The organism is Antarctobacter albus, from assembly GCF_900101505.1.
Taxonomy (GTDB): domain Bacteria; phylum Pseudomonadota; class Alphaproteobacteria; order Rhodobacterales; family Rhodobacteraceae; genus Antarctobacter; species Antarctobacter albus.
On sequence record NZ_FMZI01000005.1, the window covers coordinates 55,933 to 109,659 of the forward strand.

Consider the following 53,727-nt stretch of genomic DNA (forward strand, 5'->3'; position numbering starts at 1 on the left):
TCGCCCACCTCCACGCCCGAGCAGCTCTCGGCCCTGGGTTCTCTCTGGGCCGAACACCCGGACTGCCTGATGCAGACACACCTCAGCGAGCAGACGGATGAAATAGCCTGGGTCAAATCGCTCTTTCCGCAAGCGCGCGACTATCTCGATACCTACGAGGCGCATGGCCTCCTGGGCGCAAACGGCCTTTATGGCCATGCCATCCACCTGGAGCCGCGTGAGAAGGACCGCCTGCGCGAGACCGGCGCCGCGCTGATCCATTGCCCGACGTCGAACACCTTCATCGGCTCCGGCCTCTTCGACATGGATGGGCTGACGCGTGCGGGCCACCGCGTGGGCCTTGCCACCGACACCGGCGGCGGATCGTCCTTTTCCATGTTGCGCAGCATGGCCGCCGCCTACGAGGTCGCACAACTGCGCGGGCGCGCCCTGCACCCGGCGGAACTGATCTGGCTGGCCACCACCGGCTCGGCCCGGGCGCTGCGCCTCGACAACCGCATCGGCAGCCTCGCCCCAGGGATGGAGGCGGATTTCATCTCGCTCGACCTCGCCTCGACCCCGGCCATCGCGCAGCGCAGCGCGCGGGCGAAAGACCTCTGGGAGGCGCTGTTTCCGACGATCATGATGGGGGACGATCGCGCCATCGCGGCGACCTACGTTGCAGGGCGGCGCGTGGTCTGAGGCTCAGGCGATCCGAACCGGTTCTCCGTGTGGCGTTGTCAGGTAGGCATTCTCCCAGGCATCCCGCAGCGCACTGAGGTCCTTGGCCCCGGCGATCCCCCTCTCGGTGCAGATCCGCTCCAGCGCCGCGACCCAGGCGATGAAATAATCATCGCCACCGTCCAGTTCTTTCGACAAACCATGTTCCGCAAGCACCGCGCCGAAAACCTGCGTCCATTCGGGCCATGTGAAGGCCCCGCCCGCTTCCAGAGACACGGCCAGCGCAAAGGCCTGCGCGTGCCAGGGCGCCCCGAAGACGGGCTCTGTCATGTCTCTGGTTCCAGGTAGCTTTCCCAGAGATCGCAACTGACCGTATCCCCGGGCGCCTCCGCGGCGCCCCAGACCTCGGCTGCATCGAAAACCACGGTATAAAGCGGCTCGGCCTGTTCGCCCAATCCATGCGCGTTGGTGTCGGGAAAGACGTGGCACCCATGCGCGCGCTCCACGACCCCGGTCAACCCGGCGGCATACCCTGGCAGGCGCGTATGTCCACCCGTCACGGCCAGATTGCGTGCAGGACGACGCGTGCGCACCCGGTCGCCGGGACCAAAGCGCGGCGCGGGACCCTCGCGCAAAACCGGCCCGCCGCGCGCCAATGCCCCGGCAACCGACTCGGCCCTCAGCCGGCGCTCGGCCAAGGGCGACGGCGCAGCCTCCGCTCCCGCCAATTCATCCCGGGTGACCACCCCTTGTGCCACCAGCAAGTCCGCCAGCCCGGCCAGCCACTTCTCGTAGTAGGAAAACGCCAGGTAGTCGGCAGGGGCGAGGCATTCACGGGCAAAGCGCGACCGGTCCAGCGTCCATTGCCCCAGCGCCCCAGCCGCCAGCGTCACCGCCAGAGCCCGCCCGTGCCACTCTTCGGCAAAGACGGGCGCGTCCCCGGCCGCAGGCTGCACCGGACCGTCACCGAACCGCCCGCCCATGTCATGAACCCGGGTCATGCAGGCGCCTCCACCAGTGCCGTGCCGATCATCGCGTCGCGGCTGACCAGAGCCGCCAACGCGCTTTCGTCCAGCCCGTCCGTCCCGACGGGGCGCATCGGCAGCACGAGATAGCGCACCTCGGCGGTCGAATCCCAGACCCGCACGCGCTGCGCCTCGGGCAGGGTCACGCCGAATTCGGCCAGCACCTTGCGCGGTTCGCGCACCGCCCGCGCCCGGTAGGCATCGGATTTGTACCACCCCGGCGGAATGCCCAAAAGCGGCCACGGGTAGCAACTGCACAGGGTGCAGACGACCATGTTGTGCTGTTCCGGCGTGTTCTCGACGGCAACCACATGTTCGCCCTGCCGCCCGGTGAACCCCATCTCGGCCACCGCCTCCGTCGCATCCTCCAAGAGGCGCTTGCGAAAGTCCGGATCGGTCCAGGCCCGCGCCACAACCGCCGCGCCGTTCCTCGGCCCGACCTTGTGGGCATAGATCTCGATGATCTCGTCCAGCGCAGCGGGGTCGATCAGACCCTTTCGGGTCAAGAGCGATTCCAGCGCCTTGACCCGCAACGCCGGGTCAGGCGGCAAGAGACTGTGCGGCGGGGCGTCGTCGGCGTGATCGTGGGGCATTGGCAAAGCCTGCCCCGACCGGAGCCACCGCGCAAGCCCCCCTAGAGGGACGCAACCAAGGGTGACAGCCGCCAGGTCCTGTGTCACGGTCCCAGAAACTCAAACCCATCGGAAGGGAAAACACTTTTCATGATCAAGGCATTTTTCGCGTCGGGCCTCCTCTTTGTGATGACACTTGGCGCCGGCCCGGCCGCTGCGATCGTCACATTCGATCTGACGGACGCGCGGGCCGCAGAGCTGATTGCACAGTGCAAGGCCGAGAAAGGCGCCCCGTGGAAACATTCCACCAGCCCATCCGTAGTGAACTGCTGCATACCCGGCGAGGACTGGTGCGTTGTCTGCACGGCGGGCACCCCGAAGGCCCCGACCAGTTGCATCTCGCTTGGCGTCCCGCCGGCGAAACCCGCGGAGTGACCGACCGGGGGCCGGGCGGCTTTCGGTTTCATTGCTTGCACCGGGGCAACGCTTCGCCTACATGACCCCGAAACCGACCCAACAGGCGCAGGCCCCATGGAAAACGTCATCCTCATCGTCCACCTTCTTCTGGCTCTCGGCCTGATCGGCGTCGTGCTGCTTCAGCGCAGCGAAGGCGGCGGCCTGGGGATCGGCGGCGGCGGCGGCGCCATGAGCCAGCGGGCCCCGTTGACGGCACTGGGCAAGCTGACCTGGATTCTTGCCGTGGGCTTCATCATCACCTCGATCACGCTGACGATCATCGCCGCCCAGAATGCTTCGGGCAGCTCGATCCTGGATCGGCTTGGCACGCAGGAACCCGCAACCGATGCGCCGGCACCGGCCCCCGGCCTTGACGGGATCGACCCGAACGCGCTGGTCCCGCCGCCCTCGGCAGACGGCGGAGACGCGGATGCGCCGCTGGTTCCGCGCGCCGACTGAGACCACTCGATTTCAGAAAAGGCGGCCTTGGGGGCCGCCTTTTTCATTGCGCGGCGGTCAGAACAGACCGTCATCCCACGACAGGCCCAAATCCGTGTCGCTGTCCTCGAAGAACCGGCGGACTGGCACATAGCGCCATTCGGGATCGGACCCTGCCGCCGTATGCCCCGGATCGCCATCGTTCGGGTTGGTCCATTCCGGAGAGTGTTCCGTGCCGTCCCGATACTCGGCCACGGTCACCTCTGCCCCCAGACCGGAGACGTCGGAGAACCCGCCCGAAGGCGCCGTCCCGTCAGTGGCAAAGACAAAAGCATCCGTCTCGGGCGTATCAACGACCGCCTGCACCAGCTCGCCATCGGATCGCAGACCGCGACCGTTCTGACTGGCCTCTCGCTCGGCAAGGACCTCACCGTTCAGTGTTCCTTCAAGGTAGATTTCCAGGGCCATGATCCTGTCTCCTGCTTGTCGGCGCGCGTTGCTGTCGGGGGCCAAGGACAAGGCCGCCAGCGGTACCACGCCGGTTCCTGATTTCCCTGCCGAGACTAGCAGTTGCCCCAGGCAGGCCAGCAGTCAGGAATACCCCGACAAGGCGACAGACCGCCTACAATCCCTTGCAGATCGCCCATGCAGCGCAACAGCATCTAGCGGTCATCTGGACAAATCCGCGCGAATCCACTATGTCTCAAATCCCGTGTTGCAGCTGGTGCCACATCCGGTACAAGCCGCGTCTGAACTTGCAGGAACGCAGGCGATTGCCTGCAAAAATCACGGGGTTACCCAGATGGCGCGCTTCATCTTCATCACCGGCGGTGTGGTCTCTTCGCTTGGCAAGGGGCTGGCCTCCGCCGCCCTTGGCGCACTTCTCCAGGCACGCGGCTTTTCGGTCCGCCTGCGCAAGCTGGACCCCTATCTGAACGTCGATCCCGGCACCATGTCGCCCTTTGAACATGGTGAGGTCTTCGTCACCGACGACGGTGCCGAGACCGACCTCGACCTGGGCCACTACGAACGCTTTACCGGCGTGCCCGCGCGCAAGACCGATTCCATTTCCTCGGGCCGCGTCTATACCAACGTGCTGGAGAAAGAGCGCCGCGGCGATTACCTCGGCAAGACGATCCAGGTCATTCCGCACGTCACCGACGAGATCAAGGACTTCATCTCCATCGGAGAGGACGAGGTCGATTTCATGCTATGTGAAATCGGCGGCACCGTTGGAGACATCGAGGGCCTGCCCTTCTTCGAGGCGATCCGCCAGTTTTCGCAGGACAAGCCGCGCGGCCAGTGCATCTTCATGCATCTGACGCTCCTGCCCTGGATCAAGGCCAGCGGAGAGCTGAAGACCAAGCCGACCCAGCACTCGGTCAAGGAACTGCGCTCCATCGGCATCGCGCCCGACATCCTCGTCTGCCGGTCCGAGGGGCCGATCCCGCAGAAGGAGCGCGAAAAGCTGGCGCTGTTCTGCAACGTCCGCCCCGACAGCGTGATCGCCGCGCAGGACCTGTCGTCGATCTACGACGCGCCGCTGGCCTATCACCGTGAGGGCATGGACCAGGCGGTTCTGGACGCCTTCCAGATCAGCCCGGCGCCCAAGCCCGACCTATCGAAATGGGAGGATGTCAGCGACCGCATCCACAACCCCGAGGGCGAGGTCAATGTCGCCATCGTCGGCAAATATGTCCAGCTGGAGGACGCCTATAAATCCATCGCCGAGGCGCTGACCCACGGCGGCATGGCCAACCGCGTCAAGGTACGGGTCGAATGGGTCGACGCCGAGATCTTTGACCGAGAGGACCCGGCACCGCACCTCGAGAAATTCGATGCCATCCTCGTCCCCGGCGGCTTTGGTGAGCGCGGGACCGAGGGCAAGATCAAGGCGGCGCAATTCGCCCGCGAACACAAGGTGCCTTACCTGGGCATCTGCCTGGGGATGCAGATGGCGGTGATCGAGGCGGCGCGCAACGTCGCTGGTGTGAAAAAGGCGGGATCGGAGGAGTTCGACCACGAGGCCGGGGAAAAGCGTTTCGAACCCGTGGTTTATCACCTCAAGGAATGGGTGCAGGGCAACGAGAAGGTCAACCGCCGCCCGGACGATGCCAAGGGCGGCACCATGCGGCTGGGGGCCTATGACGCGGTGCTGACCGAAGGCTCGAAGGTGGCCAAGGTCTATGGCAAGACGGCCATCGACGAACGCCACCGCCACCGCTACGAGGTCGACATCAAGTACCGCGAGCAGTTGGAAACCAGCGGTCTGTGCTTCTCGGGCATGTCACCCGATGGCAAACTGCCCGAGATCGTGGAATGGCCGGACCACCCCTGGTTCATCGGCGTGCAGTTCCACCCGGAGCTGAAGTCGAAACCTTTTGACCCGCACCCGCTGTTCAGGGATTTTGTGCGGGCGGCGAAAGAGGTTAGCAGGTTGGTGTGAGATGAACGTATCTGATCTGAACGGAATATACGCGGGATTTTTCTCAGGGAGCGCAGCCGAGGCAATCGCAATTTTTGCCTTCATTGATGGCAAAATTACAGGCGGCGACCTAGAGGGAACAAAATTTGATGGCCGAATTTCCACTCAAGACAATGAAAGTTATAGCGCTGAAGTGCGTGTATTTCTCCCTGCTGGCGGGCAAGCAATTCAAGGCGTAAATACTGGAAAAGACGGGCTTGAATACGACACCTCATTTAAGCTCGAAAGTGATTTTTTGGAAAAAGACTTTATCCCCCTCACCACCCCTCTTGGGAAAGTAAATATGCGCCTGCAAAAAATAAGGGATCTTTAAGCATCGATGCTTGGCTTGACTCCTGACCTACTCGCAGCAATTGCAGCTGCCTTAAGCGCATTTGCGACTATTGCAGCAGCATATGCAGCTTGGCGTGTTCCCAAGTCCGCAGCGATTCTTTCAGAAACGCTCCGACGAGAGGCTGAGCAAGACAGTGAGCAGAAGCGGCTGAAGCTTTTCGTTTTCACAACAATAATGCAAGAGCGGGCCTCGGTATTCTCCGCTGAATCTGTTCGTGCACTTAACCTGATTGACGTAGTCTTCAATGACTCGGAACCTGTGCGCGAAGCTTGGGCGGAGCTTTATAATGCCTTCAACGCAAGAAACGCATCACCTTTTGATCATGACAGCAAGTTGCGCGCATTGCTAAAGGTTATGTCTGAAGATATTGGGCTAGGATCCAAGTTAAAGACAGATGACTTGGGCAGAGTGTACTTCCCAAATTCTCTTGCCGAGGAGCATGAGGTTCAACATTTGGAAAGAAAAGCAGCACTACAAAGATTAAAAGGGCCTCCAAGCGGGCAACACAAGCCGCTTTCGCTTTTTCCTCCCAAGCCTGAAGAATGAAAAGCGAATAGTGCTACGCGTGCTTGCTGTCACAATCGAGTCCCATAGATTTCCTTAGCCGCGCGAGCGCCGACTCGTGGGGTGGCGCTGCGCTGCAAGGTCTGACCGCGTGCGCTTTTTCGTGCCACGTCCGTAGGACATCAGTGGGTCAGACCAGCCCCAACCAAAGCGCCGCCCGTCCCACCAGAGGCGGGATGTCCATCAATGGCGCACCTTTGGTGCGACGGGGCGGGTCATGCCGGAGGCATGCTTCCAGCATAACGCTGGCGCGGCGCCCTTCGGGCTTGCTTCCGCGCTCGGAGTTTCGCGCACGGATCGCAACACCATAGGAGCGCCCCCCTTCCCGCCCCCCACAATCCGCCCTACCCTTTCGCGATGATCCGCCGCGTCCTGCCCTCTGTCCTGCTGGTCCTCTTGGTCCTGATGGTGCTGCCCTTCGCCTGGCACGCGCTCACCCGGCCCGTGCTGGCGCTGCAAAGCGTGCCTGAGGCGCTCGACCGGCTGTTTCATCCCGGCGCGCCGCTCTCGAACCTGGCCATCTATGCCCACATGATCACCGGCGCCGTCATCACCGCGACCGTGCCGCTGCAACTCCTCCCGGTGATCCGCCGGCGGGCGCCGGGTTTGCACCGGCTCTCGGGCTATACGCTGGCCACGACCGCCGTGTTCACCGGCCTCGCCGGGCTGCTTTACATCGCGCTGCAAGGCACCGTTGGCGGCGCCTGGATGTCGGGCTGGTTCGCGCTGTATGGCGCGCTGATGATCCTCGCGGCGTCCAACACCGTCTACTACGCCATCGACAAGGACGTGACGCGCCACCGCCGCTGGGCGCTGCGCCTGATGGTGCTGGCGGTGGGCTCTTACCTCTATCGCCTGCACTACGGGCTGTGGTTCGCCACGACAGGGGGCATCGGGGTGGACGATTTCCACGGCCCCTTTGACCGCGCGATGGTCTGGGCCTTTTACCTGCCCTACCTTGCGCTGCTCGAACTCTGGTTCCTGGGCGAAAGGCGGCTCAGCCGAAAACCAGCGTGAGGATACAGTCCCAGCCGCCCTCTGCCGTGCCCGCCGTGCAGAAGCCCGTCCCGATGCGGCCCACCATCATGTAGAGCATCCCGCCAAAGGCTGCCCCATGCGTGACCCAGACCAGCCGGGGGCGGTTGTCCTGCGCGGTGCGGATCAGCGCGCCGTTGATGTCCGGGAAGGACCGGTTCAGGCGCCGGAACTCGCGGCTCATGGTGATGGCGATGTCATAGTGTTGCCGCAGGGCTTGCCCGTTCACATAGGTGAAAAAGGCGATGGCCAGCACGAACATTCCGGCGAAACTGCCCCCCAGGTCGCCCTGGTAGAAATGCAGGAAACCGAAAAGCGGGATATAGGAGGTCAGGAACATGCCCCAGATAAAGTCGATCTTTTGCCAGATCATGACGTAGACACGCAGGTATTCCAGAAGTTCCTTTTCCCGCGCCTCGCGGTCGATCACGCCCTGCACGCCGCTCTGTGCCATCCATCCGCCTCGCCAAGTCCCATGGGGTCTGCACTACCGCATGTGATACCGGCTTGCGGGCGATGCGCAAGCGGTCTGCCCCGTAGGCCCTTGCCAGCCCCGCCGCAAACTCTTAGGCCGCTCATATGCTGTCCTATCAACACGCCTATCATGCCGGGAACCTTGCCGACGTGCACAAGCACGCGGCCCTGGCATGGATGCTGGACTACCTGACCCGCAAACCAAAGCCGCTCAGCTATATCGAGACGCACGCCGGGCGCGGGCTCTATGATCTTGCCGGCGCCGAGGCGGTCAAGACCGGCGAGGCGGCACAGGGGATCGCCCGGGCCGAAGGCTGGTTCGGCGCTGATCACCCGTATGCCAGGGCGCTGAAGAAGGTGCGGGCGGAAAGGGGGCCGACGGCCTATCCCGGCTCACCGCTGATCGCGCAGAGCCTGTTGCGCGCGGACGACCGGCTGCACCTGGCCGAACTGCATCCGCAAGAGCACGAGGCGCTGTCCCGGGCGGTGCGGGCGCACAATACGCGGGTCTACAGGCAGGACGGCTACGAGATGGCGCAAAGCCTCTGCCCCCCCGATCCGCGCCGCGGGCTGATGCTGATCGACCCCAGCTGGGAGGTGAAGGCCGATTACGTCAGCGTGCCCCGGACCATGCAGGCCCTTGCCCGCAAGTGGAACGTGGGCATCCTGGCGCTGTGGTATCCGCTGCTGCGCGACGGGGCACATGCGCCCATGCTGCGCCAGCTGGAGGCCGAATTTCCCGAGGCCCTGCGCCACGAGGTCCGCTTTCCGCCTGCCCGGGACGGTCACCGCATGATCGGCTCGGGCCTCTTTGTCGTAAACCCGCCCTGGGGGCTGGACGCGGCACTGAAACCACTCTCGGACCAATTCGCAAGGACCGGCTCGACAGGCAGGTGACGCCACCTCCGGCGTCATGCTAGGCCTTTGGCGAACCATCAGGAGGCCGGCCATGTTCGAGCGGTTGAAAGCCTTTTTCCACCACGGTCCGCGCCAGCCCGCACCGCTGCCGGAACCGGATGCCAAGTTGGCGCTTGGCACGCTTCTGGTCCGCGTGGCGCGGGCGGACGACACCTATCTCTTCGAGGAAATCAGCCAGATTGACCGGACCCTGTCCGCGGCCTTCGGGTTGAACCCGGTCGAGGCTGCCAAGATGCGCGCCACCTGCGAAAGGCTGGCCCGCGAGATCAAGGACGACGCCAGGATGACCGCGCTGATCCGCGAGAACGTGGATTATGCCCACCGCGTCGAAACCGTACAGGCGCTTTGGCAGGTGGCCTGGGCGGACGGGATCACCGATGCCCGCGAGGCCGCACTGGTGAACCTGGTCGAAGAGGCGCTTGGCGTCGCCCCGCATGACAACGAAGCGGCGCGCAGCGCGGCCGTGATCCCCTGAGTAATTGTGCCGGCCCGAAACCGGGCTTATATCCCAGAGCATGTTCGCAGATTTCCTCAAGCGCCTGACGGCGACCGACCCCGCCCCTCTGCCCGACGAAGACGCCCGACTTGCGCTGACCGCGCTGCTGGTCCGGGTCGCCCGGTCCGACGGCGCCTTCGACGACAGCGAGCGGGACCGCATAGATCGGATTATCGCCACCCGGTACGGCCTGTCGCCCTTCGAAGCAGCGCGTCTGCGGGCCGAGGGCGAGGGGCTGGAGGCAGAGGCACCGGACACCGTGCGCTTTACCCGCGCGATCAAGGATGCCGTGCCCTACGAGGACCGCATCGCGGTGATCGAGGCGCTCTGGCAGGTGGTACTGGCCGATGGCGTGCGCGAGGCCGAAGAGGACGCGCTGCTCAGGCTGGTGTCGAACCTTCTGGGGATCAACGACCGTGACAGCGCCCTGGCACGGCAGCGGGTCGAGAAAAAGCAATGATCGCCAGCCTGCCGATGTATTGGCGGGAAGAGAACGCGCGGTCCTGGTGCGACTTCTGGTCGTGCGTGCAATCGGCAGGCCGCCGCCACGGGTTGGACTTGCCGGACCTGACACCGCCGGACGCGATCCCCGAACCGTGGAGCGATCACTGGTTGCGGGACGATCTGGCCTTGTCGATGACCTGTGGCTTGCCTTTTCGGACGGTGCTGAAGGACAGGGTGACCTACGTGGGAACGCTCGGCTTCGGCCTGAACTGCAAGCCGGGACACTATTACTCGCGCGTCCTGAGGCGCCTTGTTCGCAATAATCCGCACGACGTTACAGGTATAGACGGCCTGCGGCTCGCCTACAATTCCTCCGACAGTCAGTCCGGTTGGGCGGCTTCGCAAGGGGGCACGCCCTTTTTCAGAGTGCCAACCTACAGTGCATTTGTCAAAACCGGCTCCCATGCCGGTTCGCTCGATGCGGTGGCTCAGGGACACGCGGATATCGCCTTTGTCGATGCGGTGACCTGGCGTCTTCTCAAGCGTTTCGAGCCAGCCTCTGCCAAGGTCCATGTTGCCGACCATACAGCGGCCACACCGGGATTGCCCTTGATAGCCACCCGAGGCACTAATCCTGCGCCGCTTCGGGCGGCACTGCTTGACGCGGTCGTTGACTTTGTTCCGCAAGGCGACCCTTTCGAGATGGGCGGCCCGCTTTCTTTCCACGTCTTAGACCCCCAACGCTATTTCGACCTGCCTATCCCGGCGCCTGCGCCCGCCTGACCCAAGGTCAGAACCGGACTTTTTGCCCTTGGCCCCCTTGCCAAGTGCGCAGGATTGCGCGTTGATACCGGCCATCCTGCGATCTGCCCGAGGCTCCGCTTGTCCGACACGCCCGTCATTGAAATCCGCAACCTGCACAAGGCCTATGGCTCTCTCGAAGTTCTCAAGGGAGTCGACATCACGGCCCGCAAGGGTGACGTGGTCTCGCTGATCGGGTCGTCCGGCTCCGGAAAGTCGACGCTGCTGCGCTGCTGCAACCTGCTCGAAGACAGCCAGCAGGGCGAGATCCTCTTCAAGGGGGAACCGGTCCACTGGAAGGGTGACGGCCACAACCGCCGCCCGGCGGATGCCAAGCAGGTTCTGCGCATTCGGACGAACCTGTCGATGGTATTCCAGCAGTTCAACCTGTGGGCCCATATGACCATCCTGCAAAACGTCATGGAGGCGCCGGTCACTGTGCTGGGCCGCGATCGTGCTCAGGTCGAAGAGGCCGCGCGCGGCTACCTGGACAAGGTGGGCATCGGCGACAAATGCGAGGCCTACCCGGCCCAGCTGTCCGGGGGACAGCAACAGCGGGCCGCCATCGCGCGCGCGCTCTGCATGGAGCCCGAGGCGTTGCTTTTTGACGAGCCGACCAGCGCGCTGGATCCGGAGCTGGAACAGGAAGTGGTGCGGGTGATCAAGTCGCTGGCCCAAGAGGGGCGCACGATGCTGATCGTGACCCATGACATGAAGATGGCCTCGGACGTCAGCGACCACGTCGTGTTCCTGCACCAGGGGCTGATCGAGGAACAAGGCCCGCCGGAGACGCTCTTCGGCGCGCCGAAATCGGAACGGCTGAGGGGGTTCCTGAAGTCGACCGTCCATGCCTAGGCCCAAAGGGCCGGCATCCGAAAAACGGCGGGACAGCCGCCGGAAGTCCAACAGGGAGTAACGATATGAAAAACCTTCTGATCGGAACAGCCGCACTGGCGATGTTCGCCGGCGCGGCCTTCGCGGAAAGCCACTCGGTTGTGCGCCTGGGTACCGAGGGCGCCTACCCTCCGTACAACTACATCGACGATGACGGCGAAGTGGCCGGTTTTGAACGCGAGCTGGGCGACGAGCTGTGCAGCCGCGCCGAGCTGACCTGCGAATGGGTCACCAACGAATGGGATTCGATCATCCCGAACCTCGTTTCGGGCAACTACGACACCATCATCGCGGGCATGTCGATCACGGATGAACGCGACGAGGTCATCGACTTCACCCAGAACTACACCCAGCCCGATCCTTCGGCCTTCCTGGCGATGGAAGGCATGGAACTGGACATGGAAGGCGGCATCTTCGCCGCGCAGGCGGGCACCATCCAGGCCTCCTACATCGCCGAGATGGGCGCCACGCTGGTCGAATTTGCCACCCCTGACGAAACCATCGCCGCCGTGCGCAACGGCGAGGCGGACGCGGTCCTGGCGGACAAGGCTTACCTCGCCCCCATCGCGGACGAAAACGCCGACCTGGCCTTTGTCGGTGACGACATCCTGATCGGCGGCGGCATCGGCATGGGCCTGCGCGAAAGCGACGGCGAGCTGCGCGCCAAGTTCGACGCGGCCATCCAGTCGATGAAGGACGACGGCTCGCTGAACGCGCTGATCGAGAAATGGGAAGTCGGCGAGACCTTCTGAGGTTTCTGGCTGAGGTACCTGGCCGAGGTGCAGGCCGCGCGGGAAACACTCCGCGCGGCCAATCGCCTAGCCCAGCAGCGGGTCGTCGAAGGCCGGCGGCATGAAGCCCTCATCGGTAAAGGACTCGCCCGCGATGTCGGGAATCTTGAGATAGGCGTAGGGGTTGAACGCGCCATCCTGAAAAACCGGCGGCCCCGATTTGCCCAGAAGCGGATCGTCGAATGCGTCGATCGCGGGCGGCTGGAACATGCCCGATCCGTTGTCCACGACGGCGGCAATGGGTTTTTTGAACACGAATTCGTCCTGCATTTTGGCCTCCTGAAAGAAACAAGTTGAATGGGGACAGGGTGCCGGGGGACGCTGGCCTGGTCAACGAAAAAGGCGCGGCAGCGGCTTTGACCCGGAATGAGACGCAAAAGAAGGTGGCTATGAAGACAGGGTGCGATGTTCGGCTTCTGCGCTGATCCCGACACGTTGGGCAACGTGGCCTGGATGGCCTGTTACCTGACCACGGGCAAGCACATGGCCATCTACCTTTCGGTGGGGACCGTTCTGCTGCTGCTGGCGATCACCGCCCCGGCGGCGCTGGCCTTCGGCTTTGCAGGGGCTTCGGCGGCGCGGTCACGCATCCTGCCTCTCAGCTGGCTGGGCCGCGGCTATATCGCCGTGGTCCGCGGCGTGCCGGACATCGCCTTTTTCCTGTTTTTTGTCATTGCGTTGGACCAGTTCTTTGAGTGGATCCGGCACGAGGTGAAATGCCCGGACTGGGATCAGCCGATCCGGCAGGGCAATGATTTCGTGGTCTGCGCCGAGGCCAAGCTGCCCCTTGGCAATGCGGCGCAATGGGTGCACGAGACCTATGGCTTTTTCCTGGCGGTTCTGACTTTTGCCATTGTTTTCGGGGCCTTCGCCGCAAACGTCCTGTATGGCGCCATGCGGGCCGTCCCCCGCGCCCAGATGGAAACCGCCGAGGCCTATGGCATGAGCCCGCGCCAGTGCTACTGGCGCATCCTGGTGCCGCAGATGTGGGTCTATGCCCTGCCCGGCCTGTCGAACCTCTGGATGGTGCTGATCAAGGCGACGCCACTGTTGTTCCTGTTGGGGGTCGAGGACATCGTCTACTGGGCGCGCGAGCTGGGCGGTGCCAAGACGGCGCGGTTCACCGATTACCCGCACGGCGACTGGCGCATGTGGTACTTCCTGGCGCTGCTGGTGTTCTACCTGCTGTTCACGCGGGTGTCCGAAATCGTGCTGGACCGGATCATGAAGCGGCTCACGCATGGACAGGCGACCTCCGGCGGCGAAGCACAGAGGAAAGCGGCATGAGCTGTTTGCAGACCATCGCCGACTACGGGTTGCGCTCCATCGGGATCGGCGAACGGCTGTTGCCGCGCGAGGATTTCACGCTGTGCCAGCAATTCACCCTGATCGGTTCAGGGATGATCTGGAACGTCTACTTCGGTCTGATCGCCCTTTTGACCGGGTTCTTCCTGGCCACGGCGGTCGCCCTGGGCAAGGCATCGTCGAACCCGCTGGCGCGTAAGCCCTCGGAATGGTTCATCTTTGTCTTTCGCGGCAGCCCGTTGTTCATCCAGTTCTTCTTTGCCTATTTCGCCTTTCTCAGCCTGAAATCCGTCTCGCCGATCTTCGATCCCTTCACCTCGGCCTGGCTGGGGGCGGCGATTGTCCTGTTCCTGAACACCGCCGCCTATTCCGGAGAGATCTTCTACGGCGCGCTCTTGTCGATCCCCAAGGGCGACACCGAGGCGGCGGATGCCTACGGGTTTTCCGGGCTGACCAAGTTCCGCAAGATCACCTGGCCCACCATGCTGCGGCTGGCCTGGCCTGCCTACACGAACGAGGCGATTTTTCTCTTTCATGCCACGACGCTGGTCTATTTCTCGGGCTTTCCGGCCTGGCGGCAAAAGGGCGATGCGCTGTATTACGCCAACTACTTTGCCGACAAGACCTTCAACCCCTTCGTGCCCTACCCGATCCTGGCCGGGTATTTCATCCTGGTCACGCTGGTCATCATCACGGTCTTCGGGCTGGTGAACCGGCGGCTGAACCGGCACCTGCCGCAAGAGTCCCGGGGCCGGTTGAAGATGCGGATGAACCTGATCCGCTGAGGCCCCGGCCATGTACGTTTTGTACAAAACGTACGTCGATTCCGGCAAAACGTACAAACCGGCAAGGAACGGTTAACCCGGCCCGAAAGCTGCCCGCAAAGCGGGCGCGCGGCGCCGTCCCGCGATGCGACGCGAAGGCCCCCCTTGCCCAATGGCCCGGGCTCGCCTATGAATTTGATCAAATTCTGAAAGCACGAGATCACCATGCCCGCCCCCAGCGCCGACTGGCTGCACGACCGCCCGCAAATCCGCACCATCCGAGCCGCCGCCTGTGACGTGAACGGCGTTGCCCGGGGCAAACGCATGCCCATTCCCAGCGCCGTCAAGATGCTCAAGGACGGCACGCGCTTTCCCTTTTCGGCGCTGAACGTCGACATCTGGGGCGAGGACATCGCCGACAGCCCGCTGGTCTTTGACAGCGGCGACCGCGACGCGATCCTGTTTCCGACAGAGCGCGGCTTTGTGCCCATGCCCTGGCTGGAGGCGCCCACCGCCCTGCTGCCGATCTGGATGTTCCACGAGGATGGCCGCCCCTTCGAGGGCGACCCGCGCCATGCGCTGTCCTTCGTACAGAAACGCTTTGCCGAAAAGGGGCTGACGCCGGTGGTGGCGGTCGAGCTGGAGTTCTACCTGATCGACGACAGCACCCGGCGCCTGCAGGTGCCGATCAGCCCCCGCTCGGGCAAGCGGCGCGACGCGGCAGAGGTCTTGTCGATCCGGGCGCTGGATGCCTTCGACATCTTCTTTACCGACCTCTACGAGGCCTGCGAGGTCATGGACATTCCCGCCGACACGCTGATTTCCGAGGCGGGGATCGGCCAGTTCGAGGTCAACCTGATGCACCAGGCGGACCCGTTGAAGGCCGCTGACGACGCCTGGCTGTTCAAACAGCTGGTCAAGGGGCTGGCCCGGAAACACGGCTTTGCCGCCAGCTTCATGGCCAAGCCCTACGAGGACTATTCCGGCAACGGCATGCATGCGCATTTCAGCGTGCTGGACGCGGACGGCAAGAACATCTTTGACAACGGCGGGCCGGAGGGCACGGATGCCCTGCGCCATGCCATCGGCGGATGCCTTGCGGCGCTGTCGGACAGCGCGCTGGTCTATGCGCCGCACCTGAACAGCTATGAACGCATCGTGCCCGGCTCTCACGCGCCCTCGGCGATCTGCTGGGCCTATGACAACCGCACGGCGGCGGTGCGCGTGCCGTCGGGTCCGCCTGCCGCGCGCCGCATCGAACATCGCGTGGCCGGGGGCGACGTGAACCCCTACCTGGCACTGGCGGCAATCCTGGGCGCGGCGCTGATGGGGATGGAGGACGCCACCGAGCCGCCCGCGCGCATCACCGGCAACGCCTACGACCAGGACCTGCCGCATATTCCCCGCGATTGGGGCAGCGCGATCGAGGCCTTTGCCGACAGCCCGCTGATGCCCCGCATCTTTCCGAAGGAACTGATCCGCAACCTTGTCCTGACCAAGCGGCAGGAATTGCGGGACATGGACGAGCTGACCAAGCACGAACAGATGGACCTTTACCTGGATACGGTCTGATCTTGCAGGGCGCGCGGCGCGCGCCTAGCTTTTGGACCAGGAACATGGGTGTTTCATGAAAATCGGTATCTTGCAGACGGGCATCGTGGTGCCGGAACTGGCGCAGGAGCATGGCCAGTACCCGGAGATGTTCATGGATCGCCTGTCCCACGCCGGGTTCACCTTCGAAACCTGGTCCGTGGTCAATGGAGAGTTCCCGCCGGGACCGGAGGCCGCCGACGGCTGGCTGATCACCGGATCGCGGCACGGGGTCTACGAGGATCATGCCTGGCTGCCGCCGCTCGAAGAATTCATCCGGCAGATCGTCGCGGCGGGCAAGCCGCTGGTGGGAATCTGCTTTGGCCACCAGGTGATCGCGCAGGCGCTGGGGGGCACGGCGGTCAAGTATCCCGGCGGCTGGGCGGTGGGGCCACAGACCTACGAATTTGAGGGGCGCGGGCCGAAAACCGTGATGGCCTGGCACCAGGACCAGGTGACGGACCCGCCGGAGGGCAGCGTGACACTGGCCAGCAATGACTTCTGCCGTCATGCCGCCCTCTTGTACCCCGGCAAGGCCTATACCGTGCAGCCCCACCCCGAGTTCGACTGCGCCTTTACCAAGGGCCTGATCGACAAACGCGGTCGCGGGGTTGTGCCCGAGCAGATCCTGCAGGAGGCCGAGGCCGGGCTGGATGCTCCGCTGGACAGTGCCGAACTGATCGACGACCTGATTTACTTCCTGAAACACAAGCGGCTGCCGCAGCGCGCCGCCTGAAACGCAAAGGACAGCCCGTGGACACGAGCGCCCCGAAAGACTGGACCGAAACCCTGCCCGAACCGGCCCGCGCCTACCTGGAGGGGCGCCGCCTGGACGAGGTCGAATGCATCGTCTCGGACCTGCCCGGCATCGCGCGGGGCAAGGCGGTGCCGGCGTCGAAATTCGCCCGGATGGGGTATTTCCACCTGCCGGATTCGATCTTCTTCCAGACCATCACCGGCGACTGGGGCGAGGCCGCGGGCGACGACGGGTTCATCGAGCGGGACATGATCCTGAAACCCGACATGAGCACGGCCACCGCCGCGCCCTGGACCGGCGACTGGACCCTGCAGGTGATCCATGATGCCTATGACCGGCACGACGTGCCGGTGCCCTTTTCCCCGCGCAACATCCTGAAACGGGTCGTCAAGCTCTACGAGGAACAGGGGTGGAAGCCGGTGGTGGCGCCGGAGATGGAATTTTACCTGGTGGCGCGCAATGTCGACCCGGCCAAGGACATCCAGCCGATGATGGGCCGCTCGGGCCGCCCTGCCGCCGCGCGCCAGGCCTATTCGATGACCGCCGTGGACGAGTTCGGCCCGGTGATCGACGACATCTACGATTTCGCCGAGGCACAAGGGTTCGAGATCGACGGCATCACCCAGGAAGGCGGCGCCGGCCAGCTGGAAATCAACCTGCGGCATGGCAGCCCGGTCAAGCTGGCGGACGAGGTGTTCTACTTCAAGCGGCTGATCCGCGAGGCGGCGCTGCGGCACGACTGTTTCGCGACCTTCATGGCCAAGCCGATCGCCGACGAGCCGGGCAGCGCCATGCACATCCACCACTCGGTACTTGACCTGGAAACCGGCAAGAACCTGTTTTCCGGTCCCCAGGGCGGCGAGACGGATGCGTTTTTCCATTTCATCGGCGGGCTGCAGGCGCATCTGCCCTCGGCCATCGCGGTGCTGGCGCCCTATGTGAACAGCTATCGCCGCTACGTGAAGGACCACGCGGCGCCGATCAACCTGGAATGGGGGCGCGACAACCGCACCACGGGCATCCGCATTCCCCTGTCGGGGCCGGAGGCGCGCCGGGTGGAGAACCGGCTGGCCGGCATGGACTGCAACCCCTACCTGGGCATCGCCGCCTCGCTGGCCTGCGGCTACCTGGGACTGATGGAAGAGCGGCGCCCGTCGAAACAGTTCCGCGGCGATGCCTACGAGGGCGAAGGCGACATTCCCCGCGTCCTGGGCCAGGCGCTGGACATTTTCGACCAGGCCGAGGCCCTGCACGAAGTGCTGGGACCGGAGTTCGCGCGGGTCTATTCCATCGTGAAGCGCACGGAATACGAGGAATTCCTGCAGGTGATCTCTCCCTGGGAGCGCGAGCACCTGCTGTTGAACGTGTGATCCGGCGGTGCGCGCTGACGCGCGCACAGGTTGGTAGGATGGGGGCTCTGCCCCCATACCCCCGAGGTATTTCCACCAAGAAGAAGCCAAGAGGTGTCTCTTGAACCTGCTGTTTTCCAACGACCGGCGCGGGGAATACCCTGAGAGCTGGTATGCCGCCGTGACTCCGGAGTTGCCGCCTTACCCGGTGCTGAAGGGCGAGGTGCGGGCGGATGTCTGCGTGGTGGGGGGCGGCTTCACCGGCCTGTCGGCGGCACTGCACATGGCGGAGGCCGGGCTGGACGTGGTGCTGGTCGAGGCGCACCGGGTGGGCTTTGGCGCCTCGGGGCGCAACGGCGGGCAGCTGGGCAGCGGTCAGCGGCAGGACCAGGTCAAGCTGGAGAAGATGGTGGGGCGCGATGAGGCGCGCCGGTTCTGGGAGCTGGGCGAGGAGGCCAAGGCGCTGGTGCGGGACCTGGCGGTGCGGCACGGGATCGACTGCGACCTGCGCGACGGCATCGCCTGGGCCGGGTCCTCGGACGGGTCGGTGCGCGAATTGCACGATTACGCGGACCACATGGCACGGCATTATGGCTATGGGCTGGAGGTGCTGGACCGGGACGACTTTGCCGCGCTCTGCCCCTCTCCCGCCTATCGCGGCGGGGTTCTGGACCGGGGGGCGGCGCATCTGAACCCGCTGAAACTGGCGCTGGGGTTGGCGCGGGCCGCAGAGGGCGCCGGAGCGCGGATCTTCGAACGCAGCCACGTGCATCACATCCAGCGGGGCAAGAGCGTGACCGTGCAGACCGAGGCCGGGCGCGTGGTGGCCGATCACCTGGTGCTGGGCTGCAACGGCTACCTGGGCGGGCTGGACCGGCAGGTGGCGGCGCGGGTCATGCCGATCAACAATTTCGTGGTGGCGACGGAGCCCCTGGGGACAGACACCGCGCGGGTGCTGGCCGAGGAGATCGCCGTGTCGGACGATCGCTTTGTCGTCAATTATTTCCGGCTGTCGCCGGACGGGCGGCTGCTGTTCGGCGGCGGCGAAAGCTATGGGTACAGGTTTCCTTCGGACATCCGCGCGACCGTGCGCAAGCCGATGCTGGAGATCTTTCCGCATCTGCGGGACGTGGAGCTGACCCATGCCTGGGGCGGGACGCTGGCGATCACCATGAAACGCCTGCCCCACCTGGCGCGGCTGGCCCCCAACGTGCTGACGGCCTCGGGCTATTCCGGGCACGGGGTGGGCAACGCGGTGCAGGCGGGCAAGTTGATGGCCGAAGCGGTGCGCGGGCAATCGGCGGGGTTCGATACCTTCGCCGCCCTGCCCAGCCCGGCCTTTCCGGGCGGGCCGGCATTCCGCTCGCCGCTGCTGGTGCTGGCGATGACCTGGTACGCGATGCGCGACCGGCTGGGCCTTTAGCCCGGCCTTCACACCGGCAAATTGGATGGGCGTTTCGGATCCTTTGACAGGAACCGATGCGTTTTCCGTGCCGGAAAACGCCGCGTCGCGGGGCGCCAGCCCGGCGGCGTGCGACGCTTTGGGGCTTTCCTCACACCCTTAACTGATTTACATTTTCGAAAACCGAACTTCAGGATTTTGAAAACATGCTTCCGAACATGCACGACGCCGAGCCGATCCCCGCCGAGGCCCGCACCGAGATCGACCGGCTTTTGCAGTCCGGCGACCTGTTCCGCTACACCGCCCCCGAGGATGCGCCCGTCGCCCTGCTGGAACGCGAGTTCGCAGAGTTCATGGGGGTGAAATACGCGCTTGCGGTGTCGAGCTGCTCGGCGGCTCTGTTCCTCTCGCTGGAAGCACTGGACCTGCCGAAGGACGCCCGCGTGATGATCCCCGGCTTCACCTTTGCTGCAGTGCCCTCGTCGATCGTGCACGCGGGACTGGTGCCGGTGCTCTGCGAGGTGGGCGAGGACTATCGCATCGACATGACGGATTTCGCCGCCCGTCTGCCCGGCGTGCAGGCGGTCATCGTCAGCCACATGCGCGGCCATACCTCGGACATGGACGCGATCCTGGCGCTCTGCGCCGAGGCCGGCGTGCCGGTGATCGAGGATGCGGCGCACAGCCTGGGCACCACCTGGCACGGGCGCAAGATCGGCACGCTGGGGCGGGTCGGCTGTTTCAGTTTCCAGAGCTACAAGCTGGTGAACGCGGGCGAAGGCGGCATCCTGGTGACCGACGACGCCGATCTTGTGGCGCGGGCCGTGATCCTGTCGGGCGCCTATGAGCACGCCTGGAAAAAGCACCTGCGCCCCGGTGACAATACCGCCGAGCTGGAACAGGGTTTTGCCCGCTGGCAGAACCAGTTGCCGCTGTACAATCTGCGCATGTCGAACCTTTCGGCAGCGGTGATCCGGCCCCAGCTGCCCCACATCGACCGCCGGGTGACGGACGGGCGCCGCAACCACGACCATGTCGCGGCGCAGATCGACCGCAGCCCCTGGATCACGGTGCCCGCGAAACTGGCCGCCGAGGAACGCGCGCCGGATTCGCTGCAGTTCAACCTGTGCGGCATGAGCGACGCCGAGGTCCGTGCCTTTGTCGCGGCCGCCGAGGCGGAAGGCGTCAAGGTGCAGGTCTTTGGCCTGAGCCGCGACAACGCCCGCGCCTACTGGAACTGGCAGTTCCTGCCCGAGATGCCCGACTTGCCGCGGACCCGCGCGATGCTGATGCGCGCCTGCGACACCCGCTTGCCCGCCCGCCTCTCACTCACGGACTGCGATGCAGTGGCCGCCGTGCTGACCCGCGCGGCAGACACGGCCACGGCGCCGCAACGCGCCTACGGCACCTGAGGCGGGAGAGCCGGTGTCCCGGTCGCCCTCTTGCCATGCAGGACGGTGGCCGGGCGCTCTCTGACCTGCGGTTTACTTGTCGAGCTTTGACAGCTTGGCCTGAAGATCGGACAGCTGTTTCTTGATGGTCTCGAGGTCTTCCTTGCTTTCCTTGGACGGCTTTTGCTCGTCCTCGCCCGGAAGCTGACCGCCCATCGCCTTGAGGAACGCCTCTTGCTGGGCCTGCATGGCCTCGAACCCCTTGGCCATCGGGTTCATCGAATTGACGTTCTCGAACCACTTGGACTGGCTGTCGCGGAACATCTCGAAGCTGGCGGCCAGGAACTGCGGCACCGCGCTGGTGGCCTGGGTGGTATAGCTGCGCACGAGGTCGGTCAGCACGTTGATCGGCAGGACACTCTGGCCCTTGCTTTCATGCTCGGCCACGATCTGCAGCAGGTACTGCCGGGTCAGGTCGTCGCCCGATTTCAGGTCGACGATCTTGACGTCGCGCCCGTCGCGGATGAACCCGGCAATGTCCTCGAGCGTGACATAGTCGGAGGTCTCGGTGTTGTAGAGCCGCCGGCTGGCGTAACGCTTGATCAGAAGCGGTTTTTCACTCTCGGCCACTGGTGCCCTCCCCGGCATTGGTGCGATGCAGCGAATCCTATGCGAGTGCAGAAGAAAAGGAAAGCCTGCGGGCGGTTGTGACGCAGAATGAAGGTTCGGCGCTAGAACAGGCTGCCCTGTTCCGGCGGTTCCGGCTTGGCGGATTTGCGAGGTGAGGAACGCCCGCCAAGCTTTAGCGTGCCATCGGCAAATTCGATTTCCAGCCCGGTGGCGCACTCGGCGGCGGCCTTGGTCGTCACCAGGTGGCCATCGCCACGCACCACGGCATAGCCGCGCCGCAGCGTCTCGCGGTAGCCCAGTGTCTCGTGCAGGCGCATGAGCGCGTCCAGCTTGCGGCGCTTTTCGCCCTGGCGGGCGGTCATGGCCTCGTCCAGCCGGCGGGTCAGGCCGGCCAGCCGTTCCTGCCCCACGGCGATCTCGCGGGTGATCTGACGCGGGCTGAGCCGGTCGGCGCGGCGGCCCAGCGCCTCGCGCCGGGCATTCACCAGCCGGGCCAGCGCCGGGCCAAGCCGTGCGGCGCGATCCTCCAGCCGCCGCTGTTCCACCGCGATGGCGCGGGTCAGGACGCCGGGGCGCAGGCTGCCCGCGGTCTCGGACAGGTGCAACCTGCGCCGTTCGACAGAGCGCGACAGCGCTTGCGGCAGGCGGTCTCCCTGCAGGTCCAGCCTCTGGCGCGGACCGTCCAGCAATTCCTCGGGGCGTGGCAGGGCGCGCGAAAGATCGCGCAGCCGCTGGCCGCGCACCTCCAGCCGCTGCGACATGGCGCGTTCCATGCGGCCGCCGAAGTCGCGAACCGCCCCGATCAGCTCCATGCGCACGGGCACCGCCAGTTCCGCCGCCGCCGTCGGCGTCGGCGCGCGCCGGTCGGACACGAAGTCGATCAGCGTGGTATCCGTCTCGTGCCCCACGGCCGAGATCAGCGGAATCTCCGAGGCGGCAGCAGCACGCGCCACCACCTCTTCGTTGAAGCCCCAGAGATCCTCGACCGAGCCGCCGCCGCGCGCCACGATCAACAGGTCCGGGCGCGGCAGGGCGCCGCCGGGGGTCAGCCGGTTGAACCCCTCGATGGCGCGGGCCACTTCGGGGGCGCATTTGGCCCCCTGCACCGCCACCGGCCAGATCAGCACCTTGCGCGGGAAACGCTCGCGCAGGCGGTGCAGGATGTCACGGATCACCGCCCCACTGGGCGAGGTCACGACGCCGATGATCTCTGGCAGGTAGGGCAGGCGTTTCTTGCGCTCGGGGGCAAACAGCCCCTCGGCCTGCAACATCGCCTTGCGCTTTTCCAGCATCGCCATGAGCGCGCCCGCCCCCGCCGGGCGGATGTCCTCGATGACGATCTGGTATTTCGACTGTCCGGGAAAGGTGGTCAGGCGCCCGGTGGCGATCACCTCCATCCCCTCTTCGGGCTGGGTCTGCAGGCGGGCGGCGACGCCTTTCCACATCACGCCCGAAATCACCGAGCGGTCGTCCTTGAGATCCAGGTAGACATGCCCCGAGCGTGGCCGCGACACCCGCCCGACCTCGCCGCGCACGCGGACGAAACCGAACTCGCCCTCGATCACGCGCTTTACCGCGCCCGAGAGTTCGCTGACGCTGAATTCCGGCGTGTTGCCCTCCGGTCCGTCGTCGATCAGGTCCATGCCGCCTCGCTTGCTCTTGCCTGCCGCTGACCTTAAACGACGGTCAACCGCCGGAAAAGCCCGCCCCCCGGCTTCTTTGGTTTTGAAAATACCTCGGGGGAGTCGCGCCCCGCGCGACGGGGGCAGAGCCCCCGCCCCGGCCAGCAAAGGAGTGCGCCCGTGAATATCCTCATCCTCGGCAGCGGCGGCCGCGAACACAGTTTTGCCTGGGCCACCCTGCAGAACCCCAAGTGCGACAAGCTGATCGTGGCCCCGGGCAACGCGGGCATCGCCCTGATCGCCGAATGCGCGCGACTGAACATCGAGGACCCCGGCGCGGTGACGGAATTCGCCGGCGAAAACGCCATCGACCTCGTCATCATCGGCCCCGAGGCGCCGCTGGCCGCCGGCGTGGCCGACCGCCTGCGCGAGGCGGGCATCCTGGTCTTCGGCCCCTCTGCCGCCGCCGCCCGGCTGGAAGCCTCGAAGAGCTTTACCAAGGAAATCTGCGCCGCCGTAAATGCCCCAACCGCAGGATATGGCCATTTCACGGAGGCCGAAGCGGCCAAGGCCCATATCCGCGCCCAGGGCGCGCCCATCGTGGTCAAGGCGGACGGGCTGGCCGCCGGCAAGGGGGTGATCATCGCCGAGACCGTCGAGGCGGCCTGCGCGGCGGTCGACGACATGTTCGGCGGCGCCTTTGGTGGCGCGGGCGCCGAGGTGGTGATCGAGGAATTCATGACCGGCGAAGAGGCGAGTTTCTTCGTGCTGGTCGATGGCGAGACCTGCCTGCCCATCGGCACCGCGCAGGATCACAAGCGCATCGGCGACGGCGACACCGGCCCCAACACCGGCGGCATGGGGGCCTATTCCCCCGCCCCGATCATGGACGAGGCCGTGACGCAAAAGGCGCTGGACGAGATCGTGCGCCCGACGATGGCCGAGATGGTGCGGCGGGGGATGCCCTACCAGGGCGTGCTCTATGTCGGGCTGATGATCGAGAACGGGCAACCCCGGCTGGTGGAATACAACGTGCGGTTCGGCGATCCGGAATGCCAGGTGCTGATGCTGCGGCTGGGGGCGCAGGCGCTGGACCTGATGCATGCCTGCGCCGATGGGCGGCTGACCGAGGCGCAGGTCACATGGGCCGAGGATCACGCCATGACCGTGGTCATGGCCGCTTCGGGCTATCCCGGGGACTATGCGAAGGGCACGGAAATCCGCGGGCTGGACAGCCTGCCCGAGGACAGTTTCCACATGATGTTCCACGCCGGGACAAAGGCCGAGGGCGGCAAGGTGCTGGCCAATGGCGGGCGGGTTCTGAACGCGACGGCGCGCGGCACCACCCTGCAAGAGGCCCGCGACCGTGCCTATGCGCTGGTGGATGCCGTGGACTGGCCTGATGGCGTGCATCGCCGCGACATCGGCTGGCGGGCGCTTGACTGAGGCCTACAGCTTTCGCCCCGCGCCCCTGCGCGGGCCGCAAGACTGGCAGCTGGACGGCGACACGCTGACCGGGCCGCAGGGGGCCCTTGATTTGTCGACGGTCGATCAGGCCACCCTTGTCGACTCGAAGGTCCAGCTGATGCGGATGCGGCGGCTGGACCTGACAACACCATCGGGCCTGATCCGGATTGCAATCAACAGCCGCCTCGGCCTGTCCGGCGACCACCCGGATCGGGCCGCCCACCGCACGCTCTGCAGCGCCGTGGCCGAGCGGCTGGCCCGTCATACCCCGGATCTGCCGGTGCGGATCGGCGAAACCGGCAGGCTGCGCATGGTCTGGTTCGGGATCGGGGTGCTGGCGCTGGTGATGGGGCCGGGCCTTGGCATCGCGGCTCTGGCCACCGGCGTCGATGCCGACCGGCTGGTGGGCATGGTGGTGCCGGTTGCCGCCTTGGCTCTTTTTGGGGCCGTTATCATGCACGGGCACGCCCCCTGGCGCCGCAGGCCGGAGGTCCCCGTCTCTACCCTGCCCGCGCTGCTGGAGCGCCTGGACCGCCCCGGCGGCAGCTAGGCATTTTTGCCGTTTCGCCCCCGTGGCCCCGGCGCTAGGGTCCGCGCATGAGCAGCACCGATCTTGACCGTCCCATGCTGGGCATCGCCCTGATGCTGGCTTTCTGCCTGCTGGCGCCCTTTGGCGATGCGCTGGCAAAGCTGCTGGGTCCCGAGATGGCGGTGGGCCAGTTGGTGACCCTGCGCTTTGCCTTTCAGGCGGCAATCCTTGTGCCGCTGACCGTGGCGACGCGCCGGGTCTGGCGGATGGACGGGCGCATCCTGTTCTATGTCACCCTGCGCACGCTCTTGCATATCGCGGGGATCTCGCTGGTCTTCACCTCGCTTCTGTACCTGCCGCTGGCCGATGCCATTGCCATCGCCTATGTCATGCCCTTCATCCTGCTATTGCTGGGCTTCTGGTTCCTGGGAGAGGAAGTGGGCTGGCGCCGGCTGGCGGCCAGTGCGGTGGGGTTTGTCGGCACGCTCATGGTGGTGCAGCCCGCCTTTTCCGAGGTCGGCTGGCCCGCGCTGCTGCCCTTGGGTGTCGCGGTGGTCTTTGCCCTGTTCATGCTGGTGACCCGGCGCATCGCAGGTGAAACCGATCCCATCGCCATGCAGGCGGTCTCTGCCGTGATTGCCCTGGCGATCATGGTGCCGGTCATGGCGCTGACGCCGCGCGACGCGGTCGAGGCGCTGGCATGGGTCGCGCCCTCGGCGCGCGGTTGGTGGCTGATCACGGCGATGGGGGTGGCGGGGACGCTGGCGCACCTGTTGATGACATGGTCGCTGCGCTATGCGCCTGCCTCGACCCTGGCGCCGATGCAGTACCTGGAAATCCCCTTTGCCACCGCCGTGGGCTACGTGATCTTCGGCGACCTGCCGGGGCCGCTGGCGACGCTGGGGATCGGTGTGACCATCGCCGCCGGGCTGTATATCGTCATGCGCGAGCGGGCCATCCACCGGGCGCGGCCGCCAGTCCCGAAAGCAGTGCATTCAGGCATTCCGCCGGCAGGATGAGCAGCATCGCGGGCCCATCCATCGACAGTCGCACCGGCCCCGTCACCTCGTTCGAGGTGCCCACTGGGCCGCTGGGCGCAAAGTTCAGCCCGTCGATGGGCCAACGCAGCCCCTCTGACCGGCCGGTGACCGGCGCCATCGGGAACAGCGACAGCCGCGTGCCCGGGGCCAGCTCCATCGACAGGTCCGGCGGACACAGCAGGACCACGTCCTCGGCCCCGATCAGGATGCAGCGCACATCGGCACGCCCGGTCAGAACCGTCATCGCTGCCAGTTGATGATCCAACCGCTTGCCCAGGAACCCGTAGCCAAAGACCAGCGGCGCCGAGATATGCCGCAGGCACTTGTCGAAATCGGTGCTGTCCTGTTCCGCGATGGGCCGCAGCACGCCGGGATCCAGCCGGGCCTGCACCTCTGGCGCCAGCGAATCCATGTCTCCGTAGACCGCGTCGGGCATCCGCCCCTGCGCCAGCACCGCCTCTGCGCCGCTGTCGGCCGCAACGACCACTTCCGCCGCCTGCACCGCCCGGGCCAGCACCGCGTTGTCGACTTCGCCACCACCCACGAGGAGGACTGGCGCGTCGCTATGAACAATTTTAGACTTCATGGCGAATTAATGGCGCTTTGCGAAACAGACCACAATCCGGTCACGAAATGATACCCTTCAGGGCACAGATTCGATCAGCTTTCGTCCCGGTCAGCGTGGTAAACACACTGTTGCAGAACGAATGAAAGTGAGCAGCACGATGGTGAGTTCGAGCAAGATCCTGACCGTGTCCTACGGCACCTTCTCCTGCACCGCCGAGGGATTCGACGATCCGTTGGAGGTCGTCAAGGAGGCCACGCAATTCTTCCGCGGCGTCGTGGGAGAGGACCGGTTCTTTGGCGCCGAACCGCCGCAGTTCGACCCCGAGCTGGCCTCGGAATACCTGCGCGACCGCCTGGCCGAACCGGGCAGCGGCACGCTGTCCCTTGGCAGCCCGCCACGCGTCATGGCCGCCGCCGCCTCTGCCGGGGCAATGGCCGCCGCGATGTCGGGCCGCACCGAAGAGGTCGCCGCCGATGACCTGCTGCCCGATGACGACACCATCGAGGCCACTGCCGTTCTGACCGAAAGACCGGAGCCCGCGACCGCCGACCTCGTGCCCGAGGTTGCGCTGGACGACGTGGCCCCCGACGGGACGGAGGCTGCGCCTGCTCCGCAGCCCTCCGCACCGGACGATATCACGGCCAAGCTGGACCGGATCCGCGCCGTCGTCGCCTCTGTCGAGGACGAGGACGAGGACGAGGACGACGCCATTCAGGGTACACTGGAAGAGGCGCCCGAGGAGGCCCCCGAAAGTGACGCGCTGGAGACGCTGCTGGACGAACTGGTCGTCGAAAGCGGCGATACCGAGGCCGCCGAGCTGGACGTTGCCCTCTTTGACGACGAGGACGCCGAGGCTGATTCGGACCTCTCCGACGACCTGGACGTGCCGGAAGCGGATCACGACAGCGCGCTGGACGCCGCCGTGGCCAGCCTGATGGCCGAGGACGACGACGAGGAAGACGCACCGGACTCTGGCGCCCTGCCCCTGGTCGCTACGACCGCCGCCGCTGCCGCGCTGGCCACCGGCCCGATGCGCCCGGATGCCGAACCGGACGAGATCGACGATCTGGACGAGGCGCCCGAGGATGACCCCGAGGCCGCGCTGGACCGGGCCTGGGCGGCAGAGGCCGCGCCGGCCCCGGAGGCAGAGACAGCCGCGCCCGTCGACGACCTGTCCCCCGAGGATCGGCCCGAGCCGGCCCCGGTGCGCGCGCGCATCGTCAAGGTCAAGCGCGCCGCCTTTGAACAGGCCATCGACGAAGGCACGCTGGAAGAGGTACTGGACGAGCCCGCGCCCGACGGCTTCACCCCGGATGACACCAGCAGCCTCAGCCCCGAGGAAGAAGAGGAACTGGCCCGCGAACTGGCCGCTGTGAAGGCGGAACTGGCCAGCGATTTCGGCGCCTGGGACGAGGATGACGACGCAGCCCTGGCAGATACCACGGACACCGCCGCGGACGAGGACGAGGACGAAGACGACGCCCTGATGACAGCCGCCGCACCGCTGCGTCTGGACAACCCGATCACCGAGCCCGAGGAAGACCTCGCGCCCGACTGGGACGAAGAGGTGGCCGAAGTGGTCCAGGACAGCGCGCGCAAGGCCGTCAAGCTGGCCAGCCCGGCCCGCGCCATGCTGACCGAAGGTGAGGTCGGCGACGGAGATACCTCGCGCCTGCTGGACCAGACCAACACCGAGATGGACGAACCCGAGGGCAACCGCCGGCGCAGCGCCATCGCCCACCTGCGCGCCGCCGTGGCCGCGACCAAGGCCGACCGTCTGCTGGGCCAAAAGGTCGATGCGGCCGAGGAACAGGAACCCTACCGCGAAGACCTGGCCAGCGTGGTGCGCCCGCGCCGCCCACAGAGCGTCAGCCACCCCAGCCCGCGCCCCGCGGCCCATAACGACGCACCGACGCCGCTGAAGCTGGTGGCCGAACAGCGTGTCGCCCCGGCCCCCGACGCATCCGAGGCCGGTCCGGTCCGCCCGCGCCGCGTGCGCCGCACGGTTCCCGCGCCCGAAACCCAGGCCCCAGAGGCCGGCATGGCCTCGGGCTTTGCCGCCTATGCGCAGGATGTGGGCGCCGCCGAGCTGCCCGAACTGCTGGAGGCCGCCGCCGCCTACATGTCCTACGTCGAGGGCCGCGATCAGTTCTCGCGCCCGCAGTTGATGACAACGCTGCGCCAGGCCGAGGTCACCGACAGCTCACGCGAGGACCGGCTGCGCAGCTTTGGCCAGCTGCTGCGCGAGGGCAAGATCCGCAAGACCTCGGGCGGACGCTTTACCGCCGCCGAAACGATCAGCTTCAAGCCCGCCGCCAACGGCTGATCCCGCCGCCGGAACGACAAAGCCCCCGTGCCAGGCACGGGGGCTTTTTTGTGCAAGCCTCAAGGGACGGTGGGCGGGACGCGGTTGCCGCAGGCAACAAGCATCCGTCCTGCCGTCACTCTCCGGCGTCGGGGTCGGCCTGGCCGACCCCCTTGAAGATCGGCTTCAGCGGCAGGATCCAGGCCACGCCGAAAAAGACGTAGATCACGAATTCCACCGCCACCGGCAGGTGCCACAGGTCCAGGCGGCTCAGCACACCCCAGGCCACCACGATATAGAGCGGGAACCCCACCAGAAGCACGAAAAGGGACCAGCGCCTGCGCGCCTTGTAGCTGAGTGCCATTGTCTTGCTCCTTTCCGATCCTGCCGATGCAGTTAGTCCGCGAAGGGGTCCGTGACCAGAATCGTGTCGTCACGCTCGGGCGAGGTGGACAACAGGGCCACCGGACAACCGATCAGTTCCTCGACGCGGCGGACGTACTTGATCGCCGCTGCCGGCAGATCGGCCCAGCTGCGCGCGCCTTCGGTCGATTCGCTCCAGCCTTCCATTTCCTCGTAGACCGGCACGCAGCGCGCCTGCTCCTCGGAGGCGAAGGGCAGGTAGTCCAGCACCTTGCCATCCAGCTCGTAGCCGACACAGATCTTGAGCGTCTCGAACCCGTCCAGCACGTCCAGCTTGGTCAGAGAAATGCCATTGACGCCCGATGTGGCGCAGGTCTGGCGCACCAGCACCGCGTCGAACCAGCCGCAGCGACGCTTGCGGCCCGTTGTGGTGCCGAACTCATGGCCCCGCTCGCCCAGGCGCTGACCGTCCTCGTCGTGCAGTTCTGTCGGGAAGGGCCCCTCACCCACGCGGGTGGTGTAGGCCTTGACGATGCCCAGCACGAAATCGATGGCGCCCGGGCCGATGCCGGTGCCGGTGGCTGCCTGCCCGGCGATCACGTTCGAGGAGGTGACAAAGGGATAGGTGCCGAAATCCACGTCCAGCAGAGCCCCCTGTGCGCCTTCAAAGAGGATACGCTGGCCGGAGCGGCGGCGCTCGTTCAGCACTTTCCAGACCGGGGCCGCGTATTCAAGGATCTGCCCCGCGATCTCGTGCAGCTGCGCGATCAGCGCGTCGCGGTCCACCGGCTCGATCCCCAGGCCACGGCGCAGCGGGTCGTGATGCGCCAGCGCCCGGTCCACCCGGGCCTGCAGCGTGGCCTCATCGGCGAGGTCGGCAACGCGCACCGCGCGGCGGCCCACCTTGTCCTCGTAGGCCGGGCCGATGCCGCGGCCGGTGGTGCCGATCTTGGCTCCCGGACGTGCGGCGGCCTCGCGGGCGCGGTCCAGCTCGCCGTGGATCGGCAGGATCAGCGGCGTGTTCTCGGCGATCATCAGCGTCTCGGGCGTGATCTCGACGCCCTGCGCGCGGATCGTCTCGATTTCGGACAACAGGTGCCAGGGGTCCAGCACCACGCCATTGCCGATGACCGACAGCTTGCCCCGGCGCACCACGCCAGACGGCAGAGCGTGCAGCTTGTAGACCTTGCCATCGACGACCAGCGTGTGCCCGGCGTTGTGGCCACCCTGGAAACGGCAGATCACATCGGCCCGGCTCGACAGCCAGTCGACGATCTTGCCCTTGCCTTCGTCACCCCATTGCGCGCCAACCACGACGACATTTGCCATCACATTCCCCTTTACGGCGTTGCAAACCCGCGCGTGTATACGCGCGCAATGCCGACTGCGAAACCGCAAAATCGCCGCAAGAGACTGGACAGGCGCGCGCCGTCAGGGCAGCAAGGCGGCAAACCTCTGGAGGTGCCCCTATGAGTTTCCTGCTGCGCTGGCTCTTTGCCTTCGTCCTGCTGGCCGCGACCTACAACCCGAGCCAGGTCAACTATATCCGCTGGGCCATGAACAACACGGACGGCAACCTGCCGCTGGTGGTGCTCTTCGGGATCGTCCTGCTGATCGGCTACATCATCTACCTGCGGGCCACGCTGCGTTCGATCGGGGTCTTCGGCATGGCGCTGGTGCTGGGGCTGGTGGCCGCGATTCTCTGGGCGCTGGTCTATTACGGGCTGCTCGACCTGTCGGACCCCAAGCTGTCGACCTGGATCGGCATCTTTGCCCTGTCGCTGGTGCTGGGGGTGGGCCTCAGCTGGTCGATCATCCGGCGCAAGCTGTCGGGCCAGGTCGACATGGACGACGTCGAGGAATAAGGCCCGCGGCGGCTCAGCAGCCGTCGCGCCCCACGACCATGACCCAGCTGTCATTGGAACTGCGCACCAGCCCGTATTCCGTGGCCCCCTGCGACAGCATGGTGCGCCGGTGGCCGGGCGACCCGGCCCAGTCCGACATCACCTCGCCCAGCGACCTTTGCCCCTGGGCGATGTTCTCGGCGATGACGCAGGGCCGGTAGCCGGCCTTTTGCACGCGGCTCATCGGGTTGCTGCCGTCCGGGCCAACATGGTCGAAGAAGCCCTTGCGGTCCATGTCCTGCGCATGGAAACGCGCGGCCTCTTCCAGCCGGGCAGAGCGCGTCAGCGGCGGCAATCCGTTTTCGGCCCGAAAGGCGTTCAGCGCCGCGCCCCCCTGCCCCTCGGCAAAGCCGCCAAAGCCACGCGAGGCCGGTTCGGCACGCATGCCGCCCTGTCCGGAGAACCGCCCCTGCGGCACCCAACCGCAAGAGGCCACCGCCGCGCAGAGTGCCATCATCCAGACCAGCCGCATGTCATTTCCCCCTAAAGCGCCTCGGCCAGCTTGCGCGCCAGCGCGTTCTGCCGCGCCACCGCCGCGTCGATGTCAAAGCTGACGATCCGCCCGTCCTCGACCACCAACCGGCCCTCGACCAGAAGATACCGGACGCGCTGCGGTCCGGCCAGAAGCAGCGCCGCCGGATCCCAGCTACCGGCGCTTTCCAGCCCACCGACATCCCAGAGCGCGATATCCGCGCGTTTGCCCACCGCGATCTGGCCGCAATCGTCGCGGCCCAGCACCTGTGCCCCGCCGCGCGTGGCGATCCACAACGCCTCGCGCGCGCTCATGGCGTCGGCGCCGCGCGCCACTCGCTGCAACAGCATCGCCTGCCGCGCCTCGGCTGCGAGGTTGCCTGCGTCGTTGCTGGCCGATCCATCCACGCCCAGACCCACGCGCACCCCCGCGTCGCGCATCGCGCGCACCGGGGCAATCCCGCTGCCAAGGCGACAGTTGGAACAGGGACAATGGGCGACGCCGGTTTTGGAACGCGCGAAAAGGTCGATCTCCTGCCCGTCCAGTTTCACGCAATGGGCGTGCCAGACATCCTCGCCGGTCCATCCAAGTTCCTCGGCGTATTGGCCGGGGCGACAGCCGAACTGCGCCTGGGAATAGGCGATATCCTCGTCGTTTTCAGCCAGGTGCGTGTGCAGGCGCACGCCCTTGTCCCGGGCCAGGATCGCCGCGTCGCGCATCAGCTCTCGGCTGACCGAAAAGGGCGAACAGGGGGCGACGCCGACGCGCACCATCGCGCCCTCGGATGCGTCGTGAAAGGCGTCGATCACCCGGATGCAATCGTCGAGGATCGCCGCCTCACGTTCCACCAGAGAATCGGGCGGCAAACCACCATCGCTTTCGCCGATGCTCATGGCGCCGCGCGTAGGGTGAAACCGCAGCCCCACCTCGCGCGCCGCGGCGATGGTATCGTCCAGCCGCGCGCCATTGGGATAGAGATACAGGTGGTCCGAGGACATGGTGCAGCCCGAAAGGGCCAGTTCCGCCAGCCCCACCTGGGCCGAGACAAACATCTCTTCGGGACCGAACCGCGCCCAGATCGGGTAGAGCGTCTGCAGCCAGCCAAACAGCAGTGCGTCCTGCCCGCCCGGTACCGCGCGGGTCAGCGTCTGGTACAGGTGGTGGTGTGTGTTGACGAGGCCGGGCGTGGCCACGCAGGTGCCCGCCTCGACGATGCGCCCTGAGGTGGTCAGCCCCTGCCCGATCTGCGCGATCACGCCGTCGCGGATCAGGATATCGGCGCCGGTCAGTTCCCGCTTGTCGTCGTCCATGCACAGGACGGTCCGCGCGTTGCGGATCAGGATTTCGGTTTGTGCATTTGTGGATTGTGCCATGTCAGCCCCTCACGAAAGCCCTTTTCGATGAGAGACAGGGTGAGGCACGCCAGAAAAGGGAAGGACGCGTGACCGCCCGCGCCATTTTTAGCCCGCGGTGCGCAGCAGGTCCAGCGCCGCGGCGTGCAGCTCCGGCGTCGCGGCGGCAAGCGCACGGCCACCGTCATGCACCGGACCGCCTTCCCAATTGGTGACGATCCCGCCCGCCGCCTCGATCACGGCGATGGGCGCCTGGATGTCATAGGCTTGCAGCCCCGCCTCGATCACCAGGTCGATCTGGCCCGCTGCCAGCAGCGCGTAGGCGTAGCAATCCATGCCATAGCGCACCAGTCGCGCCCGTGCGGCCACGCGTTCGAACCCGGCGCGATCCTCGGGCGTGCCGACCTCGGGGAAGGTGGTGAAAAGGATCGCCTGGTCAATGGACTGCGTGCCGCGCACGGCCAGCGGACCTGCGTCGTGCGGCCCCGTGAAATCCGCGCGCGACAGGCCGCCGCGGAACCGCTCTTGCGTATAGGGCTGGGCGATGATGCCGTAGACCGGGCCGGTATCGTCGCGGACAGAGATCAGCACCCCCCATGTCGGGGTTCCCGCCAGGAAAGCGCGTGTGCCGTCGATCGGGTCAAGTACCCAAGTGAGACCGGTCGTGCCGGTCTGTGTGCCGTATTCCTCGCCCAGGATCGCATCGCCGGGGCGCCTGTCGGCAAGGACCGCGCGCATGGCCTGTTCGGCGGCGCGGTCGGCTGCGGTCACCGGGTCGAACCCGGTGCCCGCGTCCTTGTTTTCGGCTGTCAGGCCGCGCTGGCGGAAAAAGGGCAGGATCGCCTTGCCTGCCGCGTCGGCCAAGGCCTCCGCCGTGTCGATCAGTTCCTTGGCAAGCTCCGACGGGATCCGGTCCATACGCCCCTCCTGTAACCCGGTTCCGGGCTACAGCAGCGGCGCGCAGGGCTCAAGCCACGTCGGACAGGACGCGCGCCAGTTCGAAGAGGCGGCGGCGCTGGTTTTCCGGGATCGCGTAATACGAGCGGACCAGGTCCAGGGCTTCCTTGTCGCCCATGATGTCTGCGGGCACGGACTCCGCAGCGCCCTCTTCGGCAGCGTTCTCGTTTTCGATGCCCTCGAAGAAGAAGCTGACCGGGACGTCCAGAGCCTCGGCGATGTCCCAGAGCCGCGAGGCGCTGACGCGGTTCGCGCCGGTCTCGTACTTCTGGATCTGCTGGAACTTGATGCCAACGCGTTCGGCCAGCTGCTGCTGCGTCATGCCGACGAGCCAGCGACGGTGCCTAATGCGTTTGCCGACGTGAACGTCAACGGGGTGCGCCATCTGTGTCTTCCTGTTCTATGGGTGTGAACAGATGAGCCGGGACCGTACCCCAAATCCCCCAGAACCAGCATCATCCTACACGTCTATGGCCTAATGTGCTACATCATAACGGTCCTCAAAATCAAGTCGCGCAACCACCTATTGATGGTGCACAGCGGGGAAAAACACGACAAAGTTGAACTTGACCGGAAAGCATTCGGTTACACTTCATTTTGCCGCAGGCCCCGGCGCGGGTGCTTTGCCTGAGGGGCAATCTCGGCTAGGCAATTGAAAAACCATATGCAGAGGATGGAATGCGCGCCTTTTTCCTGACCGATCACGACACGCCCGCCCGCCTGAGCGATGTTGCAATACCCGAACCGGCAGAGGGTGAAATCCGCCTGAGGATCGCCGCCTGCGGACTGAATTTTGCGGATCTCCTGATGCAGAAAGGCACCTATCAGGACACGCCGGCCCTGCCTTTCGTGCTGGGAATGGAGGTTTCGGGAATCGTTGACGCAACGGCACCTGACGTCAAAGGCTTTGCGCCGGGTGACCGAGTCGCGGTCTTTGGCGGCCAGGGCGGGCTTGCGGACTACGGCTGTTTCTCGGCGGCGCGCGCGGTCAAGCTGCCCGACACGATGGGATGGACCGATGCCGCCGGATTCCAGATCGCCTATGGCACCAGCCACCTTGCGCTGGATCATCGGGCACGCCTGCAGCCCGGCGAGACGCTGCTGGTGCTGGGCGCCGCGGGTGGCGTCGGGCTGACCGCCGTCGAGATCGGCAAGCTGATGGGCGCGCGTGTCGTGGCCTGCGCGCGCGGCGCCGACAAGCTGGAGGCGGCGAAACAGGCAGGCGCCGACCACCTGATCGACGCCGAATCCGGCGACATCCGCGCCGAGATGAAGGCGCTTGGCGGGGCGGACGTGGTCTATGACCCGGTGGGCGGCGACCAGTTCACCGCCGCTTTCCGGTCGTGCAACCCCGAGGGGCGCCTGCTGAGCATCGGCTTTGCAAGCGGCGACGTGCCGCAAATCAAGGCCAATCACCTGATGGTCAAGAACCTTTCGGTCATGGGCCTGTACTGGGGCGGCTACCTGGCCTTCCGGCCCGATGTGCTGACCGGATCGCTGGCGCAGCTGATGGCCTGGCATGGCGAGGGACGGTTGAAACCGCATATCAGCCACGTCCTGCCGCTGGAGCAGGCCGCCGAAGGGATGGAATTGCTGCGCAGCCGAAAATCGACCGGCAAGGTGGTCATCACCATCGCCGATCTCTGACCCTCAGCGACAGGCCTTTTCTGAAAACCAGAGGGCGGCCCTGCTTATCGGCCGCCCTCTCCGCCTCAGAACCGCAGGTTTGCGGTGAGGGAAATCGTCCGGCCCGGCTCGTTCAGGGGGACGACGTTGCCAAGGCCAAGGTCGTCAGCGCTGCGGCTGGCATAGGTCTGGTCAAAAAGGTTCTCGACGCCCAGCCGCACCTCCAGCCCCTCGGCAAAGACGCTGGGCGGCCCGACCACCTCGGGACGGGCTGAGAGAATCCCGCCGGGACCGGCCTGGGCTGACCGACTGCCGGTGTCCTGGGTGTCCTGGGTGTCAGAGGTGAAGGAGAACTTGAGCACATAGGCCGACAGGTCCGCCTCCGTGCCCGCCACGGTCTTGCCGTCGCCATCCTTGTAATCGTCGCCGGTCTGGCGGGTGCCGCTGAGTAGCCACTCAAACCGCTCTTCCTGTCCGAACAGGGTGAGCAAGCGCCGGAAGCCCTGCCCGTTGCTGCCGCCGCGCAGCGAGGTCAGCCCGCCAAGACGTTCGCCCGGTTCCAGGAAATCGCGTGCGTCCTTGGTGGTATCGGCCAGGCCCCCGGCCAGGGCGTTCGGCCCGGCGTCGGCGGGGCCGATGCCCTCGCTGCCCTCGACCGATTTCAGCAGCGCCGGGTCAAAGAGGATATTGCCGGTGTGGTGAAAGGCGGACTTGTTCTTCCGCGCAGCGTCGATGGTGACAGAGAGCAGGCTTTCCTCGATCCCGTTGACGACGACCTTTTGCGCGATGGCCGCGCCACCATTGACGGCAACCGAGGATTCGCCCCGGAAGACATCGGCCACCGAGACCGGATTGCGCTGCTCCAGCTGCTCCTCGTCGATCCTTTGGTTGCACAGCAGCGTCTGGGCTGGCTCGGGAATGATGCGAAGCGTGCCCAGGAACACCGGGTCGGTGCCCAGCAGAAAGGCCCGCGCCCAGTCGGTCCGGTCATATTGTCCCCTCGCATCGTGATGTCCGAGCAGCTGGATGACCTTCAGGGACAGGCTGTCTGGCGTGCTATTTTGTTTTCCGGGCAATTAGTTGACAAAAAGAATCAATTCAAGAAATCCCGAGACACGGGCCGCGCTGACCAATGCCCCGGGCGGGTTGGCAGGTCCGATCAACCCCGTTCCTTGGCCCAGACCATGTCGATCATCGCCTGGGTGCCGCGCGAGAACTCCAGCGGACAGGGGTAATGCGCCTTGTCCAGGACGCTGGTGTTGAAGGCCTCGACCTGGTGGACATAGTGGTTGTCCGCCGGAAAGCGGTGCACCGTCTCGACCAGGTCCTTAGATTGTACCGTGACCCGCGCCTCGCCGTAGACGCCGGCGTTGAAGGGCGCGGTCAGCTTCATCACACCCTCTTCGCCGTGAAAGACCACCTCTTGCCAGGGCGCCATCCGCATCGAGACCACGCCGGTATAGTGGAACGAGGGGAAACGCGCGGTGATATGCGTCCAGACGTCCACGTCGTTTTCGCGCTCGACCACGGCCGAGAGGATCTCGTCCGGCTCTTCCCCGGTCACGAAACGCGTCGCGCCGTAGATGTAGACGCCGATGTCCGGCACCGCGCCGCCGCCGGTGTCGGGCCGGTTGCGGATGTTCTGACCATCGGCGCGGTTGTCGTAGGAAAAGGCCGCCGAGACCCGCACCAGCTTGCCGATGGCGCCCTCCTGGTACAACTGGCTGGCCTTGTGCCACTGCGGATGGTGCACGATCATGTAGGCCTCTGCCGCAAGCAGCCCGGTTTCGTCGCGTTTGGCGATCACCGGGTCGAACTCTGCCGCCGTCATCGCCAGTGGTTTCTCGACCAGCACATGTTTGCCCGCCTCCAGCGCCTTGAGCGCCCATTCGACATGCAGGTGGTTGGGCAGAGGAATGTAGACCGCGTCGATCCCGGGGTCCGCCAGCAGGGCGTCATAGCTGTCGTGCACGGTCAGCCCCGGCGCTAGCGCGGCAAAGGGCGCGGCCTTGTCGGGCGAGGAGGTCGCCAGCGCCGCCAGCCGACCGCGCCGCCCCATGTGAATGGCCGGCCCCATGTGTTCGCGCGCGAATTTCGCCGCGCCCAGAATGCCCCAGCGAACGTGATCGGTCATGTCTCTCTCCCAGATTTGTTAGCGCCAACCCTACCCCAAGCGGAGGGGCCTGAAAACGCCGCATTGACCTCTGGCGATGGCCACGGCATCCGCTCTGAAGATCATTGGTTGATGGGTGCCGATCCATGCTGCGCAGAGTTTTCATTGCACTTTCCATTGTTGCAGGAAGCGTCGCCGGAACCGCCTTGGCGCAGGACTGCCTGCCCATTGGCAACAGTTGCATTTCACCAGAGGACAGAAGGATCGTTCTTGGCCCCGCGGAACTGGACGAGCTGTCAAAACTTGCCGCGGCCACATGGGTGCAGTCGCTGGAACTGGCCGGCAACGGCGATCCCGCCCTCGTCGTCGATCTGGCCGCGCTGAACGTGCTGACGGACCTTGGCGCCCTACGGGTCCAGGACCTTCCCGGCGCGCGCTGGGACGGGTTGGACCTGCCCACGCTGCAGGCCCTTCGCCTGCAGGACAATGAGATCAGCAATTTCGCCTTTCTCGACGGACTGCCAGCGCTTCGGGGGCTATGGATCAAGGACTCCCTCGGCCTGTCGGATCTGCCCCGGGCGACGCTGGGCCGGATCGAGAACTTGCGCCTGAACGGCCCGGACCTGTACGACATCAAGGCCGACGGCGCGATGATCAACCTCAAGATCCTGGGGTTCAACGGCGTTTCCCTGCCCGACCTCGCGGGCCTTGGCCCGACCCCCGCCCTGGAACTGCTCAACATCGACGGCGAGGATATCATCAGTCTCGACGGGCTGATCCTGGGACCCGCTTTCCGCGAGCTATGGGCGGAAGGCGCCAGCCTGACGGATATTTCAGCCCTGGCTCCGGCGGATAACCTGGAGGTGCTCAGGGGCAAGAACAGCCAGATCGGGGATATTTCCGCCCTCGCGGGCAAGAACAAGCTGCAGACCCTGTTCCTGACCGGCAGCCAGGTCAGTGACCTCTCGCCTCTCGCGGGCCTTCAATCGCTGCAATTGCTCAGCTTTTCGGATACGCCGGTGACAGATATTTCCGCCCTATCCAACCTGCCCGAGCTGGTGGCGATCTACATGAACATCACGCGGGTCACGGATTTCACGCCGCTGCTGGACACGCCCACCGACATCATGCTGCGGATCAACAGCGACCGCATCCTGATGAGCAGCCAGTTGCCCGGTTTCATCGCCGAGGAAGGCTGGAAGCGCGGCCCGCTCTACCAGAAATGATCCCCCGCACAGGGCGGCGGAGATGAAAAAGGCGGGGCATTGCCCCGCCTTTCGCGTTCAACGGAGGGAGAAACCGTCTCAGACAGCCGACAGCATCCCCTGTTCCCTGGCAAGGTCGCGCATCCGCTTTTGCAGCTTCTCGAAGGCGCGGACCTCGATCTGGCGGATACGTTCGCGCGAGACGTCGTACTGGCCGGACAGTTCTTCCAGCGTGACCGCCGATTCCGCCAGCCGGCGCTGGGTCAGGATGTCCTTTTCCCGGTCGTTCAGGACATCCATCGCCTCGGCCAGCAGGGCGCGGCGCGCCTCAAGCTCGTCACGCTCGGCGTAATCCTCGGCCTGATCGGCATCCTCGTCTTCCAGCCAGTCCTGCCACTGCATCGTGCCTTCGCCTTCGGAGCCGACGGTGGCGTTCAGCGAGGCATCGCCGCCGGACAGGCGCCGGTTCATCGAGATCACCTCATCCTCGGTCACACCAAGGTCGGTGGCGATCTTCTCGACATGTTCGGGCCGCAGGTCGCCGTCTTCCAGCGCGCCGATGCGGCTCTTGGCCTTGCGCAGGTTGAAGAACAGCTTTTTCTGCGCGCTGGTCGTGCCCAGTTTGACAAGGCTCCAGGACCGCAGGATGTATTCCTGGATCGAGGCGCGGATCCACCACATCGCGTAGGTGGCCAGCCGGAAGCCCTTTTCCGGATCAAAGCGTTTCACCGCCTGCATCAGGCCCACGTTGGCCTCGGAGATCACCTCGGCCTGGGGCAGGCCATAACCGCGGTAGCCCATCGCGATCTTGGCCGCCAGGCGCAGGTGCGAGGTGACCATCTTGTGTGCGGCCTCGGTGTCCTCGTTCTCGACCCAGCGCTTGGCCAGCATGTATTCCTCTTCCGGCTCCAGAAGCGGGAACTTCCGGATTTCCTGGAGGTAGCGGCTCAGACCCGCTTCCGGCGAGGGCGCCGGGAGATTTGCATAGTTCGACATCTTGTCTGTTCCCTCCGTTCGGACCCGCATGTTACGGGCTTTAACATCAGGTAGGAACCTGAACCGAATAGTTCAAGTCCCGCATCCGTTAGCGTTAGCGCAGTTAAGCTCGATAGGTGACGACGTCATCCATTATGTCATAGCGTCACAGAGACGTGCTCGGTTCCTGATGAGTTGAAACATATACGTTTACGCATGATTATAGTGCAAAATACGCGGATAATCAAATCTATTCGCATGGGATAGCAGGGCACATCCGTCCATCTGCAAGAAAGACGCCACCATGCAAGCCCTCGCTCCCTCGCCTGTTCATGTCCGCACAGCCGGTGCGCTCTACCTCGTGATCATCCTTAGTGGCCTGACCGCAGAGATCGCCCTGCGTGGCCCCCTGCTTGCCGGCTCACCGCAAGAAATCGCAGCGGCCATCGGCGCAAACCTGCCGCAGTTCCGGCTGAGCCTTCTGGCGGACGTCGTCATGCTGCTCGCGGATATCGCTTTGGCGCTGCTGTTCTTCGCCATGCTGCGTGACAGGGCCGAGGGGCTGGCCCGCGCGGCGATGGTCTTTCGGCTGGGACAGGCGGTGCTGATCGGCGCCAGCCTGATCGTCCTGGCCAGCGCCCCTGCCCTGCTGGCGGACTTGCCGCGCATGGCCGTCCACATGACAGAGATGCACGCCCTGGGCTATGACATCGGGCTGATCCTCTTCGGCGTGAACAGCCTTTTGATGGCGCGCCTGCTGTCGCTGGGCGCCACGCCTCGGATCATCGCGCTCGGCATCGCGGCGGCGGGCCTCGTCTACCTCACCGGCAGCCTGCTGCGCCTGACCGCCCCGCTGCTGTCAGAGGCCTTCCAGCCCGCCTACCTGGTCTGCATCCTGGCCGAAAGCGCGCTTTGCCTCTGGCTCTTGATCACGGGCAGGACCTGAGCCTCAGTCGAACTGCACTATTACGCATTCGAACGCGCCCGTGCCGGTCACGCATGTGTGGTGCCCCTTGCCGGATGTATCCTCCATCCGCCAGCAATCGCCCGGCCCGAAATCCCGCGCCTCACCGTCACTGGCGGTGACTCGGATCCCGCCCGAAAGACAGATCAACAATTGGCGTTTGGGCGTTGAATGGATGGGCTCGTTCCAACCGGCTTCCAGCCGCAGCCAGATCATGGCCTGCGCCGCATCAGGCGCAGAGACCAGGATATCCTGCGCCGGCGGCGCAAAGACCTGTTCGGATAGAGGCACGTCGACCTTGCGCCAATGGCTTTCGCCCGCCTCGTCGCAATAAAGTAGCTGGTAATGCATCGGCGTCTCCTCCACGGCCCGATGCAATGATGACAGCGGCGCTCCGGTCCGCCAAGTGTCTCAGAGGGCGCGCAGCGCGGCCAGCAGGCCCGCCATGTCCTCTGGCAGATCGCTGTGGAACATCAGCGCCTCGCCCGTCACCGGGTGGTCGAACCCCAGTTCCGCCGCGTGCAGCGCCTGCCGGTCAAAGCCCCTTGCCAGATCATAGGCCGCGCCCAGCGCCTTTTCCGACAGTTTCCGCCGCCCGCCATAAACCGGGTCGCCGATCAGCGCATGGCCCGCATGGGCCATGTGGACGCGGATCTGGTGCGTGCGCCCGGTCTCCAGCCGGCATTCCACCAGGCTGACGCTGGGCGGAGAGCCAAACCGCTCAAGCAGTTTCACATGGGTGATCGCGTGCCGCCCCTGCCCATCGAAATAGACCGCCTGCCGCTGGCGGTCGGTCTTGTGCCGCGCCAGCCCGCTGGTGATGGTCACGCCGCCCTCGCCCCCGACGGAGACGCCCCGCGTGTTCAACAGCCGCGGATCGGCCAGATCTGGCACACCGTGGGCCAGGGCCAGGTAGGCCCGCCGCACGGTATGTTTCTCGAATTGCGCGGCCAGACCGTGATGCGCCCGATCGGATTTCGCCACCACCAGCAAGCCGCTGGTGTCCTTGTCGATCCGGTGAACGATGCCCGGCCGCTTTTCGCCCCCCACCCCGGACAGCGCACCGCCAAAGTGATGCAGAAGCGCATTCACAAGCGTCCCGTCCGGTGATCCGGGTGCAGGGTGCACCACCATCCCGGCGGGCTTGTCGACGACGATCAGATCCTCGTCTTCCCAAAGCACCGTCAGCGGGATGTCCTGGGCGACAACGTCATACTCCTGCGCCTCGGGCACGACGATCTCAATCTCGTCCCCTTCCGCGACCCGCGCCTTGGGATCGGTCACGGGGACACCGCCGCGGCTGACGGAACCTTCGACGATCAGCCGGCCCAAGCGCGTGCGCGACAAGGCCGCCGCCTCTGGCACATCGCGCGCCAGCGCCTTATCAAGACGCACCGGCGGATCCGCCGAAATCACGATACGAAGGATGGTCATGGCCTCTCCCGATCCCGAAGACGATCTGCCCGAGCCGCCCTCGCTGCGCTTTCTGCGCATTCTGGTCACGGTTCTGACGGCGGTGATGATTGCCGGGATCATCGGGATCCTCGGCCTGATCTGGCACCGCTATAGCAATGCACGCGCCCCGCTGCCAGAGGTCATCACCCTGCCCGACGGCACCACCGCCAGCGCCTACACGCAAGGCACCGACTGGTACGCGGTGATCACGGCGGACGACCGCATCCTGATCTTCGACCGCGCCACCGGCAAACTGCGCCAGGAAATGCGGATCGAACCGGCAGAGTGACGGACCGCCTGCGGCGGACCGGCACGCAGCTTGGCGTCTGGCGTCTCCGGAAACGCAAGACACGCGCAGGCTGTCCAAAGGGTCGGCGGGCGGGCGTCTTTGCGGCAAAGCCGCAAACAGTCCCGTCCCGCCGGCCCGGCTACACCTCACTCGAAACTGATCGACACCATCCCGAAGTCGCCGAAATCGGCCTCTACCATGCAGCCGGGCGGGCATTCCACGGGCCGGATGAAGGAGCCGGACAGGACCACCTGCCCGGCCTCGATCCCCTGGCCATAGCCCGCCAGCCGTTCCGCCAGCCAGACGATCCCCATGACCGGATCGTTCAGCACCCCGGCGCCCAGCCCCGTCTCCTCGACCGCGCCGTCGCGGGTCACGATGGCCCCGGTCCAGCGCAGGTCCACAAGCCGGGGGTTCACCTTCGTCTCTCCCAGGACGATGCCCGCGTTGGCCGCGTTGTCCGCGATGGTGTCGCAGACGCTGCGCGTCCGGCCCGTCTGCGGATCCATGCGCAATATGCGCGTATCGAGGATTTCCAGCGAGGCGCAGACATGGTCCGTGGCCGCGACCACCTCTTCCCGTGTCACCGCGCCCTGCAACGGCGCCTTCATGACAAAGGCGATCTCCGCCTCCACCCGGGGCTGGATGAACCGCCCCTTGGGCACGACACCGCCGCTCTCGAAGACCATGTCGTCCAGCAAGACGCCGCTGTCCGGCGTGTCGATCCCCAGGGCATCCTGCATCGCGCGCGAGGTCAGGCCGATCTTCCAGCCCACCTGCCGGCGCCCCTCTGCCAGGCGCGCGGTGACATAGGCGGCCTGAACGGCATAGGCCTCGTCCATCGTCATGCCGGGATGCGCCAGCGACAAGAGCCCGATCTGTTCGCCCGAGGCCTCTGCCCGCACCAGGGCTCGCGCCGCGGCGTGGATCTCGTCCTCGGTCACGCTTCGTCCTCCACCCCGTTGCGCAACACGCCGATGCCCTCGGCCTCGACCTCGATCACGTCGCCCGGTTTCAGCCAGACCGGCGGGTCCAGCCGCGCACCCGCCCCGGTGGGCGTGCCGCAGACCAGCACATCGCCCGGCACCAGGGTGCAGAAGGTCGAGACGTAATTGATGATGTAGCGGAAATCATAGATCATCCGCGAAGTCCGGTCCTGCTGCCGAACCTCGCCGTTCACGCGGCACTCCAGCGCGATGTCGTCCAGCTGCGCCGCATTGGTGAAGGGCACCAGCCAGGGGCCGATCGCGCCCGAGCGGTCCCAGTTCTTGCCCTGCGTGACGTTGAACTTGGCGTGGCGCACCCAGTCCCGGATCGTCCCCTCGTTGCACAGCGTCAGCGCGGCGACATGGTCATAAGCCTCATCGCGCGGAATCCGCCGCCCGCCCTTGCCGATGACCAGAACGATCTCGCCTTCGTAGTCCAGCTGTTCGCTCTCGGGCGGCCGCACCAGGTTGGCCCCGTGCCCCACGAAGGACCCCGGGAAACGGATGAACAAGGAGGGCTTCGATGGCGCCGCCTGGCCGTCCTTGTACTCGGCATTGCGGTCCGGGTAGTTGACGCCGACGCAGATGATCTTGTCCGGCGCCGGGATCGGCGGCTCCAGCACCACCGCCTCCAGCGGCAGATCCGCCGCGCGTCCTGCCGCCTGCATGAAGATCTCCTTCAGCGCGTCCGCCGCGATCACCTCGCGCAGGGTCGGGTATTGCGGGTTGGCCGAGGAAAGGTCGATCACCCCCTCCTCCGTATGCAAGCCGTAGCCCGGTTTGCCCGCGTGGCTGTAACTCACGAAATGCGGTGTCATCATGATCTGTCCCCTGCCAGTTCCCGGATGACCGTGCCGGCCATCATCACGTCATCCCGGGTGCAGTCGAACTGCCCCACCTGAAAGCGGATCACCTTGCGGCCCGCGTGCATGCCTTGCGTGACATAGATCCGCCCGTCGGCGTTGATCGCATCCACCAGCGCCTGCTGGGCGGCATCATCGCCCGGCCCCCGGAAGGTGAACAGCGACAGGATCGGCTCGGTCACGATCTCGAACCCGTCCCGCCGCAGCTCCTCGCAAAGCGCCCCGGCCCAGGCCACATGGTTGCGGAGGCGCGCCCGCAGGCCCTCCAGCCCGTAGTACCGGATCAGGAACCACAGCTTGAGCGCCCGGAACCGCCGGCCCAGGGGGATTGTCCACTCCGAGTAGTTGACCACCTCCGCATGGGAGGTCTTGAGGTACTCGGGCTCGATCTTGAGCGTGTCGATCTGCTGTTTCGGATCGCGCAGGAACTGCACCGAACAATCGAACTGCGCGCCCAGCCACTTGTGCGGATTGAAGACGATGCTGTCACAGCCCTCCACAGCTTCCCAGAACTGCGCCCGGAACTCCGGGCAGATCATCGCCGACCCGGCCCAGGCCGCATCCAGATGCAGGTACAGCCCCTCGTCCCGCGCGATCTCCACCAGTTCCGGCAGATGATCCCAGGCCCCCACGCCGGTGGCCCCGGTCACGGCAATGATCCCGGCGGGCACATGGCCGGCGGCCCTGTCCTCGGCGATGCGCGCGCGCAGAGCCTCGGCATCCACGGAAAACGCGGGCGCGCCCCGTGTCGGCAGCTTGACCAGGTTCTCCTGCCCGACCCCCGCCACCCAGCAGGCCCGGTCGATCGAACTGTGCACCTGGTCCGAACAATAGATCCGCAACTGCCCCTTGCCCGACAGCCCCTCGCGGTTGCCGGTCCAGCCGGTCGCCCTCTCGCGCATGGTCAGCACAGCCGACAGGGTCGCCGACGAGGCGGAATCCTGAATCACGCCGGAAAACCCCTCGGGCAGTCCCAGCGCCTGGCGCAGCCAGTCGATCATCACCCCTTCCATCTCGGTCGCCACCGGAGAGGTCTGCCAAAGCATGCATTGCGGGGCGAGCACGCTCACCAGCATCTCGGCCAGCATGGACACCGGCGCCGCATTGGCCGGGAAATAGGCAAAGAACCGCGGGTGCTGCCAGTGAGTCAGCCCTTCGGGCACGATGCGCTCGAAATCCTCCCAGATCGCGCCCATCTCCTCGCCCGCCTCGGGCGGGACAGGCGCCAGCCGGTCGGCAAAACTCCCGGGCGCCACGGCCGGCCGCACCGGCCGCTCCCGCACCCCCTTGTGATACTCGGCGCCGAATTCCGCCGCCTTCGCCCCCCAGGCCGCAAACTCATCCCAGTCCATCACTCTCTCCACTCATCCTCGACCCGTGTTTCTTTGGGCAAAAAATACCTCCGGGGACGCCCGCAGGGCGGGGGCAGAGCCCCCAACGGCGCGCGCCAGCGCGCTTGACCTGCCGCGCCGCAGGCGCGTCCGCCAGGCAACGGCTCAAGGCGCCACGATCGGCGTCGCCTTCAGCACAGCCTCGACCGGCTCCACGCCTTCGAAAACCGATCCTTCCTCGAACCAACTCCTGGGTGCCGGTGCCCCCCAAAGGGTCTGGCGCTGCGGGTCCTTCAGGTCCCAGCGGATCGGCTCCAGGTCTGGATCGACCGTCTGGTAATCGGAACAATAGATCTCGATCCGGTGCCCGTCCGGGTCACGGATATACAGGAAGAAGGCATTGGAAATCCCGTGCCGCCCCGGCCCGCGTTCGATATTGTCGAGATAGCCAGTGGTCGACATCAGGTCCAGCAGGTCGATGATGTTCAAGGGCGTCGGCACCCAGAAGGCGGTGTGATGCAGGCGCGGCCCGGTGCCATTGGTAAAGGCCACGTCATGCACGCCCCCCTTGCGGTGCATCCAGGCCGCCCAGAGCTTCTTGCTGACGTCGTCCTCGGTATATTCCGTCACCCGGAATCCCAGCCGCCCGTAGAAAGCAACCGCCTTGTCCACGTCCGGCGCGAAACAGTTGAAATGGTCGATCCTGAGCGGCTTGACCCCATTGTAAAGCCGGTACTGCTGGTGGATCGGCGGCAGCCGGTCCATGCGGAAGTAGAATTCCATCGGCGCACCGAAACAATCATGCGTGCGCAGCGTCCGCCCCTGGTGCGACCGTTCCACCCATGCCACCGAATGCCCCTCGGAGACAAACCAGTCATGGGCGCGGTCCAGGTCCTCTTCCGAATAGACCTTGTAGGACAGGTACCGCACCGAGGCCTCGTCCGCCTTGCGCAGCACCATGCAATGATGGCCGCGCTCCTCCATCGCGCGCAGGCACAGGGTCTCCGGCGTCTCCTCCGTCACTTGCAGGCCCAGCGTGTCGACGTAGAACGCCCGGCTGGCGGCAAGATCCGTCACGCCGTATTCGACATGGCTCAGCCGTACGATGTTGAACGGCGGGTAGAGGTTCGGTTCGGGGATCGGCATCACGCGCCCTCCAGGTCAAAGACAACATTGGCCTGCCCCGTTCCGGAGCTGGGAAAATATTCGCCGATCAGCTCACCGCGACCGCGATAGGCATCCCAGCCCAGCGCCGCCATCAGCATCACGGTGTCGTGCATGTTGCCCTCGCCGTCGCAGTGTTCGGCGTAGTCGGGCAGGATCTTCAGAAAGGTCTCGATGTCGCCGCGCTTCCACATGTCCAGCACCATCAGGTCCACCTGCCGGTTGAACTCCTTCGAGATGGTGAAAGTGCCATTGTTCTCGGCATAGATCTCGGTCGGCCAGATGTGATGCGAGAGCGAGCCGGAGGCGATCAGCGCCACCTTTGAATCGCTCGCCTCGATGGCCTTGCGGATGCCCACCCCCACCTTTCGAGAGCTCTCGTGCGAATGCACCTGGCACATGGCGGAGACCGAGACCACCTTCAGCGCGCGGTCCGCATTCATGAACCGCATCGGCACCAGCGTGCCATATTCCAGGTCCAGGCTCTCGACCTGGTGGCTCAGCGTATGCGTCCCCTCCGCCGTCGCGTAGTCCGCGATCAGGTCGCCAAGGGCCGGGTTGCCATCATATTCATAGTCCATGTCGCGGATGAACTGCGGGAACTCGTGGCTGGCATAACAGCCCTTGAAATGCGGCAGCGCGTTGACGTGATAGCCCGCGTTCACCATCCAGTGCGTGTCCAGCACCACGAAGGTGTCCGCCCCGGCCTCGCGGGCGCGGCGGCCGATCTCGCGGTGCCCGTCGATGGCCTGCTGGCGGCAGCCTTTCAGCGCACCTTCCTGCTCGGACATCAACATGGTCGGCACGTGGGTCGCCTTTGCGGCCAGTACCAGCTCTCCCATCTCTTCCTCCTCCGGCCGCGCGCGCTCTGGCCCGCGCAGCCCCCCATGCTTCTTCTTGGTCGAAATACCCCAGACGGCCCCAAGGGCCGCCTCAGCCCCCCAGTTTCGGGATCTTGTGCGCCTCGGTTGCAAAGCTGACGTTGACCGTCTCCATGTAGAAATCAAAGGACCAGTCGCCGCCGTCGCGGCCGATGCCGGATGCCTTGACCCCACCGAAGGGTGTCGGCAGGTGGCGGATGTTCTCCGAGTTTACCCACATCATGCCCGCTTCCAGCCTCTGCGTCATCCGCAGCGCGCGCGACAGGTCCGAGGTCCAGAGGTATGCCGTCAGGCCATACTCCGTGTCATTGGCGATCTGCATCGCCTCTGCCTCGTCCTTGAAAGGGATCGCGGTCAGGACCGGGCCGAAAATCTCCTCGCGCGCCACGGCCATGTCGTTGTTGGCATTGGTGAACAGGGTCGGCGCGACGTAACAGCCCTCATCCCCCACCTTGACGCCACCGGCGGCGACCGTGGCCCCGTCCTCGCGGGCCTTGTCGAAGTAGCTCAGCACCTTCTTCTCGTGCACCGGGTGGATCAACGGGCCGACCACGGTTTCGGGGTCCAGCGGGTGGCCCACCTTGATCTTCGAGGCGCGCTCGGCCACTCGGGCGCAGACCTCGTCATAGATCGTGTCCTGCACCAGCAGGCGCGAGGACGAGGTGCAGCGTTCGCCGTTCAGCGAGTAGATCATGAAGACCGCCGCATCCACGGCGCGTTCGATATCCGCATCGTCGAAGACGATCACCGGGTTCTTGCCGCCCAGTTCGAAATGCACGCGCTTCAGCGTCTCCGAGCCCTGCCGCATGATCATCGAGCCGGTCCGGCTTTCGCCGACAAAGGCAATCGCCTTGATGCCGGGATGTTCGGTCAGCGCCCTGCCCGCATCCTCGCCCATGCCGTTCACCACGTTCAGCACGCCCGGCGGCAGCCCCGCCTCCTCGGCGATCTCGACCAGCAGTTTCGCCGACATGGGCGAAAACTCGGCCGGTTTCTGAACCACGGTACAACCCGCCGCCAGCGCCGGGGCGATCTTCCAGGTGGACAGCATGAAGGGCGTGTTCCACGGCGTGATCACACCCACCGGGCCAATCGACCGGCGCGAGGTGACGTTCATCTGGCCCGGCGCATAAAGCGTCTGCCCGTCGCGCGCCTCGGGCGCCTTGTCGGCGAAAAAGCGAAAGTTCTCGGCTCCGCGGATCGCGGCCTTGGACATGAAGCGGATCGCCTGCCCGGTGTCCATACTCTCGACCAGGGCGATTTCCTCGGCCCGGGAGACGATGCCGTCGGCAACATTGTGCAGGATCTCGCGCCGGGCCTTGCCGGGCATATCGCGCCATTCATCAAACGCCGTGGTCGCGGCGCGCACCGCGGCATCCACGTCTTCCGCCCCACCCTTGGCGACCGGTGCCAGCGTGCCACCGTCGACAGGAGAAATCGTTTCGAAAGTCGCGCCGGAGGCAGCCATGCGCTGTTCGCCCCCGATATGGTTCAGAACACCCTCGCGCTTGAACCGCGACAGCGCCGCTTCGGCCTTGGCCAGGTTTTGGGTCAGGTCACTCATGACGTCCTCTCAGCTTTCCGCCTTCAGGCGGGCGTGTATGGGATTGGCTTTCCAGCTCAGATCCGGGTCGATCTCCCGGATTTCCAGCGACAAGGCGAAATGCGGACTGTCCAGCAAGTCCGCCAGCGTATCTCGGGCGACGGCAAAGACAGCCTCCCCGGCCTCTGCCAGGACCGGCTTGCTGCGCCCGGCACCAACCGACAGCTCCATCGCCAGGAAATGATTGTCCGGGTGGCGGTCCGCCACGGATGCCGCGTCGCAACGATGCGCCCGCACCCGGATCCCCGCCAGCGGAAAGACGCCTGCGGCCGACATCGCCGCGTGCAGGACATCACAGAGCGCCTGTATGTTGGCCAGCGCCTCAAGACCCGGCGAATATTCAAGCTTCAGATGCGGCATGCTGCGACTCCCCCTTTGACACTTAACATGTTAAATAATAATCTGCCTGTCAACAGGAGACTTCGATGACCCGATCCAGAGACGATTTTCCGCTGTCAGCAACGCAACGCACGTTGCCCATCGCGCTCTTGCGGGCCCGCGAGGCGGTGATGGAGAGATTCCGCCCGATGCTGCGCGACATCGACGTGACAGAGCAGCAATGGCGCGTGCTGCGCGTCGTGCAGGAAGCCGAGGAGATCGACGCCACACAGCTGGCCCGCGCCGCCTGTGTCCTGGCACCATCGCTGACGCGCATCCTGAAATCGCTGGAGTCACGCGGCCTGATCACCCAGGGGCGGGACAAGAACGACAGGCGCCGAACACTGGTCCGCCTGACCGAAGCGGGCGACGCACTGCTGCACGAGGCCGGGCTGGTCAGCGCCAAGATCTACGCAGAGATCGAGGCAAAGCTGAGCGCGGAACGGATTGCAGACCTGCTCGATGCGCTGGAGCGCATGACCGACGACCTGACAAGGCAGGACGACGCCGGGAACGGCGACTGACCCCCTCACCGCCCGCTCAAGCCCCACCACCCTGCGCCGGACCGACAGCGCAGGTCAGGACAGCGTCGCGCAGAAACGAATACGTTTGCAAAAATCATCGACACCCTTAAAATGCACCCGCATAGACCATGCTCCTGAACATGAAAGGACAGACTGTGCCCACCTCGCAACCTCCGGTCGATGGCGTCACCTTGCTCCGTGCGCCAAGGCTTTCATCCGAAAGCGGAACATCGGACATTCAAAACACTGTTTCCGACGTATTATCAGACGTTAAAGCGCGCGGCGACGCCGCTGTCGCCGACTTCGCCGCCCGGTTCGACAAGAGCGATCTGACCGCCTTCGAAGTCACCGAGGCAGAGCGGGAAGAGGCGCTGAAGACCCTCGATTCGCAGACCCGCGCGGATACGGAATTTGCGATTGCAAACGTAACCAAATTTGCCGAGGCACAGCTTGCCACGATGCTGCCGCTCGAGGTCGAGATCCGCGACGGCGTACACCTGGGCCACCGGATCATTCCGCTGGAACGGGTGGGGTGTTACGTGCCCGGCGGGCGCTACCCGCTGCTTTCGGCGCCGGTGATGACCATCGTCCCGGCCAAGGTGGCCGGCGTGGACGAGATCATCGCCTGCCTGCCGCCCAACGCCCATCCCGCCATGATCGCAGGATGCCACCTGTCCGGAGCGGACCGGATCTTTCGCATCGGCGGCGCGCAGGCGATCGCGGCGATGGCGTATGGCACCGAGACGGTCCCGGCGGTGAACAAGATCGTCGGCCCCGGCAATGCCTTCGTCAACGAAGCCAAGCGCCAGGTCTTTGGCCCCATCGGCATCGACCAGCTGGCCGGCCCGTCCGAGATCTACACGCTGGCCGACAGCACTGGCGACGCGGCGATGATCGCCACCGATCTGCTGGCGCAGGCCGAACATGACGTGCGCACGCGCGTCGGCCTGATCACCACCGATGCGGCTCTGGCCGAGAGGGTCGAGGCCGAAGTGGCCCGACAGCTGGAAGAGCTGGCAACCGCAGACACCGCCCGGCAGGCCTGGGACGACTATGGTGAGATCGCGGTCTGCGCGGACGAGGCCGCGATGATCGCCTATTCGGATTACATCGCCGCCGAGCACCTGCAGGTCCATACCGCCGATCCAAAGGCGTTTGCCCTGAAACTGCGCAACTACGGCTCTCTTTTCATTGGCGAAATGGCCAGCGTGGTCTATTCGGACAAATGCTGCGGCACCAACCACACGCTGCCGACGATGGCCGCGGGGCGCTACACCGGCGGGCTATGGGTGGGCGCCTATGTCAAGGTAGCGACGCATCAATGGATGGAGCCCGAGGGCGTCCGCCAGGTGGCCCCGCCCGCCGTCCGCCAGAGCGCAAGCGAGGGCCTGGACGGCCACCGCCGCGCCGCGCAGCTGCGGCTTGACCGACTTCAGGCCAGCAGCGGCTGAAGAACAGAGTGATCGGTCGCCGCCTCGAAGGCGGCGCCGATCCGCAGGATGGTGGCCTCGCCGCCTTTCGGCCCGACGATCTGCAGGCCCAGCGGCAAGTCATCGGCAAAGCCCATCGGCACCGACAGCGCCGGATGGCCGGTCATGTTGAAAGGGATCGTGCGCATCGCTGTCCAGACGGCTTGGCCCGCCGCGAAGGCGGAAAAGGGCGGCGCGGGGGCCAGCGTGGTGGGCAGGATCAGCGCGGCGTGTTGTGCGAAGACGGCATCCAGCGCCTCGGTCAGCGGCGCCACACTGGCGCGCGCCTTGGCAAGCCTCTCCGGGGGCACCAGTTTGCCGCCGCACAGGCTGGCGCGGGCCATGTCGCCGATGGCCTCGGGGTTGGCCTCGACCGTCGCACCATGCGCCGCCCAGCCTTCGGCAAGCAGGATATCCGAACCCGCCGACTCGACCGGGGCATAGTCTGGCAAAACAACCGGAGTGATCCTTGCGCCGCAAAGGCTGAGCACCGAGGCCGCGTCATCAAGAAGCGGCAGCAACGCAGGATGCGCCGCATCGTCGATGGCCCAGCCACGGCCATAGGCCAGCGACAGCCCGTCGATGCCCCCTGCCTGCCAGTCGCCGCCGGTCAGCGCAGCGAAGGCCAGCGCAGCGTCGCCGACGCAGCGCGCAAGCGGACCGACACAGTCGAGCGAGGGGGAGAGCGGCATCACGCCCTTGCGCGAAACCGCGTCATAGGTGGGTTTCAACCCGACCACGCCGCAATAGGCCGAAGGGCTGCGCACCGATCCGCCGGTGTCCGTCCCCAGCGCGATACGCACCAGTCCCGCCGCCACAGCCGCCGCAGAGCCTGACGACGAGCCACCGGTGATGTGGTCCCTGCTCCAGGGGTTGACCGGCGGGCGGCCCAAGGCGGAGCCATCCGGGCCGACGGTCGCCATTTCATAGGTGCCCACGACCCCCAGTGGCACCGCGCCCGCCGCCATTAGCGCCGCGACCGCCGGGGCGGTTTCGGTGGCGATCCGACCCGCCTGCGCCCGCGATCCCCATCGGATCGGCCAGCCCGCCACGTCGATGATGTCCTTGACCGCAAAGGGAATGCCATGCATCGGCCCCCGGTCCCTGCCTTCGGCCAGATCCCTGTCCGCCAGTTCTGCCGCCGCCAGCGCCTCGGCCCCGGCGACATGCACAAAGGCGCCAATCGCGCCGTCGCGCGCGGTGATGCGGTCCAGATGCGCACAGGTCAGCGCCACCGAGGTCAGGCCACCATTGCGCAGTGCGGCGCCGGCCTCGGCAATGCTCAGGTCACAGGGACTCGACGCAGGCACGTCAGGTCCGCGCTTTCTCGAAGGCGGCCCAGGCCGCCTCGAACTTGGCGAAATCGAACCCCTCTTCGCGCGCGGGGCCAAGAACAAGATGTTCCGTATTCTGCATCTTTTCAATCGCCGCGCCGATCCGGGTGACGATATCCGCAGGGATCACCAGCGCACCGTGCCGGTCCGCATGGACCAGATCGCCGGGGTTCACCGTCAGGCCGAAGATCTCGACCGGGGTATCCAGCTCGGTCACATGCACGAATCCGTGGCTTGGCCCGACAGAGCCCGCCACCACCGGGAAACCCGGCGCCAGGTCGCCCAGGTCGCGCATCACCCCGTTGGTCAGCGCCCCGGACATGCCAAAGCCCTTGTGAACCGTCGTGTTGACCTCGCCCCAATAGGCCCCGATGCAGTTCGGGAAATCCACGTCCTCGACCACCGCGACAGAG

Annotated in this window: 60 protein-coding genes (2 of these 60 cut by a window edge); 31 read left to right on the forward strand and 29 right to left on the reverse strand. The window is 65.7% G+C overall.

The window, feature by feature from the left end; translation table 11 throughout:
- On the forward strand, positions 1-681 hold the 3' portion of the coding sequence (gene guaD, locus BLQ71_RS09840) for a guanine deaminase (RefSeq protein WP_074621590.1). It extends 606 nt beyond the left edge of the window; 681 of the gene's 1,287 nt are visible here — the last part of the coding sequence; the start codon falls outside the window, past its left edge; the stop codon is at positions 679-681.
- Between the two features lie 3 nt (positions 682-684).
- On the opposite strand, the gene BLQ71_RS09845 is transcribed toward guaD, so the two are convergent.
- From BLQ71_RS09845 to nthA, 3 genes are read right to left on the reverse strand one after another with little or no spacing between them, the layout of a single operon-like run.
- Positions 685-990, reverse strand: a complete 306-nt coding sequence (locus BLQ71_RS09845) for a nitrile hydratase accessory protein (RefSeq protein WP_083342212.1) — start codon at positions 988-990, stop codon at positions 685-687.
- The gene (gene nthB, locus BLQ71_RS09850; protein WP_074621591.1) at positions 987-1,661 is read right to left on the reverse strand and encodes a nitrile hydratase subunit beta; all 675 of its coding nucleotides are present in this window, start codon (positions 1,659-1,661) and stop codon (positions 987-989) included. The genes BLQ71_RS09845 and nthB overlap by 4 nt, the downstream gene beginning before the upstream one ends.
- Positions 1,658-2,278, reverse strand: a complete 621-nt coding sequence (nthA, locus tag BLQ71_RS09855; RefSeq protein WP_074621592.1) for a nitrile hydratase subunit alpha — start codon at positions 2,276-2,278, stop codon at positions 1,658-1,660. Before nthA ends, nthB begins: the two co-directional genes overlap by 4 nt.
- Before the next feature lie 129 nt (positions 2,279-2,407).
- On the opposite strand from nthA, the gene BLQ71_RS09860 reads away from it, so the two are divergent.
- Both BLQ71_RS09860 and secG read left to right on the forward strand, forming a co-directional pair.
- The gene (locus BLQ71_RS09860) at positions 2,408-2,692 is read left to right on the forward strand and encodes a hypothetical protein (RefSeq protein WP_074621593.1); all 285 of its coding nucleotides are present in this window, start codon (positions 2,408-2,410) and stop codon (positions 2,690-2,692) included.
- Between the two features lie 96 nt (positions 2,693-2,788).
- Positions 2,789-3,172 carry a preprotein translocase subunit SecG gene (secG, locus tag BLQ71_RS09865; RefSeq protein ID WP_043137974.1) on the forward strand — a complete coding sequence of 128 codons (384 nt, stop codon included), beginning with the start codon at positions 2,789-2,791 and terminating at the stop codon, positions 3,170-3,172.
- 57 nt (positions 3,173-3,229) lie between these two features.
- Here secG and BLQ71_RS09870 read toward each other — a convergent pair whose 3' ends face one another.
- Entirely contained in the window at positions 3,230-3,619 is a 390-nt protein-coding gene (locus BLQ71_RS09870) for a hypothetical protein (RefSeq protein WP_074621594.1), read from the reverse strand.
- Between the two features lie 334 nt (positions 3,620-3,953).
- Between BLQ71_RS09870 and pyrG the strand changes: the two genes are divergently transcribed.
- The 4 genes from pyrG (at position 3,954) to BLQ71_RS09880 (ending at position 7,551) form a co-directional block, all read left to right on the forward strand.
- The gene (gene pyrG / locus BLQ71_RS09875) at positions 3,954-5,597 is read left to right on the forward strand and encodes a CTP synthase (RefSeq protein ID WP_043137979.1); all 1,644 of its coding nucleotides are present in this window, start codon (positions 3,954-3,956) and stop codon (positions 5,595-5,597) included.
- A 1-nt stretch (position 5,598) separates the two neighbouring features.
- A complete protein-coding gene (locus BLQ71_RS25960; protein ID WP_133066137.1) occupies positions 5,599-5,949 on the forward strand; it encodes a hypothetical protein in 351 nt (116 codons plus the stop codon).
- Positions 5,950-5,955: 6 nt separating this feature from the next.
- Positions 5,956-6,516, forward strand: coding sequence for a DUF6680 family protein (locus BLQ71_RS25965; RefSeq protein WP_133066138.1), 561 nt, complete (start codon positions 5,956-5,958; stop codon positions 6,514-6,516).
- A 375-nt stretch (positions 6,517-6,891) separates the two neighbouring features.
- Positions 6,892-7,551, forward strand: a complete 660-nt coding sequence (locus BLQ71_RS09880) for a DUF2306 domain-containing protein (protein ID WP_074621595.1) — start codon at positions 6,892-6,894, stop codon at positions 7,549-7,551.
- Here the strand turns inward: BLQ71_RS09880 and BLQ71_RS09885 are convergent.
- Positions 7,532-8,023 carry a hypothetical protein gene (locus tag BLQ71_RS09885; RefSeq protein ID WP_074621596.1) on the reverse strand — a complete coding sequence of 164 codons (492 nt, stop codon included), beginning with the start codon at positions 8,021-8,023 and terminating at the stop codon, positions 7,532-7,534. The genes BLQ71_RS09880 and BLQ71_RS09885 overlap by 20 nt on opposite strands.
- A 125-nt stretch (positions 8,024-8,148) precedes the next feature.
- Between BLQ71_RS09885 and BLQ71_RS09890 the strand changes: the two genes are divergently transcribed.
- From BLQ71_RS09890 to BLQ71_RS09915, 6 genes are all read left to right on the forward strand, one after another.
- Entirely contained in the window at positions 8,149-8,940 is a 792-nt protein-coding gene (locus BLQ71_RS09890) for a 23S rRNA (adenine(2030)-N(6))-methyltransferase RlmJ (RefSeq protein ID WP_074621597.1), read from the forward strand.
- A 52-nt stretch (positions 8,941-8,992) separates the two neighbouring features.
- Positions 8,993-9,436, forward strand: coding sequence for a tellurite resistance TerB family protein (locus tag BLQ71_RS09895; protein ID WP_043137985.1), 444 nt, complete (start codon positions 8,993-8,995; stop codon positions 9,434-9,436).
- 40 nt (positions 9,437-9,476) lie between these two features.
- Positions 9,477-9,917 carry a tellurite resistance TerB family protein gene (locus BLQ71_RS09900; protein WP_043137988.1) on the forward strand — a complete coding sequence of 147 codons (441 nt, stop codon included), beginning with the start codon at positions 9,477-9,479 and terminating at the stop codon, positions 9,915-9,917.
- The gene (locus BLQ71_RS09905) at positions 9,914-10,684 is read left to right on the forward strand and encodes a phosphate/phosphite/phosphonate ABC transporter substrate-binding protein (protein ID WP_074621598.1); all 771 of its coding nucleotides are present in this window, start codon (positions 9,914-9,916) and stop codon (positions 10,682-10,684) included. The genes BLQ71_RS09900 and BLQ71_RS09905 overlap by 4 nt, the downstream gene beginning before the upstream one ends.
- Positions 10,685-10,783: 99 nt before the next feature.
- Positions 10,784-11,557 carry an ABC transporter ATP-binding protein gene (locus BLQ71_RS09910; protein WP_074621599.1) on the forward strand — a complete coding sequence of 258 codons (774 nt, stop codon included), beginning with the start codon at positions 10,784-10,786 and terminating at the stop codon, positions 11,555-11,557.
- A 65-nt stretch (positions 11,558-11,622) separates the two neighbouring features.
- Positions 11,623-12,348: a transporter substrate-binding domain-containing protein gene (locus tag BLQ71_RS09915; RefSeq protein WP_043137994.1), complete on the forward strand. Its 726-nt coding sequence runs from the start codon at positions 11,623-11,625 to the stop codon at positions 12,346-12,348.
- Between the two features lie 66 nt (positions 12,349-12,414).
- On the opposite strand, the gene BLQ71_RS09920 is transcribed toward BLQ71_RS09915, so the two are convergent.
- Entirely contained in the window at positions 12,415-12,657 is a 243-nt protein-coding gene (locus tag BLQ71_RS09920; RefSeq protein ID WP_043137997.1) for a hypothetical protein, read from the reverse strand.
- Positions 12,658-12,792: 135 nt separating this feature from the next.
- Here BLQ71_RS09920 and BLQ71_RS09925 point away from each other — a divergent pair, with 135 nt between their 5' ends.
- From BLQ71_RS09925 to BLQ71_RS09955, 7 genes are all read left to right on the forward strand, one after another.
- Positions 12,793-13,674, forward strand: a complete 882-nt coding sequence (locus BLQ71_RS09925) for an ABC transporter permease (RefSeq protein WP_069209096.1) — start codon at positions 12,793-12,795, stop codon at positions 13,672-13,674.
- Positions 13,671-14,477 (forward strand): ABC transporter permease, encoded by an 807-nt coding sequence (locus tag BLQ71_RS09930; RefSeq protein ID WP_069209095.1) that lies wholly within the window; start codon positions 13,671-13,673, stop codon positions 14,475-14,477. The genes BLQ71_RS09925 and BLQ71_RS09930 overlap by 4 nt, the downstream gene beginning before the upstream one ends.
- A gap of 204 nt (positions 14,478-14,681) precedes the next feature.
- On the forward strand, positions 14,682-16,028 hold the full coding sequence (locus BLQ71_RS09935) for a glutamine synthetase family protein (RefSeq protein WP_043138005.1): 1,347 nt from the start codon (positions 14,682-14,684) through the stop codon (positions 16,026-16,028).
- 55 nt (positions 16,029-16,083) lie between these two features.
- On the forward strand, positions 16,084-16,782 hold the full coding sequence (locus tag BLQ71_RS09940; RefSeq protein ID WP_074621600.1) for a type 1 glutamine amidotransferase: 699 nt from the start codon (positions 16,084-16,086) through the stop codon (positions 16,780-16,782).
- A 17-nt stretch (positions 16,783-16,799) separates the two neighbouring features.
- Positions 16,800-18,173: a glutamine synthetase family protein gene (locus BLQ71_RS09945; RefSeq protein ID WP_074621601.1), complete on the forward strand. Its 1,374-nt coding sequence runs from the start codon at positions 16,800-16,802 to the stop codon at positions 18,171-18,173.
- Positions 18,174-18,273: 100 nt separating this feature from the next.
- Positions 18,274-19,575: an NAD(P)/FAD-dependent oxidoreductase gene (locus tag BLQ71_RS09950; RefSeq protein ID WP_074621602.1), complete on the forward strand. Its 1,302-nt coding sequence runs from the start codon at positions 18,274-18,276 to the stop codon at positions 19,573-19,575.
- 185 nt (positions 19,576-19,760) lie between these two features.
- Complete coding sequence (locus BLQ71_RS09955) at positions 19,761-20,966, forward strand: DegT/DnrJ/EryC1/StrS family aminotransferase (protein WP_074621603.1); 1,206 nt, start codon at positions 19,761-19,763, stop codon at positions 20,964-20,966.
- A 72-nt stretch (positions 20,967-21,038) separates the two neighbouring features.
- On the opposite strand, the gene phaR is transcribed toward BLQ71_RS09955, so the two are convergent.
- Together phaR and xseA are read right to left on the reverse strand one after the other, a co-directional pair.
- The gene (gene phaR, locus BLQ71_RS09960) at positions 21,039-21,575 is read right to left on the reverse strand and encodes a polyhydroxyalkanoate synthesis repressor PhaR (protein ID WP_069209090.1); all 537 of its coding nucleotides are present in this window, start codon (positions 21,573-21,575) and stop codon (positions 21,039-21,041) included.
- A gap of 101 nt (positions 21,576-21,676) precedes the next feature.
- The gene (gene xseA, locus BLQ71_RS09965) at positions 21,677-23,218 is read right to left on the reverse strand and encodes an exodeoxyribonuclease VII large subunit (RefSeq protein WP_074621604.1); all 1,542 of its coding nucleotides are present in this window, start codon (positions 23,216-23,218) and stop codon (positions 21,677-21,679) included.
- Between the two features lie 159 nt (positions 23,219-23,377).
- On the opposite strand from xseA, the gene purD reads away from it, so the two are divergent.
- Genes purD through BLQ71_RS09980 form a run of 3 tightly spaced genes read left to right on the forward strand, consistent with a single transcriptional unit; the run spans position 23,378 to position 26,212 of the window.
- Positions 23,378-24,643 (forward strand): phosphoribosylamine--glycine ligase, encoded by a 1,266-nt coding sequence (gene purD, locus BLQ71_RS09970; protein WP_074621605.1) that lies wholly within the window; start codon positions 23,378-23,380, stop codon positions 24,641-24,643.
- A complete protein-coding gene (locus BLQ71_RS09975; protein WP_133066139.1) occupies positions 24,636-25,214 on the forward strand; it encodes a hypothetical protein in 579 nt (192 codons plus the stop codon). Before purD ends, BLQ71_RS09975 begins: the two co-directional genes overlap by 8 nt.
- A gap of 47 nt (positions 25,215-25,261) precedes the next feature.
- On the forward strand, positions 25,262-26,212 hold the full coding sequence (locus BLQ71_RS09980) for a DMT family transporter (protein ID WP_074621607.1): 951 nt from the start codon (positions 25,262-25,264) through the stop codon (positions 26,210-26,212).
- Here the strand turns inward: BLQ71_RS09980 and BLQ71_RS09985 are convergent.
- Positions 26,133-26,819 (reverse strand): thiamine diphosphokinase, encoded by a 687-nt coding sequence (locus BLQ71_RS09985; RefSeq protein ID WP_074621608.1) that lies wholly within the window; start codon positions 26,817-26,819, stop codon positions 26,133-26,135. The genes BLQ71_RS09980 and BLQ71_RS09985 overlap by 80 nt on opposite strands.
- A gap of 121 nt (positions 26,820-26,940) precedes the next feature.
- Here BLQ71_RS09985 and BLQ71_RS09990 point away from each other — a divergent pair, with 121 nt between their 5' ends.
- Positions 26,941-29,127, forward strand: coding sequence for a hypothetical protein (locus BLQ71_RS09990; protein ID WP_229754770.1), 2,187 nt, complete (start codon positions 26,941-26,943; stop codon positions 29,125-29,127).
- A gap of 115 nt (positions 29,128-29,242) precedes the next feature.
- Here the strand turns inward: BLQ71_RS09990 and BLQ71_RS09995 are convergent, their stop codons facing one another.
- The gene (locus BLQ71_RS09995) at positions 29,243-29,470 is read right to left on the reverse strand and encodes a DUF2842 domain-containing protein (protein WP_069209083.1); all 228 of its coding nucleotides are present in this window, start codon (positions 29,468-29,470) and stop codon (positions 29,243-29,245) included.
- A 32-nt stretch (positions 29,471-29,502) separates the two neighbouring features.
- Positions 29,503-30,798 carry an adenylosuccinate synthase gene (locus tag BLQ71_RS10000; protein ID WP_074621610.1) on the reverse strand — a complete coding sequence of 432 codons (1,296 nt, stop codon included), beginning with the start codon at positions 30,796-30,798 and terminating at the stop codon, positions 29,503-29,505.
- A gap of 140 nt (positions 30,799-30,938) precedes the next feature.
- Here BLQ71_RS10000 and BLQ71_RS10005 point away from each other — a divergent pair, with 140 nt between their 5' ends.
- Positions 30,939-31,334 (forward strand): DUF6524 family protein, encoded by a 396-nt coding sequence (locus BLQ71_RS10005; protein ID WP_043138035.1) that lies wholly within the window; start codon positions 30,939-30,941, stop codon positions 31,332-31,334.
- A 13-nt stretch (positions 31,335-31,347) separates the two neighbouring features.
- On the opposite strand, the gene BLQ71_RS10010 is transcribed toward BLQ71_RS10005, so the two are convergent.
- From BLQ71_RS10010 to BLQ71_RS10025, 4 genes are all read right to left on the reverse strand, one after another.
- Entirely contained in the window at positions 31,348-31,845 is a 498-nt protein-coding gene (locus BLQ71_RS10010; protein WP_229754771.1) for a CAP domain-containing protein, read from the reverse strand.
- Between the two features lie 11 nt (positions 31,846-31,856).
- The gene (locus BLQ71_RS10015; RefSeq protein WP_074621611.1) at positions 31,857-33,218 is read right to left on the reverse strand and encodes an 8-oxoguanine deaminase; all 1,362 of its coding nucleotides are present in this window, start codon (positions 33,216-33,218) and stop codon (positions 31,857-31,859) included.
- A gap of 87 nt (positions 33,219-33,305) precedes the next feature.
- The gene (locus BLQ71_RS10020) at positions 33,306-34,115 is read right to left on the reverse strand and encodes an inositol monophosphatase family protein (protein WP_074621612.1); all 810 of its coding nucleotides are present in this window, start codon (positions 34,113-34,115) and stop codon (positions 33,306-33,308) included.
- Positions 34,116-34,164: 49 nt separating this feature from the next.
- The gene (locus BLQ71_RS10025; RefSeq protein ID WP_043138040.1) at positions 34,165-34,539 is read right to left on the reverse strand and encodes a helix-turn-helix domain-containing protein; all 375 of its coding nucleotides are present in this window, start codon (positions 34,537-34,539) and stop codon (positions 34,165-34,167) included.
- Between the two features lie 293 nt (positions 34,540-34,832).
- Between BLQ71_RS10025 and BLQ71_RS10030 the strand changes: the two genes are divergently transcribed.
- Positions 34,833-35,801 (forward strand): NADPH:quinone oxidoreductase family protein, encoded by a 969-nt coding sequence (locus BLQ71_RS10030; RefSeq protein WP_074621613.1) that lies wholly within the window; start codon positions 34,833-34,835, stop codon positions 35,799-35,801.
- Between the two features lie 65 nt (positions 35,802-35,866).
- Here the strand turns inward: BLQ71_RS10030 and BLQ71_RS10035 are convergent, their stop codons facing one another.
- Positions 35,867-36,856, reverse strand: coding sequence for a TonB-dependent receptor plug domain-containing protein (locus BLQ71_RS10035; protein WP_074621614.1), 990 nt, complete (start codon positions 36,854-36,856; stop codon positions 35,867-35,869).
- Between the two features lie 83 nt (positions 36,857-36,939).
- Positions 36,940-37,914 (reverse strand): Gfo/Idh/MocA family protein, encoded by a 975-nt coding sequence (locus tag BLQ71_RS10040; RefSeq protein WP_074621615.1) that lies wholly within the window; start codon positions 37,912-37,914, stop codon positions 36,940-36,942.
- Between the two features lie 125 nt (positions 37,915-38,039).
- Between BLQ71_RS10040 and BLQ71_RS10045 the strand changes: the two genes are divergently transcribed.
- Positions 38,040-39,119: a leucine-rich repeat domain-containing protein gene (locus tag BLQ71_RS10045; RefSeq protein ID WP_139168472.1), complete on the forward strand. Its 1,080-nt coding sequence runs from the start codon at positions 38,040-38,042 to the stop codon at positions 39,117-39,119.
- A 78-nt stretch (positions 39,120-39,197) separates the two neighbouring features.
- Here BLQ71_RS10045 and rpoH read toward each other — a convergent pair whose 3' ends face one another.
- A complete protein-coding gene (gene rpoH / locus BLQ71_RS10050) occupies positions 39,198-40,094 on the reverse strand; it encodes an RNA polymerase sigma factor RpoH (RefSeq protein ID WP_043138049.1) in 897 nt (298 codons plus the stop codon).
- 283 nt (positions 40,095-40,377) lie between these two features.
- On the opposite strand from rpoH, the gene BLQ71_RS10055 reads away from it, so the two are divergent.
- Positions 40,378-41,019 (forward strand): DUF4386 domain-containing protein, encoded by a 642-nt coding sequence (locus tag BLQ71_RS10055; RefSeq protein WP_074621617.1) that lies wholly within the window; start codon positions 40,378-40,380, stop codon positions 41,017-41,019.
- 3 nt (positions 41,020-41,022) lie between these two features.
- On the opposite strand, the gene BLQ71_RS10060 is transcribed toward BLQ71_RS10055, so the two are convergent.
- Positions 41,023-41,388: a cupin domain-containing protein gene (locus BLQ71_RS10060; RefSeq protein WP_074621618.1), complete on the reverse strand. Its 366-nt coding sequence runs from the start codon at positions 41,386-41,388 to the stop codon at positions 41,023-41,025.
- Positions 41,389-41,448: 60 nt separating this feature from the next.
- Complete coding sequence (locus tag BLQ71_RS10065) at positions 41,449-42,471, reverse strand: RluA family pseudouridine synthase (protein ID WP_069209073.1); 1,023 nt, start codon at positions 42,469-42,471, stop codon at positions 41,449-41,451.
- On the opposite strand from BLQ71_RS10065, the gene BLQ71_RS10070 reads away from it, so the two are divergent.
- Positions 42,470-42,781, forward strand: coding sequence for a DUF6476 family protein (locus BLQ71_RS10070; protein ID WP_074621619.1), 312 nt, complete (start codon positions 42,470-42,472; stop codon positions 42,779-42,781). The two genes, BLQ71_RS10065 and BLQ71_RS10070, sit on opposite strands and share 2 nt — an antisense overlap.
- Positions 42,782-42,927: 146 nt before the next feature.
- Here BLQ71_RS10070 and hpaH read toward each other — a convergent pair whose 3' ends face one another.
- From hpaH to BLQ71_RS10105, 7 genes are all read right to left on the reverse strand, one after another.
- On the reverse strand, positions 42,928-43,725 hold the full coding sequence (gene hpaH, locus BLQ71_RS10075; protein ID WP_074621620.1) for a 2-oxo-hept-4-ene-1,7-dioate hydratase: 798 nt from the start codon (positions 43,723-43,725) through the stop codon (positions 42,928-42,930).
- A complete protein-coding gene (locus BLQ71_RS10080; RefSeq protein ID WP_198548538.1) occupies positions 43,722-44,585 on the reverse strand; it encodes a fumarylacetoacetate hydrolase family protein in 864 nt (287 codons plus the stop codon). The genes hpaH and BLQ71_RS10080 overlap by 4 nt, the downstream gene beginning before the upstream one ends.
- Positions 44,585-45,982 carry a pyridoxal phosphate-dependent decarboxylase family protein gene (locus BLQ71_RS10085; protein ID WP_074621622.1) on the reverse strand — a complete coding sequence of 466 codons (1,398 nt, stop codon included), beginning with the start codon at positions 45,980-45,982 and terminating at the stop codon, positions 44,585-44,587. Before BLQ71_RS10085 ends, BLQ71_RS10080 begins: the two co-directional genes overlap by 1 nt.
- Before the next feature lie 144 nt (positions 45,983-46,126).
- Positions 46,127-47,107 carry a 3,4-dihydroxyphenylacetate 2,3-dioxygenase gene (gene hpaD, locus BLQ71_RS10090; RefSeq protein ID WP_043138067.1) on the reverse strand — a complete coding sequence of 327 codons (981 nt, stop codon included), beginning with the start codon at positions 47,105-47,107 and terminating at the stop codon, positions 46,127-46,129.
- Entirely contained in the window at positions 47,107-47,967 is an 861-nt protein-coding gene (hpaD, locus tag BLQ71_RS10095) for a 3,4-dihydroxyphenylacetate 2,3-dioxygenase (protein ID WP_069209069.1), read from the reverse strand. Before hpaD (BLQ71_RS10095) ends, hpaD (BLQ71_RS10090) begins: the two co-directional genes overlap by 1 nt.
- A gap of 91 nt (positions 47,968-48,058) precedes the next feature.
- Complete coding sequence (gene hpaE / locus BLQ71_RS10100) at positions 48,059-49,570, reverse strand: 5-carboxymethyl-2-hydroxymuconate semialdehyde dehydrogenase (RefSeq protein WP_074621623.1); 1,512 nt, start codon at positions 49,568-49,570, stop codon at positions 48,059-48,061.
- Positions 49,571-49,579: 9 nt separating this feature from the next.
- Entirely contained in the window at positions 49,580-49,969 is a 390-nt protein-coding gene (locus tag BLQ71_RS10105; protein ID WP_043138074.1) for a 5-carboxymethyl-2-hydroxymuconate Delta-isomerase, read from the reverse strand.
- Between the two features lie 65 nt (positions 49,970-50,034).
- Between BLQ71_RS10105 and hpaR the strand changes: the two genes are divergently transcribed.
- Both hpaR and hisD read left to right on the forward strand, forming a co-directional pair.
- Entirely contained in the window at positions 50,035-50,511 is a 477-nt protein-coding gene (gene hpaR, locus BLQ71_RS10110) for a homoprotocatechuate degradation operon regulator HpaR (RefSeq protein ID WP_043138075.1), read from the forward strand.
- Positions 50,512-50,651: 140 nt separating this feature from the next.
- Positions 50,652-51,962, forward strand: a complete 1,311-nt coding sequence (gene hisD, locus BLQ71_RS10115; RefSeq protein ID WP_088702326.1) for a histidinol dehydrogenase — start codon at positions 50,652-50,654, stop codon at positions 51,960-51,962.
- Here the strand turns inward: hisD and BLQ71_RS10120 are convergent.
- Together BLQ71_RS10120 and BLQ71_RS10125 are read right to left on the reverse strand one after the other, a co-directional pair.
- Entirely contained in the window at positions 51,944-53,290 is a 1,347-nt protein-coding gene (locus BLQ71_RS10120; RefSeq protein WP_074621625.1) for an amidase, read from the reverse strand. The genes hisD and BLQ71_RS10120 overlap by 19 nt on opposite strands.
- A 1-nt stretch (position 53,291) precedes the next feature.
- Positions 53,292-53,727, reverse strand: partial view of an RraA family protein gene (locus BLQ71_RS10125; RefSeq protein WP_074621626.1) — the 3' portion only. The gene runs 260 nt beyond the window's last position; the window shows 436 of its 696 coding nt (coding positions 261-696); the start codon falls outside the window, past its right edge; its stop codon occupies positions 53,292-53,294.

Bases quoted from the DNA above. Each gene is read 5' to 3' on its own strand.
- BLQ71_RS09845 (WP_083342212.1), bottom strand. From the start codon at position 990: ATGACAGAGCCCGTCTTCGGGGCGCCCTGGCACGCGCAGGCCTTTGCG.
- nthB (WP_074621591.1), bottom strand. From the start codon at position 1,661: ATGACCCGGGTTCATGACATGGGCGGGCGGTTCGGTGACGGTCCGGTG.
- nthA (WP_074621592.1), bottom strand. From the start codon at position 2,278: ATGCCCCACGATCACGCCGACGACGCCCCGCCGCACAGTCTCTTGCCG.
- BLQ71_RS09860 (WP_074621593.1), top strand. From the start codon at position 2,408: ATGATCAAGGCATTTTTCGCGTCGGGCCTCCTCTTTGTGATGACACTT.
- secG (WP_043137974.1), top strand. From the start codon at position 2,789: ATGGAAAACGTCATCCTCATCGTCCACCTTCTTCTGGCTCTCGGCCTG.
- BLQ71_RS09870 (WP_074621594.1), bottom strand. From the start codon at position 3,619: ATGGCCCTGGAAATCTACCTTGAAGGAACACTGAACGGTGAGGTCCTT.
- pyrG (WP_043137979.1), top strand. From the start codon at position 3,954: ATGGCGCGCTTCATCTTCATCACCGGCGGTGTGGTCTCTTCGCTTGGC.
- BLQ71_RS25960 (WP_133066137.1), top strand. From the start codon at position 5,599: ATGAACGTATCTGATCTGAACGGAATATACGCGGGATTTTTCTCAGGG.
- BLQ71_RS25965 (WP_133066138.1), top strand. From the start codon at position 5,956: ATGCTTGGCTTGACTCCTGACCTACTCGCAGCAATTGCAGCTGCCTTA.
- BLQ71_RS09880 (WP_074621595.1), top strand. From the start codon at position 6,892: ATGATCCGCCGCGTCCTGCCCTCTGTCCTGCTGGTCCTCTTGGTCCTG.
- BLQ71_RS09885 (WP_074621596.1), bottom strand. From the start codon at position 8,023: ATGGCACAGAGCGGCGTGCAGGGCGTGATCGACCGCGAGGCGCGGGAA.
- BLQ71_RS09890 (WP_074621597.1), top strand. From the start codon at position 8,149: ATGCTGTCCTATCAACACGCCTATCATGCCGGGAACCTTGCCGACGTG.
- BLQ71_RS09895 (WP_043137985.1), top strand. From the start codon at position 8,993: ATGTTCGAGCGGTTGAAAGCCTTTTTCCACCACGGTCCGCGCCAGCCC.
- BLQ71_RS09900 (WP_043137988.1), top strand. From the start codon at position 9,477: ATGTTCGCAGATTTCCTCAAGCGCCTGACGGCGACCGACCCCGCCCCT.
- BLQ71_RS09905 (WP_074621598.1), top strand. From the start codon at position 9,914: ATGATCGCCAGCCTGCCGATGTATTGGCGGGAAGAGAACGCGCGGTCC.
- BLQ71_RS09915 (WP_043137994.1), top strand. From the start codon at position 11,623: ATGAAAAACCTTCTGATCGGAACAGCCGCACTGGCGATGTTCGCCGGC.
- BLQ71_RS09920 (WP_043137997.1), bottom strand. From the start codon at position 12,657: ATGCAGGACGAATTCGTGTTCAAAAAACCCATTGCCGCCGTCGTGGAC.
- BLQ71_RS09925 (WP_069209096.1), top strand. From the start codon at position 12,793: ATGTTCGGCTTCTGCGCTGATCCCGACACGTTGGGCAACGTGGCCTGG.
- BLQ71_RS09930 (WP_069209095.1), top strand. From the start codon at position 13,671: ATGAGCTGTTTGCAGACCATCGCCGACTACGGGTTGCGCTCCATCGGG.
- BLQ71_RS09935 (WP_043138005.1), top strand. From the start codon at position 14,682: ATGCCCGCCCCCAGCGCCGACTGGCTGCACGACCGCCCGCAAATCCGC.
- BLQ71_RS09940 (WP_074621600.1), top strand. From the start codon at position 16,084: ATGAAAATCGGTATCTTGCAGACGGGCATCGTGGTGCCGGAACTGGCG.
- BLQ71_RS09955 (WP_074621603.1), top strand. From the start codon at position 19,761: ATGCTTCCGAACATGCACGACGCCGAGCCGATCCCCGCCGAGGCCCGC.
- xseA (WP_074621604.1), bottom strand. From the start codon at position 23,218: ATGGACCTGATCGACGACGGACCGGAGGGCAACACGCCGGAATTCAGC.
- BLQ71_RS09980 (WP_074621607.1), top strand. From the start codon at position 25,262: ATGAGCAGCACCGATCTTGACCGTCCCATGCTGGGCATCGCCCTGATG.
- BLQ71_RS09985 (WP_074621608.1), bottom strand. From the start codon at position 26,819: ATGAAGTCTAAAATTGTTCATAGCGACGCGCCAGTCCTCCTCGTGGGT.
- BLQ71_RS09990 (WP_229754770.1), top strand. From the start codon at position 26,941: ATGAAAGTGAGCAGCACGATGGTGAGTTCGAGCAAGATCCTGACCGTG.
- BLQ71_RS09995 (WP_069209083.1), bottom strand. From the start codon at position 29,470: ATGGCACTCAGCTACAAGGCGCGCAGGCGCTGGTCCCTTTTCGTGCTT.
- BLQ71_RS10000 (WP_074621610.1), bottom strand. From the start codon at position 30,798: ATGGCAAATGTCGTCGTGGTTGGCGCGCAATGGGGTGACGAAGGCAAG.
- BLQ71_RS10005 (WP_043138035.1), top strand. From the start codon at position 30,939: ATGAGTTTCCTGCTGCGCTGGCTCTTTGCCTTCGTCCTGCTGGCCGCG.
- BLQ71_RS10010 (WP_229754771.1), bottom strand. From the start codon at position 31,845: ATGCGGCTGGTCTGGATGATGGCACTCTGCGCGGCGGTGGCCTCTTGC.
- BLQ71_RS10015 (WP_074621611.1), bottom strand. From the start codon at position 33,218: ATGGCACAATCCACAAATGCACAAACCGAAATCCTGATCCGCAACGCG.
- BLQ71_RS10020 (WP_074621612.1), bottom strand. From the start codon at position 34,115: ATGGACCGGATCCCGTCGGAGCTTGCCAAGGAACTGATCGACACGGCG.
- BLQ71_RS10025 (WP_043138040.1), bottom strand. From the start codon at position 34,539: ATGGCGCACCCCGTTGACGTTCACGTCGGCAAACGCATTAGGCACCGT.
- BLQ71_RS10030 (WP_074621613.1), top strand. From the start codon at position 34,833: ATGCGCGCCTTTTTCCTGACCGATCACGACACGCCCGCCCGCCTGAGC.
- BLQ71_RS10040 (WP_074621615.1), bottom strand. From the start codon at position 37,914: ATGACCGATCACGTTCGCTGGGGCATTCTGGGCGCGGCGAAATTCGCG.
- BLQ71_RS10045 (WP_139168472.1), top strand. From the start codon at position 38,040: ATGCTGCGCAGAGTTTTCATTGCACTTTCCATTGTTGCAGGAAGCGTC.
- rpoH (WP_043138049.1), bottom strand. From the start codon at position 40,094: ATGTCGAACTATGCAAATCTCCCGGCGCCCTCGCCGGAAGCGGGTCTG.
- BLQ71_RS10055 (WP_074621617.1), top strand. From the start codon at position 40,378: ATGCAAGCCCTCGCTCCCTCGCCTGTTCATGTCCGCACAGCCGGTGCG.
- BLQ71_RS10060 (WP_074621618.1), bottom strand. From the start codon at position 41,388: ATGCATTACCAGCTACTTTATTGCGACGAGGCGGGCGAAAGCCATTGG.
- BLQ71_RS10070 (WP_074621619.1), top strand. From the start codon at position 42,470: ATGGCCTCTCCCGATCCCGAAGACGATCTGCCCGAGCCGCCCTCGCTG.
- BLQ71_RS10065 (WP_069209073.1), bottom strand. From the start codon at position 42,471: ATGACCATCCTTCGTATCGTGATTTCGGCGGATCCGCCGGTGCGTCTT.
- BLQ71_RS10080 (WP_198548538.1), bottom strand. From the start codon at position 44,585: ATGACACCGCATTTCGTGAGTTACAGCCACGCGGGCAAACCGGGCTAC.
- BLQ71_RS10085 (WP_074621622.1), bottom strand. From the start codon at position 45,982: ATGGACTGGGATGAGTTTGCGGCCTGGGGGGCGAAGGCGGCGGAATTC.
- hpaD (WP_043138067.1), bottom strand. From the start codon at position 47,107: ATGCCGATCCCCGAACCGAACCTCTACCCGCCGTTCAACATCGTACGG.
- hpaD (WP_069209069.1), bottom strand. From the start codon at position 47,967: ATGGGAGAGCTGGTACTGGCCGCAAAGGCGACCCACGTGCCGACCATG.
- hpaE (WP_074621623.1), bottom strand. From the start codon at position 49,570: ATGAGTGACCTGACCCAAAACCTGGCCAAGGCCGAAGCGGCGCTGTCG.
- BLQ71_RS10105 (WP_043138074.1), bottom strand. From the start codon at position 49,969: ATGCCGCATCTGAAGCTTGAATATTCGCCGGGTCTTGAGGCGCTGGCC.
- hpaR (WP_043138075.1), top strand. From the start codon at position 50,035: ATGACCCGATCCAGAGACGATTTTCCGCTGTCAGCAACGCAACGCACG.
- hisD (WP_088702326.1), top strand. From the start codon at position 50,652: ATGAAAGGACAGACTGTGCCCACCTCGCAACCTCCGGTCGATGGCGTC.